Below are 57,269 nucleotides of genomic sequence, written 5' to 3'. Positions count from 1 at the left end.
GGTTGTCGGCAAGGTCTGGAAAGCGTTGAAAGGCTAAAGCTGGCAACGGGTAGAAGCTCCCGACCCACGAATCGGGGGCCAGCTAATTACATCTGGAACAAATCAATGATCGAAACCTTTCAATTGCTGTCGCTATATGTGCTTTGCGTTGCTGTATTCTGCTTGATTGCCGGGCGCTTCCCTTTGCTCGCCCCTGAAGCACAACACCGAGTATCGTCGTTGGACGGTCTGCGAGGAATCCTCGCAACAGCGGTGATGGTTCACCACTTCGCCATCACCTTTGTGTGGCACAGCACCGGAACCTGGCAAGCCACTGACAGTCGCGTGATCAACAATATGGGGGCCGTACCGGTGTCCTTGTTCTTCATGATTACGGGCTACCTTTTCACGCAAAAAGTGATCAGAGGGCAGCCGAATTGGGGCTCGCTGCTTTCCTCTCGATTACGCCGCATTTTCCCGATGTACATCGTGTCTGTTCTATTGGTTGCCGCTATCAGTTTCTACCAAACAAAGGGGGAACTCATCTCACCGCTTGATAACTTCGCCGCGCTCGGTAGTTGGTTAATCTTCATGGGAGGACCGATCAATGGATTTCCAGACAGCAAGCTGATCAACGCTTCTGTGCAGTGGACTCTGATGTACGAGGCACTTTTCTATCTCTCGCTCCCGCTCATGTATTGCCTGTTCCGTCGCCAGTTGCCGATTTTCGCCTTGGTGATTTCCATCGGCGCGATCGCGATTTTATGGCCGGAGTATCACCACGTATTCCACAAGCGGTACGTTAAGCTATTTCTGGTGGGTATGGCTGTTGCCTTTTTTGAACCCCGGCTGCGCAAGACGTCGATCAACTTTTCAAATCTCTGGTGTTGCCTCATCGCTGCCGGGGTGCTGCTCGCGAGTCTGAAGATGCGCTCATACTCAACGGGGCAAATGTTGATCCTCGGTATTCCGTTTGGGCTCTTCGTGCTAGGCAACAGCCTGCACGGGCTCCTGGAACACAAGGGGCTAAAAGTCCTCGGGGAAGCGAGTTTCAGTATCTATCTGCTGCACGGTATCGTGATTTACAGCGTGTTCAGCCTGCTGGAAATATACAATTTCACGGACGGCACACCCGGGAGCTATGCCTGGTATTTGCCGCTTATCATTCTGGCGGTGAGCGCGTTGAGTGTTTTGACCTATTGGTCAATCGAGCGACCCTTCATCATTTCGCCCCTCAAGCGGCTTGATAAGACAGCCGAAGAAATATGATTCCAGATGATTGCCAAGCGCTTTCCAATCCACCGATCAGTGTGGGTTCTGCGTGGTTACACCCGTAGTTCAGCTACAAAACTCTGGAAGGCACCGCAATCTTTGACACTTTTTTACGAGAACGACATGGCCTATCAGCCTCCACACATCACATCGAAAAAGCTCCTGATCGTTTGTCGGGATGTCGGCGGTTATGTAAAGCGGCTTAGCGATTACTTAGCCAAAAATAATGAGGTCACGTTCGTTGATCTTTCTGCACAGCGTGACCAGGTCCCGTTTCTACCGGGAAAGCTGCGGCGCTGGCTGAAGAAGTTCCTGACAGTTCGTGCGGCGCACCGTCAGATTCAAAAGGCTGGGAAAGTCGACTCTGTACTCATCATCAATCCCGCACAAATCGACATCGCTCTTGTCGATGAGGCAATGGTTGCAGCACAACAGACCATCGCGTTCCTGTCTGACGGCGTTACAAGACTTGCCATGCCGGTGGCTCAGTTGGCCCGTTTCGACAAGGTCTATACCTTCGACGATGCAGACGCTCAGGAATGCGGATTTCGGAAGCTCAGTAACTACATCTACGAGCTCAACGCAGAGCTCGAAACTACGCGTGAGTACAAAGCTTTTGTAGTGATGGCGGGCAAGAATCGCATTGACGTGCTGGGCAGAATTGCAGCCGAGTTCGATCGTCTAGGCCACAAGAATTATAAGTTTCTGGTACAAAGCAAGGTGGTCGAAAATTCCAGTCCCGGTATCACTTTTTTCAGGAAAAGGATGTCGCTTGATGAGGTTGGCGATCTAATTAGACGCTCGGAAATCCTGATCGATATCGTCCGGCCTGGCCATGCAGGCTTGAGCTTTCGCTTCTTCGATGCTTTGTTCTACCGGAAGAAAATCATCACCAACAATCCGTCGGTGATGAATTACGATTTTTATGATGCGCGCAACATTCTGGTCATTGACAGTGAGCACCCTGTTATTCCGCCGTCATTTCTCGTTGAGGAATACATAGATCCACCTGCGCACGTGGTCCAGAAGTACAGCATGGGCAGTTGGGCTGCCGAAGTGTTTGCTCCACTTGTCGATGATCAGCGATAGGACCTGCTTCACCACAGGGCACTGCGGCTTAGGTTCGAAGATTCGAAGCGATGCCGTATTACTCGGCAATCTGCAACTTACGCGACTCGGTGTACACGTAGCGCACCTTTTCATATTCGAACGGTGAATTCAGTTGCCCATAGCGGAAACTGGTCTGGTAGCGCTTGTCGACGCCGCGCAGAAGCAGCAACTCAGGGTGGTTGGAACTGACTTCAGAGACGTTCAGGTAGTTGATTGCCGATTCGGCTGTGTAGTCCACCAGCAGCCCTGAGGTGTCGCGCAGGTTCGACGGGCCGAAGATCGGCAACACGAAGTAGGCGCCGCCTGGCACGCCATAGAAGCCCAGGGTCTGGCCGAAATCTTCGTTCTGGCGCGGCAGGCCCATGGCGGTGGCCGGGTCCCATAGGCCGGCGATGCCGACGGTGGTGTTGAGCAGCAGGCGCGCCGTGGTTTCCATCGAACGCTTGCCCTTGAATTGCAGCAAGCTGTTCATCAGGTTTGGCACGTCCCCCAGGTTATTGAAGAAATTGCTGACCCCGGTGCGCACGAAGCTTGGCGTGATGTAGCGGTAGCCGTCGACAACGGGCAGGAATACCCATTGGTCGAAGCGGTAGTTGAAGTGGTAGACGCGGCGGTTCCAGGATTCCAGCGGGTCATAGACGTTCAGGGCGTTGAGGGTCGAGCGCTCGAACTCGCGCTGGTCCAGGCCCGGGTTGAACTTGAGCTTGCTCAACGGTTCCTTGAAACCGTCGGAGTCCACCACCACTGGCGCATTGGCCTTGCTGTTGTCGGCTTGGACCATGCCCGCACTCATTAACGCAGCGATAAGCAGCAGATATTTAGCCACGGAAGAACTCCAGCATGGCGTCGCTGTTGACGCGGTAGTTAAGGTTGCCGCAGTGGCCGCCCAGTGGATAAACCGTCAGGCGATCGCCAAAGGTCTTGCGCAGGAAGCCCAGGTCGCCCGGGCCGAGAATGACGTCGTCGGCATTGTGCATGACGGCAATCTTCGGGCTGTCGTGCAGGTAATCCTTCAGTGCGTAAAGGCTGACCTGGTCGATCAATTGCAACAGGCTGCCGCCGTCAGTGCGCGCGCGCCACATCGGGATCACCTGCTCGGTGAGGTAGCAGTCGAAATCGCATTGCAGCGCACGTTTGAGGAACGGCGTCAGGCTGGTGCTTTCGGTAATCGGGAACTTGGGTGGGATGATCAGGCCGCGCCGGTTGATCAGGTCAGAGGTGAACGCGATGTCGGCCGCTGAGAAACGGAAAGAGGTGCCGATCAACATGGCCATCTGCTCGTTGCTCAGGTGTTGCCTGGACTGCTGGAAATCGTAGAGCAGGGCATCGTTGAGGTCGATGTAGCCTTTTTGCTGGAAGTAGCGCGTCAGCTTGTTGAGCACCAGCTCGTAGAAGGTGGTGGTGTTGTTGATGCCCTTGACCTCGGTCTGGACCAGTTTGTCCAGGTTGGTGATCGAGGTGTAGAGGTTCACCGGCGGGTTGAGCAGCAGCACCTTCTTGAAATTGAAGCTGCGCCGGGTTTCGTCCAGGTGTGCGACGAAGGCCGCGTCCAGGGCGCCGAGGCTGTAGCCGGTCAGGTAGTACTCGGTCACCGGCAGCTTGGGGTTTTGCGCACGCACGGCTTGCATCACCCGGTACATGTCTTCTGCGTCTTCCTTGGAAATGCCTGGCGTGGCGAAGCGCGAAGCGGCGCTCATGAAGTCGAAGCTGGTGGGCGAGGACAACTGCACCACGTGGTAGCCGGCCTTGTAGTAGAGGCGCTTGAGATATTCGTTGAGTGTGCTGTCATACCGGGCACCCGTACCTGCAATCAGGAAGATCAGCGGCGCCGGTTTGTCCTGGGTGGCCATGCGGTAGGTCAGGCTTTTCACCGGCCAGAAATTGTCCGGCAGGATGAACTCCCGTTCGGGGCGCAGCTTGACGGTGTGATCGGACTGGTTGATGTCCTCATTCAGCGGCAGCTCCGGACGCAGGTCCGGCGGCGTGGTGGCGATCGTCGCCTCGAATGGGTTGGTCAAGGGGTAGCCATAGCTGGCGGCGTCAATATCCACCGCCAGCGCGGACGCACTCAGGATAAGGCCGCCGAGAAGGGCAGCGAAGCGCAAGGAACGGAGCATGACTGGATCCCTTAAAGGATGTTGCCGAATGAGGTTCGCAGGCTATGACCACTGAAGTGAAGCCAAGTGCCATGATCGCCGCAAAACAAGCGCGAACGGGGTGCAAGAGTAGCGGGACGATACACGCAGGGCCGTGGTGGTGGCTAGTGATCTGCCGGCTAGCCTGATCAAGCATGCGAAATTTGAGCGAAATCTACTGTCTGGGAGTTTTCATTAACGGACCTGTTATTTCTGACAGTTGAAATATTCATTTTCGGGCATTAAATGTGTGTGCGTCGTTGGGACTGTCCTCCTGGGGAGATACCGCCATGCACTCGCGAACGCCAACATTGACTGTATTCGATTCACGCCGTCTGACTGTTCGTTCAACAGCCTATCATCGCACGGCAGCTGCGGATCCTCTCGAAAAGCGAGTGACCTATCAAGTCAATAATTGTGCTGGGCGAAGTATAAAACAGTACGACCCTCGGCTGTTTAAGCTTATGGAATTGGAACCTGATATTTCGCCGAATATTCAGAATGTGTACAGTCTTTCGGGGCAGGCCTTGCTAATTAATAGTGTCGATGCCGGGATCCGCTTGTATCTCTCAGGCGTCGCTGGCCAGCAGTGTCACCGTTGGGACAGCAACTTCACGCATGTGAAAGTTGAATACGACAATCAGCTACGCCCGGTAAAAGAGTCTGTGAAACAAATTGACGAAGGTCCAAGAAATAGTATTTTTTACTCATACGGCGGCAGTGATGAAGCGTTTGTTAGATTTAATCAAGGCGGAAGAATAATTAGAGTTGATGATGGTGCCGGGACAGTTTTCTCTCGATCATATTCCCTGCAAGGCGATAGGCTTGAAAGCACTCGGCATTTTCTGGATAGCATAGAGCAACCGCATTGGCCCGCCCTAGAGTCTGAGCGTGATCAGCTTCATGAGAAAGGCGAGGGCAGCACGACCTTGTCTCTTTACAACGCTGTATCACAGCTGGTCTGCGAAATTGATGCTAGAAAACATGTGCGGCTGTTTGAATATACAGTGGGCGGTCAGCTTGCCGGAATAAGGTTGATCATGCAGCCGGATGGGCCAGTTAAAAAGGTTGTGGGGGATGTTCTTTATAATGCTGCAAACAAGGTTGTCCAGCAGACTTTAGCAAATGGAGTGGTTTGTTCCGCAGTTTATTGTCCGATAGATGGAAGGTTGGAAGAGTTGAAATCCTATCGGCCGGAGCGCTGTACTTTACAGCATCTCATTTATCGCTATGATCGCGTGGGAAACATAATATCTATAGAGGACAGGGCGTTACCCGTTCGCTACTTCCGTAACCAGAAAATCGAACCAGTTAGAACCTTCTGTTATGACACGCTCTATCAGTTGATTTGCGCTACCGGTTGGCAAGTCATCGGTGGCGGTGTCGGGTCTTGTTTTCCTGACTTTCAATCTCCAGCTGATCCGAGTCAGTTGGAAAATTACACTGAGGTTTTTAGCTACGACTCGGGTGGTAATCTTGTAAAGCTGCTTCGTTGTGCGGCGCTGGGAAGCCGCACTCAACGGATGGGCGTATCGAAATATAGTAATCGCTCGCTCTCTGAAAAAATCGACGGAGAATTGCCGACTGAAGAAGAGATCGCTTTGGCGCATGACTTGAACGGTAATAAGCGTCTGCTGTTTCCTGGGCAAACGCTGGGATGGGATGAGCGAAATCAGCTTAAAAAATTCCAGCGGACGAGCCATTTAGGCTCGGCAAATGACTCGGAAATTTATGTCTACGATGATAGGGGGCAACGGCGAAGAAAAATCGGATCGGTAGCAACTGGGCAGTTAAGGAATCGCTCGGAAACGCGTTATTTGGATACGCTGGAAATTCGATCCGGTCTTGATGAGGAAATAGATGTCGTCAGCGCAGCGGCGGGGCTATGTGATATTCGTATGGTACAGCGAGTCGATCAGCGGAACGGGCAAGATATAATTTATTGTCGATACTCGCTGATTGATCTGGTTGGGTCAAACTGCATCGAGTTGGATGACGATGGAGCGATAATAAGCGAGGAGGTTTTTTACAGCTACGGTTGTACAGCTTGGTGGGCGGGAAGCGATAGGGTTAAGGCGAACAGCAAGACAATGCGCTATTCAGGCAAGGAGTTGGACTCGACCGGATTATATTATTACGGATTTAGATATTACATGCCTTGGTGGTGTCAATGGCTGAGCCCGGATCCGGATGGGGTAGCGGATGGCTTGAATTTGTACCGGATGGTTGCAAATAATCCTGTAACGTTTTTTGATGATCAGGGATTACAGCTAGTCTCTGTGAACGAGGATAGTCAGGACTACGCTAAGTTGGTAGCTACTTTTGAGCCTGGCGATATCTTGTTTGGGTTGCGTGAGCCTCGTGACTTTGCTCTGAAAGCTTTGAATAGGGCTGGATTCAAGGAGTTTTCATGGGAGGTGTCTTGGAATAGAAATCTCGGTAAATTCTCGGTTGAAAAAAAACGCAACGTGTTAAAGCAGAATGATTTGACCGACGCAGCGTTTGGGCCGACGGTGACGGCAGGTGTTTATAATGCGAATGACCAAATCAAGGCGGAATTGATTGATTTTCATCGTGGTATTGCTTATAAGAAATTTGCAATGACAAATCGGTATTTTCAGAAGGATGAGAAAGGGGTTGGAAACTTTTTTCAGATAAATGTTCCTATGTGGCGTCGCTCAAGTAAGGCGGGGTTGGAGTTTCAAATTTTTCAGCGCAACAAACAGGTGCTTTTTGCAATCGACGGTCTGATGGAGACTTTGGATGATATCGTTTCGAAAAAGCCAGATGCCGGGACCAGCGTTACAGCTTCTGAAATCAGGTATTTGTACAGGCGCCGGGGTACCCCAGAAGTGCAAAAAAATGCGAGGTTTTTTTTAGCGAATCGAGAGGTGCCGCAGTCTGAATTTTTCAACTTGCCGGCGTGGCAGAGGTATCACCCTAAAAAGACGTACCGGACAGTATCCGTACCTCGTCGGGTGATACTAAGTCATTAATCAGTGGCCAGTTGTTGCTCACCTATCGCAATGCCTGCTCCTCAGCATGGGAGCAGGCTTTTTATAGCTTGGCCGGCCGGCTCGCCAAACCCTGCTCCTGGCAACCCGCACTCAGCTTCGCGATACCACAGACCGCATCTTTTCCCTAGAGTACTTTCTCGAACGCAGTTAATGGCTTTCTGATGTCGTTTCTCGTTGCTTCAACGTCGCAGGCAGAGCAGGTTCCAGATCAGCGCAGGTTGATGATCAACGAGTCAGTACTCCACTGGCGTTCGAACCGGTATGCAGGCGAGCGTGATGGGGGCGCTGTGCACCATAACAATACGTTCACGCTGCCCGACATCCGCCGGGCGCAGCACTTTCGGGGAAGTAACGATGAAGATGCGACGACTCTTGGGCGCAGGTGCCGCACTGGTACTGGCGATCAGCTCCACCTTGGCCAGTGCCGAAAACAAAACCTTGAGCATCGGTTACGTTGACGGCTGGTCCGACAGTGTCGCGACCACTCACGTGGCCGCCGAAGTCATCCAGCAGAAGCTTGGCTACGACGTGAAGCTGCAAGCGGTCGCGACCGGGATCATGTGGCAGGGCGTGGCCACCGGTAAACTCGACGCGATGCTTTCGGCCTGGCTGCCGGTGACTCACGGCGACTATTGGACGAAGAACAAGGACCAGGTGGTCGACTACGGCCCCAACTTCAAGGACGCAAAAATCGGCCTGATCGTGCCGGAGTACGTCAAGGCCAAGTCGATCGAGGATCTGAAAACCGACGACTCCTTCAAGAAGCGCATCGTTGGCATCGACGCCGGTTCAGGTGTGATGCTCAAGACCGAACAGGCAATCAAGGATTACGACCTGACCGGCTATCAACTCAAGGCCAGTTCCGGTGCCGGCATGATCGCCGAGCTGACCCGTGCCGAGAAGAAAAACGAATCCATCGCCGTCACCGGTTGGGTGCCGCACTGGATGTTCGCCAAGTGGAAACTGCGCTTTTTGGAAGACCCGAAAGGCATCTATGGCGCGGCTGAAACTGTGAACAGCATCGGCAGCAAAGAGCTGGAGGCCAAGGCGCCGGAAGTGGTCGCGTTCCTGAAGAAATTCCAATGGGCTTCGAAAGACGAAATCGGCGAAGTCATGCTGGCGATCCAGGAGGGTGCCAAGCCTGACGCCGCTGCCAAGGACTGGGTTGCCAAGCACCCGGATCGCGTAAAGGAGTGGACCGGCAAGTAATCAGCCTGGTTTAGCTGTTGCGAAAAACCGCATGACCTTGCGTCATGCGGTTTTTTTGTGCGTGCGGATTCTTAGTCTTGCGCAAGTCCCTGTGGGAGCGGGCTTGCTCGCGAAGGCGTTTTGTCAGTTAACCATGTGTTGACTGACACTCTGCATTCGCGAGCAAGCCCGCTCCCACAGAGGTCATTGCGCAAATGTGCGGGAAACGGGCAGCGCCGTCATATCGTTCTAATACTAAGGTCGTCTGGAACCTGGCCTTGAGCCGCATAGAGTAGGGTCGTTCCAATTAAATCTGTGCTGCGAGGATAAAAACAATGAACGACAGCATTTACCTCTCTATTCAAAACAGCCCGCGCTTCAAGGAGCTGGTGAGAAAAAGAGAAAAGTTCGCCTGGATTCTCTCGGCGATCATGCTTGGGCTGTATTCCGGCTTCATTCTTCTGATCGCCTACGGGCCACACATTCTCGGGGCCAAGATATCGCCTGAGTCCACCATCACCTGGGGCATTCCCATCGGTGTCGGCCTGATTGTCTCGGCCTTCGTCCTGACCGGCATCTACGTACGGCGCGCCAACGGCGAGTTCGACGACCTGAACAATGCGATTCTCAAGGAGGCTCAGCAATGATCCGGCGTCTACTGGCTCTTTTGAGCATCGCGGCGTTCGCCCCGGGCGCCTGGGCGGCTGAAGCCCTGACCGGTGCCGTGCAGAAACAGCCCCTCAACGTCGCGGCTATCCTGATGTTCGTGGTCTTCGTCGGCGCGACTTTATATATCACCTACTGGGCGTCCAAGAAAAACAATTCGGCGGCCGACTACTATGCAGCGGGTGGCAAGATCACCGGCTTCCAGAATGGCTTGGCCATCGCGGGCGACTACATGTCGGCGGCGTCCTTCCTGGGGATCTCCGCACTGGTGTTCGCCTCCGGCTACGACGGCCTGATCTACTCGATCGGCTTCCTGGTGGGCTGGCCGATCATTCTGTTCCTGATCGCTGAACGCTTGCGCAACCTGGGTAAATACACCTTTGCCGACGTGGCGTCCTATCGCCTGGGGCAAACCCAGATCCGCAGTCTGTCCGCCTGCGGCTCGCTGGTCGTGGTGGCGTTCTACCTGATCGCGCAAATGGTCGGTGCCGGCAAGCTGATCCAGTTGCTGTTCGGCCTGGACTATCACGTCGCGGTGGTCCTGGTGGGTATCCTGATGTGCCTTTATGTGCTGTTCGGCGGCATGTTGGCTACCACTTGGGTACAGATCATCAAGGCGGTGCTGTTGCTGTCGGGCGCATCGTTCATGGCCCTGATGGTCATGAAGCACGTCAACTTCGACTTCAACATGCTGTTTTCCGAAGCGATCAAGGTGCACCCTAAAGGCGAGGCGATCATGAGCCCTGGCGGCTTGGTGAAGGATCCGGTCTCGGCCTTCTCCCTGGGCCTGGCACTGATGTTCGGTACTGCTGGCCTGCCGCATATCCTGATGCGCTTCTTCACCGTGAGCGACGCCAAGGAAGCGCGCAAGAGCGTGCTGTATGCCACTGGCTTCATCGGTTACTTCTACATCCTGACCTTCATCATCGGCTTCGGCGCGATCCTGCTGGTCAGCACCAACCCGGCCTTCAAGGACGCGGCAGGTGCCTTGCTTGGCGGCAACAACATGGCGGCGGTGCACCTGGCCAACGCGGTGGGCGGCAGTATCTTCCTGGGCTTCATCTCGGCCGTAGCCTTCGCCACCATCCTGGCGGTCGTCGCGGGCCTGACCCTGGCCGGTGCCTCGGCGGTGTCCCATGACCTGTATGCCAGCGTGATCAAGAAAGGCAAGGCCAACGAGAAGGACGAGATTCGCGTCTCGAAAATCACCACCATCGCCCTGGCGGTGCTGGCGATCGGCCTGGGCATCCTGTTCGAGAAGCAGAACATCGCGTTCATGGTGGGCCTGGCGTTCTCCATCGCGGCGAGCTGCAACTTCCCGGTACTGCTGCTTTCGATGTATTGGAAAAAGCTGACCACCCGTGGCGCCATGATTGGCGGCTGGTTGGGCCTGGTCAGTGCCGTGGGCCTGATGGTGCTTGGTCCGACCATCTGGGTGCAGATCATGGGTCACGAGAAGGCGATCTTCCCGTATGAGTACCCGGCGCTGTTCTCGATGGCCATCGCCTTCGTCGGCATCTGGTTCTTCTCCATCACCGACAAGTCGGCTGAAGGGGTAAACGAGCGGGCGCTGTTCTTCCCGCAGTTCGTGCGTTCGCAGACTGGCCTGGGGGCGAGTGGGGCGGTTAGCCACTGATGCGCCAGTAAGCTGTAAGCGTTGTGTTTGAAGAAATACCCCGGTCGAGAGGCTGGGGTATTTTTTTGTGCGCGATAACGGTGATGGGAGTAATGACGCCTTCGCGAGCAAGCCCGCTCCCACCTTGGAATGCGTTCACTCTGTGGGAGCGAGCTTGCTCGCGATGGCGTCGGGTCAGCCAATACAGCTTCCGGATCAGATGAAAAGAGGCCCAAACAAAACAGCCCCCGCTCTTATATAAGAAGCAGGGGCTGTTTCAGTACCGCTTTGAACCTATCGCAAGGCAGGCCTTACTTGCGGTCTTCCAGCTTGGTGAGGTCACGCGACTCGTAGCCGGTGTACAGCTGGCGCGGGCGGCCGATCTTGTACGGGCTGGAGAGCATTTCCTTCCAGTGGGAGATCCAGCCCACGGTCCGCGCCAGGGCGAAGATCACGGTGAACATGCTGGTTGGAATGCCGATCGCCTTGAGGATGATCCCCGAGTAGAAGTCGACGTTCGGGTACAGCGAGCGCTCGATGAAGTACGGATCGGTCAGGGCGATCTCTTCCAGGCGCATGGCCAGTTCGAGTTGCGGATCATTCTTGATCCCCAGTTCCTTGAGCACTTCGTCGCAGGTCTGCTTCATGACGGTGGCGCGAGGGTCGCGGTTCTTGTAGACCCGGTGACCGAAGCCCATCAGTTTGAACGGATCGTTCTTGTCCTTGGCCTTGGCGATGAACTTGTCGATGTTCGAGACATCACCGATTTCATCGAGCATGGTCAGTACCGCTTCGTTGGCACCGCCGTGGGCTGGGCCCCAGAGTGCGGCGATACCGGCAGCGATACAGGCGAACGGGTTGGCACCCGAGGAGCCGGCCAGGCGCACGGTGGACGTGGAGGCGTTCTGCTCGTGGTCGGCATGGAGGATGAAGATCCGGTCCATGGCCTTGGCGAGCACCGGGCTGATCGGTTTGATCTCGCACGGGGTGTTGAACATCATATGCAGGAAGTTCTCTGCATAGGTCAGGTCGTTGCGCGGGTACATCATGGGCTGGCCCATGGAGTACTTGTAGACCATGGCTGCCAGGGTCGGCATCTTCGCCACCAGGCGGATCGCCGAGATCTCGCGATGCTGGGGGTTATTGATGTCCAGGGAGTCGTGGTAGAAGGCCGAGAGGGCGCCGACAACGCCGCACATGACGGCCATCGGGTGGGCATCGCGACGGAAGCCGTTGAAGAAGGTCTTCAACTGCTCGTGAACCATGGTGTGGTTCTTCACGGTGCTGACGAACTGGGCCTTTTGCTCTGCGGTTGGCAGCTCGCCATTGAGCAGCAGGTAGCAGGTTTCCAGGTAGTCCGATTTTTCAGCCAGTTGCTCGATCGGGTAGCCGCGGTGCAGCAGGATGCCGTTGTCGCCGTCGATATAGGTGATTTTCGACTCGCACGAGGCGGTCGACATGAAACCTGGGTCGAAGGTGAAACGGCCCGTGGCCGTCAGGCCCCGTACGTCGATTACATCGGGACCAACGGTGCCGGTTAAAATGGGCAGCTCGACGGGGGCTGCGCCCTCGATGATCAACTGCGCTTTTTTGTCAGCCATGTGGCCTCCTATTAATGCTTGAAATCATCAGACAGACCCCCCACGCAGGGCCCGCACCACTATAGTGAGATAAATTCGAAAGTCAATTTGCCTAAAGTCTTGCTCCAGAAGGCTTTAACCGGACTTTTTCCGCGAAATTGCCTGCCGTTTACGCCTTTTGCCTCATATGTGCAATGCGCTATTAGGGGAAGGTGAACGCGTTGTCATTAGTAGCCTAACTGTCTATACTCGGCCACCGACCGCCAGGGGCTTTTGGGCCTGCTTTCTTGGGGGTCGTCACTCCCTGGGTGGTGAGTACCTGACCAGTGCGCGCCCCAACAACTTTGCCCTGATTGTTAGGGGCTCTTCAGTGTGAAAAAAAAGCCGTGAAAAGCCAACGACCTGTAAACCTAGACCTAAGGACCATCAAACTCCCAGTCACTGCTTACACGTCCATTCTTCACCGTATTTCCGGTGTCATTCTCTTCGTCAGCCTGGCCATCATGCTTTATGCATTGGACAAGTCGCTCGATTCGGAAGAAGGCTTCGGTCAGGTGAAAGCGTGTCTGACCAGTCCGCTAGCCAAGCTAGTGATTTGGGGCATCCTGTCCGCCTTGCTGTATCACTTGGTTGCCGGTGTGCGCCACTTGATCATGGACATGGGCATCGGTGAGACGCTGGAAGGCGGCAAGCTGGGCTCGAAAATCATTATCGCCGTGTCTGCGGTGCTGATCGTTCTGGCAGGAGTCTGGATATGGTAACCAACGTCACGAACCTTTCGCGTTCGGGCCTCTATGACTGGATGGCGCAGCGTGTGTCTGCGGTCGTTCTCGCGGCTTACTTCATCTTCCTGATCGGATATGTCGTAGCAAACCCAGGCCTGGGCTACGCCCAATGGCATGAACTGTTCGCAAACAACTGGATGCGTATCTTCAGTCTGCTGGCACTTGTCGCACTGGGCGCTCACGCCTGGGTCGGCATGTGGACCATCGCGACCGACTACCTGACGCCAATGGCGTTCGGCAAGTCGGCGACTGCCGTACGTTTCCTCTTCCAGGCAGTATGCGGCGTTGCGATGTTCGCTTACTTCGTCTGGGGTGTGCAGATTCTCTGGGGTATCTGATCCATGGCTAACATTCCAACTATTTCTTTCGACGCCATCATCATTGGTGGTGGCGGTGCCGGCATGCGCGCAGCGCTGCAACTGGCACAGGGCGGTCACAAGACTGCCGTGATCACCAAGGTTTTCCCGACGCGTTCGCACACTGTTTCCGCCCAGGGCGGCATCACCTGCGCCATCGCTTCGGCCGACCCGAACGATGACTGGCGCTGGCACATGTACGATACCGTCAAGGGTTCCGACTACATCGGTGACCAGGACGCTATCGAATACATGTGTCAGGAAGGCCCGGCCGCGGTGTTCGAGCTGGACCACATGGGTATGCCGTTCTCGCGTACCGAGCAGGGTCGTATCTATCAGCGTCCGTTCGGTGGCCAGTCCAAGGACTACGGCAAGGGCGGCCAGGCTGCGCGTACTTGCGCGGCGTCCGACCGTACCGGTCACGCGTTGTTGCACACCCTGTACCAGGGCAACCTGAAGGCCGGTACCACGTTCCTGAACGAGTACTACGCCGTTGACCTGGTGAAGAACCAGGACGGTGCCTTTGTCGGTGTGATCGCAATTTGCATCGAAACCGGCGAAACCACCTACATCCGCGCCAAGGCCACCGTACTGGCGACCGGCGGTGCAGGCCGTATCTACGCATCCACCACCAATGCCCTGATCAACACTGGTGACGGCGTCGGCATGGCCCTGCGTGCTGGCGTGCCGGTGCAAGACATCGAAATGTGGCAGTTCCACCCAACCGGCATCGCCGGCGCCGGTGTACTGGTGACCGAAGGTTGCCGTGGTGAAGGTGGTTACCTGATCAACAAGCACGGCGAGCGTTTCATGGAGCGTTATGCTCCGAACGCCAAGGACCTTGCCGGTCGTGACGTGGTTGCCCGTTCGATGGTTAAAGAGATCATCGCTGGCAACGGTTGCGGTCCGAATGGCGACCACGTGATGCTCAAGCTCGACCACCTGGGCGAGGAAGTGCTGCACAGCCGCCTGCCAGGCATTTGCGAACTGTCCAAGACCTTCGCTCACGTCGACCCGGTCGTCGCGCCAGTTCCAGTAGTTCCAACCTGCCACTATATGATGGGCGGCGTTGCCACCAACATTCACGGCCAGGCGATCACCCAGAACGCCGAAGGCGTGGACGAAATCATCCCTGGCCTGTTCGCAGTGGGTGAAGTGGCGTGCGTATCGGTCCACGGTGCCAACCGCCTGGGCGGCAACTCGTTGCTCGACCTGGTGGTCTTCGGTCGTGCTGCCGGCCTGCACCTGGAAAAAGCGCTGTCCGACGGTATCGAATATGACGATGCCACCGACGCCAACATCGAAGCCGCCCTGGCGCGTCTGTCCGCTCTGAACGAGCGTAACGAAGGCGAAGACGTGGCGACCCTGCGTCGCGAGTTGCAAAACTGCATGCAGAACTACTTCGGTGTATTCCGTACCGGCGAATACATGCAGAAGGGTATTGCCCAGCTGGCGCAATTGCGTGAGCGAATCGCCAACGTGAAGATCAACGATAAGTCGCAGGCGTTCAACACTGCCCGTATCGAAGCGCTGGAACTGCAGAACCTGCTGGAAGTGGCCGAAGCCACCGCCATCGCCGCAGAAGTGCGTAAAGAGTCCCGTGGTGCCCACGCTCGCGAAGACTTCGAAGACCGTGACGACGAAAACTGGCTGTGCCACACCTTGTACTTCCCGGGTGAAAAACGCGTCGCCAAGCGTGCCGTGAACTTCTCGCCGAAGACTGTTCCGACTTTCGAACCAAAAGTCCGGACTTATTAAGGGTGACCGCTATGTTGCAAGTCAGTGTTTATCGCTACAACCCTGATCAGGACGCTGCGCCGTTCATGCAGGATTTCCAGGTCGATACCGGTGGTAAAGACCTGATGGTGCTGGACGTGCTGGCCCTGATCAAAGAGCAGGACGAGGGTTTCTCCTATCGTCGCTCTTGCCGTGAGGGCGTTTGCGGCTCCGACGGCATGAACATCAACGGCAAGAACGGCCTGGCCTGCATCACGCCGCTGTCTGCCGTGGTCAAGGGCAACAAGCTGATCGTTCGTCCGCTGCCTGGTTTGCCGGTTATCCGTGACCTGGTCGTCGATATGAGCATCTTCTACAAGCAATACGAGAAGGTGAAGCCATACCTGCAGAACGATACGCCGGCTCCGGCCATCGAACGTCTGCAGTCTCCGGAAGAGCGTGAAAAGCTCGACGGTCTGTACGAGTGCATCCTGTGCGCTTGCTGCTCGACCTCGTGCCCATCCTTCTGGTGGAACCCGGACAAGTTCCTGGGCCCGGCCGCCCTGCTGCAAGCGTACCGCTTCCTGGCAGACAGCCGTGACACCAAGACGTCCGAGCGTCTGGCTGCACTGGATGACCCGTTCAGCGTATTCCGCTGCCGCGGGATCATGAACTGCGTCAACGTCTGCCCGAAAGGCCTGAACCCGACTAAGGCCATCGGTCACGTACGTAACATGCTGCTGCAGAGCGGCGTGTGATTCAGCTGCTGTACCCGTAGAACCGCTGTACCCGTAAAGGCCAGGGCGCGGGCTTCAACCCGCGTCGTGGCTATAACCAGAACAGCCGCTTACAAAGCGGCAGTTCTTATTTTGAAGAAATGAGACAAGCAGGGGCATCCGGGCTGGTACCCGGACTATCAGCGTGATCCTAAGTGGCTTGTTTTAGTCGCTGCACTCGGACTTCTGCAAGTTTGCTCGGTGTTTTCGCCGGTGGTGTTCCCCTAATCGAGGGTGACCAAGCATGCAAGAAAGCGTGATGCAGCGCATGTGGAACAGTGCCCACCTCTCCGGTGGTAACGCTGCCTATGTGGAAGAGCTCTACGAGCTCTACCTGCACGACCCTAACGCTGTGCCAGAAGAATGGCGCACCTACTTTCAGAAGTTGCCGGCTGACGGTAACTCTGCCACTGATGTTTCGCACTCGACGATTCGCGATCATTTCGTGTTGCTGGCAAAGAACCAGCGCCGCGCTCAACCGGTCTCTGCCGGCAGCGTGAGCAGTGAACACGAGAAGAAGCAAGTTGAAGTGCTGCGACTGATCCAGGCCTACCGGATGCGAGGCCACCAGGCAGCCCAGCTCGACCCGCTGGGGCTGTGGCAGCGTCCTGCACCTGCAGACCTGTCGATCACTCATTACGGCTTGACCAATGCCGATCTTGATACGACCTTCCGTGCCGGCGACCTGTTCATCGGCAAAGAGGAAGCGAGCCTACGCGAAATTCACGAAGCGTTGCAGCAGACATATTGCCGCACCATCGGCGCTGAATTTACGCACATCACCGATTCCGAGCAGCGCCAGTGGTTCCAGCAGCGTCTGGAAAGCGTTCGTGGTCGTCCGACGTACTCCACCGACATCAAGAGCCACTTGCTCGAGCGCGTCACCGCCGGTGAGGGTCTGGAGAAATACCTGGGTACCAAATACCCGGGCACCAAGCGTTTCGGCCTGGAAGGCGGCGAAAGCCTGATTCCAATGCTGGACGAGCTGATCCAGCGTTCCGGTTCCTACGGCACCAAGGAAGTTGTCATCGGCATGGCTCACCGTGGCCGCCTGAACGTACTGGTCAACACCTTCGGCAAGAACCCGCGCGAGCTGTTCGACGAGTTTGAAGGCAAGAAGAAGGTCGAACTGGGTTCTGGTGACGTGAAATACCACCAGGGCTTCTCGTCCAACGTGATGACCACAGGTGGCGAAGTGCACCTGGCCATGGCCTTCAACCCATCCCACCTGGAAATCGTTTCCCCGGTGGTCGAGGGTTCGGTCCGTGCTCGCCAGGATCGTCGCAATGATCCGACCGGTGAAAAAGTCCTGCCGATTTCCATCCACGGTGACGCGGCATTCGCCGGTCAAGGCGTGGTCATGGAAACCTTCCAGATGTCGCAGACCCGCGGCTTCAAGACTGGCGGTACGGTTCACATCGTTATCAACAACCAGGTCGGTTTCACCATCAGCAACCCGCTGGACTCGCGTTCCACCGAGTACGCAACCGACGTCGCGAAAATGATCCAGGCACCGATTCTCCATGTGAATGGCGATGATCCGGAAGCCGTGCTGTTCGTGACCCAGTTGGCCATCGACTACCGCATGCAGTACAAGCGCGACGTGGTGATCGACCTGGTCTGCTACCGTCGTCGCGGCCACAACGAGGCCGACGAGCCAAGCGGCACCCAACCCCTGATGTACCAGCAGATCGCCAAGCAGCGCACCACCCGTGAGCTGTATGCCGAGCGCCTGACACAGAGTGGCGTGCTGGATGCTGCGCGCGTCCAGGAAAAAGTCGATGAATATCGCAATGCCCTGGACAACGGCCTGCACGTTGTAAAAAGCCTGGTCAAAGAGCCGAACAAAGAGCTGTTCGTGGACTGGCGTCCTTACCTGGGCCACGCCTGGACCGCTCGTCACGACACCCGTTTCGACCTCAAGACCCTGCAGGAACTGTCCGCCAAGCTGCTGGAAATACCGGAAGGCTTCGTGGTTCAGCGCCAGGTCTCGAAGATCTACGAAGACCGGCAGAAGATGCAAGCCGGCGGCCTGCCGATCAACTGGGGTTACGCTGAAACCATGGCGTACGCGACCCTGGCGTTCGAAGGTCACCCGATTCGCATCACCGGCCAGGACGTAGGCCGCGGCACTTTCTCGCACCGCCATGCGGCGCTGCACAACCAGAAAGACGCCAGCACCTACATCCCGCTGCAACACCTGTACAAAGGCCAGCCACGTTTCGACCTGTACGATTCGCTGCTGTCCGAGGAAGCCGTCCTGGCGTTCGAATATGGCTACTCCACCACCGAGCCGAATGCGCTGGTGATCTGGGAAGCCCAGTTCGGCGACTTCGCCAACGGTGCCCAGGTAGTAGTCGACCAGTTCATCACCAGCGGCGAGCACAAGTGGGGCCGTCTCTGCGGTCTGACCATGCTGTTGCCTCACGGTTATGAAGGGCAGGGGCCGGAGCACTCTTCGGCACGTCTGGAGCGCTACCTGCAACTGTGTGCCGAGCACAACGTCCAGGTCTGCGTACCGACGACGCCGGCACAGATCTACCATCTGCTGCGTCGTCAGGTCATCCGTCCGCTGCGCAAGCCGCTGATCGTGCTGACACCCAAGTCGCTGCTGCGTCACAAACTGGCGATCTCCACGCTCGAGGATCTGGCCGAAGGCTCCTTCCAGACCGTTATTTCGGAAATCGATACCCAGGACGCGGCGAAGGTGACTCGCCTGATCCTGTGCAGCGGCAAGGTCTACTATGACCTGCTGGAAAAACGTCGTGCCGAAGGCCGTGAAGACATCGCCATCGTGCGTATCGAGCAGCTTTACCCGTTCCCGGAAGAAGACCTGATGGAGGCCATCGCGCCTTACACCAACCTCACTCATGTGGTGTGGTGTCAGGAAGAACCGATGAACCAAGGCGCGTGGTACAGCAGCCAGCATCACCTGCGTCGCAGCATTGGCAACCATAACAAGGCCCTGGGCCTGGAATATGCCGGCCGTGATGCTTCCGCTGCACCTGCGTGTGGTTATGCGTCGATGCACGCCGAGCAGCAGGAAAAACTGCTGCAAGATGCCTTCACTGTTTAACGCCTTCGCGCTGACTGAAACCGAATTTTAAGGACCCACAGATAATGGCTATCGAAATCAAAGCCCCGTCATTCCCGGAATCGGTTGCCGATGGCACCGTTGCCACCTGGCACAAGAAACCAGGCGAGGCCGTCAAGCGTGACGACCTGATCGTCGACATCGAGACCGACAAGGTCGTGCTGGAAGTATTGGCCGAAGCTGACGGCGTGCTGGGCGCAATCATTGCCGAGGAGGGCGCTACCGTTCTGTCGAACCAGGTCCTGGGCTCGATCGAAGAGGGCGGCGCTGCTGCCGCCGCTCCAGCCGCTGCTGCTGCACCGGCCGCTGCCCAGGCTGCTGCTCCAGCCGCCGCTGGCGAAGACGATCCAGTGGCTGCGCCTGCTGCTCGCAAGCTGGCTGAAGAGAACGGCATCAACATCGCTTCCGTTGCCGGCACCGGCAAGGGTGGTCGCGTGACCAAGGAAGACGTGGTAGCCGCCGTTGCCGCCAAGAAAGCCGCTCCGGCCGCAGCACCTGCCAAGCCTGCCGCACCTGCCGCTGCCGCTCCGGTGTTCGCTGCCGGTGACCGCGTTGAAAAACGCGTTCCGATGACCCGCCTGCGTGCCAAGGTTGCCGAGCGTCTGGTTGAAGCACAGTCGAACATGGCGATGCTGACCACCTTCAACGAAGTCGACATGACCGAAGTCATGGCCCTGCGTTCCAAGTACAAGGATCTGTTCGAGAAGTCCCACAACGGCGTACGCCTGGGCTTCATGTCGTTCTTCGTCAAGGCTGCCACCGAAGCGCTGAAACGCTTCCCGGCCGTCAACGCGTCGATCGACGGTTCCGACATCGTCTACCACGGCTATGCCGACATCGGTGTTGCGGTCTCCAGCGACCGTGGCCTGGTGGTTCCGGTACTGCGTAACGCCGAACTGATGAGCCTGGCCGAAATCGAAGGCGGCATCGCCACCTTCGGCAAGAAGGCCCGTGACGGCAAGCTGTCCATCGAAGAGATGACCGGCGGTACGTTCACCATCACCAACGGTGGTACATTCGGTTCGATGATGTCGACCCCGATCGTCAACCCGCCACAAGCGGCTATCCTGGGCATGCACAACATTCTGCAGCGTCCGATGGCGATCAACGGTCAGGTCGTGATTCGTCCGATGATGTACCTGGCACTGTCCTACGATCATCGCCTGATCGACGGTAAAGAAGCCGTGACGTTCCTGGTAACCATCAAGAACCTGCTTGAAGATCCGGCTCGTCTGCTGCTGGATATCTGATTTTCGCCGCGAGGGCCGGTCTGTTGTGACCGGCCCCTTGCTGAAACAACCGGTTTCGTCCCACGACGGTCACCACAAGTGACCGTCCGGTTTGATTCGAAAAGGAATGACTCATGACTCAGAAATTCGACGTGGTAGTGATTGGTGCGGGCCCTGGCGGCTACGTAGCGGCCATCAAGGCTGCGCAACTGGGCCTTACCACTGCCTGCATCGAGAAATACACCGACAAGGAGGGCAAGCTGGCCCTCGGCGGTACTTGCCTGAACGTCGGTTGCATTCCTTCCAAGGCGCTGCTGGACAGCTCCTGGAAGTTCCACGAAGCCCAAGACGGCTTCGCGATCCACGGCATCAGCACGGGCGACGTGAAGATGGACGTGCCGGCGATGGTGGGTCGCAAGGCCAACATCGTCAAGAACCTGACCAGCGGTGTTGCCACCCTGTTCAAGGCCAACGGCGTGACCTCGATCCAGGGCCACGGCAAGCTGCTGATGGGCAAGAAAGTCGAAGTGACCAAGCCAGACGGTTCGGTTGAAGTGATCGAAGCCGAGAACGTCATCCTGGCGCCAGGCTCGCGTCCGATCGACATTCCACCGGCTCCGGTCGACCAGAACGTGATCGTCGATTCCACCGGTGCCCTGGAATTCCAGACCGTGCCGAAACGCCTGGGCGTGATCGGTGCCGGCGTGATCGGCCTCGAGCTGGGTTCGGTATGGTCGCGCCTGGGTGCGCAAGTGACCGTACTGGAAGCCCTCGATACCTTCCTGATGGCCGCTGACGCCGCGGTTTCCAAGGAAGCGCTGAAAACCCTGACCAAACAGGGCCTGGACATCAAGCTGGGCGCGCGCGTGACCGGTTCGAAGGTCAACGGCGAAGAAGTCGTGGTGACCTACACCGACGCCAACGGCGAACAGACCATCACCTTCGACAAACTGATCGTCGCGGTCGGCCGTCGTCCTGTGACCACCGACCTGCTGGCTACCGACAGCGGTGTGGAAATCGACGAACGTGGCTTCATCGCCGTCGACGACCAGTGCGCAACCGCGGTACCGGGCGTCTTCGCCATCGGTGACGTGGTTCGCGGCATGATGCTGGCACACAAGGCATCCGAAGAAGGCATCATGGTCGTCGAGCGCATCAAGGGCCACAAAGCCCAGATGAACTACGACCTGATCCCTTCGGTTATCTACACCCACCCGGAAATCGCATGGGTTGGCAAGACCGAGCAGGCCTTGAAAGCCGAAGGCGTTGAAGTTAACGTCGGCACCTTCCCGTTCGCAGCCTCCGGCCGTGCCATGGCAGCCAACGATACCGGTGGTTTCGTGAAAGTCATCGCCGACGCCAAGACGGATCGCGTATTGGGCGTTCACGTCATTGGCCCAAGCGCTGCCGAGCTGGTACAGCAAGGCGCGATCGGCATGGAATTCGGCACCAGCGCTGAAGATCTGGGCATGATGGTCTTCTCCCATCCGACCCTGTCCGAAGCCTTGCACGAAGCGGCCCTGGCCGTAAATGGCGGCGCCATCCACGTGGCCAACCGCAAGAAGCGTTAAAAAACAATAAGAAACCACGGCGGTATGGCCCGTCGTGAGCCTTGCGAGCAAGACTCACCGCGGAATATCCGCTGGACGCAGCCTTGCGTAGCCGAACCGGTCAACTGGAACGCTACGCAAGCAGCAGTCACAGGTGGTGCGGCACCAGAACGGTGCAGCACCGAATGCGCAGTACCTAACGAAGACGGTAATAAGCATGAATCTTCACGAGTATCAGGGTAAGCAGCTGTTCGCTGAGTACGGCCTGCCAGTATCCACCGGTTACGCGGTAGACACCCCGGAAGCGGCAGCAGAAGCTTGCGACAAAATCGGCGGCAGCGAGTGGGTTGTCAAAGCCCAGGTTCACGCCGGTGGTCGCGGTAAAGCGGGCGGCGTCAAGCTGGTTCGCAGCAAAGAAGACGCCAAAGCCTTCGCACAGCAGTGGCTGGGCAAGCGTCTGGTGACTTACCAGACTGACGCCAACGGTCAGCCAGTCACCAAGATCCTGGTTGAATCGTGCACTGATATCGCTAAAGAGCTGTACCTGGGCGCTGTCGTTGACCGTTCGAGCCGCCGTATCGTGTTCATGGCTTCCACCGAAGGTGGCGTGGACATCGAGAAAATCGCTCACGATACCCCTGAGAAAATCCTCAAGGCCACCATCGATCCACTGGTTGGCGCACAGCCATTCCAGGGTCGCGAGCTGGCATTCCAGCTGGGCCTGGAAGGCAAGCAGGTCACTCAATTCGCCAAGATCTTCGTAGGTCTGGCCAAGCTGTTCCAGGACCACGACCTGGCACTGCTGGAAGTGAACCCGCTGGTGATCAAGGCCGACGGCGACCTGCACTGCCTCGATGCCAAGATCAACATCGACGCCAACGCCATGTACCGTCAGCCTAAGCTGAAGACTTTCCACGATCCGTCGCAAGACGATCCGCGCGAAGCGCACGCTGCCAAGTTCGAACTGAACTACGTAGCCCTGGAAGGCAACATCGGCTGCATGGTCAACGGTGCTGGCCTGGCCATGGGTACCATGGACATCGTCAACCTGCATGGCGGCAAGCCAGCCAACTTCCTCGACGTGGGCGGTGGTGCTACCAAGGAACGCGTAACCGAAGCGTTCAAGATCATCCTGTCCGACACCAACGTCGCTGCAGTACTGGTCAACATCTTCGGCGGCATCGTTCGCTGCGACATGATTGCCGAAGGCATCATCGGCGCCGTGAAAGAAGTTGGCGTGAAAATCCCGGTTGTTGTTCGCCTTGAAGGCAACAACGCTGAGCTGGGCGCTAAAGTACTGGCAGAAAGCGGTTTGAACATCATCGCTGCTACCAGCCTGACCGACGCTGCTCAACAAGTCGTTAAAGCTGCGGAGGGCAAATAATGAGCGTCCTGATCAATAAAGACACCAAGGTTATCTGCCAGGGTATTACCGGTTCGCAAGGTAGTTTCCACACCCAGCAAGCCATCGAATACGGCACCAAGATGGTTGGCGGCGTAACACCGGGCAAAGGCGGCACCGAGCACCTGGGCCTGCCAGTGTTCAACACCGTGAAAGACGCTGTAGCTGCCACTGGCGCCACCGCCAGCGTGATCTACGTTCCAGCTCCTTTCTGCAAGGACTCCATCCTTGAAGCAGCGTTCGGCGGCATCAAGCTGATCGTCTGCATCACCGAAGGCATCCCGACCATCGACATGCTGGAAGCCAAGGTCAAGTGCGACGAGCTGGGTATCACCCTGATCGGCCCTAACTGCCCAGGCGTGATCACTCCAGGCGAATGCAAGATCGGCATCATGCCAGGTCACATTCACTTGCCAGGCAAGGTCGGTATCGTTTCCCGTTCCGGCACCCTGACCTACGAAGCTGTGAAGCAGACCACTGACGCCGGTTTCGGTCAGTCGACTTGCGTCGGCATCGGCGGTGACCCGATCCCAGGCTCGAACTTCATCGACATCCTGAAGCTGTTCCAGGAAGACCCGAAGACCGAAGCGATCGTGATGATCGGTGAGATCGGCGGTTCGGCTGAAGAAGAAGCGGCTGCCTACATCAAGGCCAACGTGACCAAGCCGGTTGTTTCCTACATCGCTGGTGTGACTGCTCCTCCGGGCAAGCGCATGGGCCATGCTGGCGCAATCATCTCTGGCGGCAAAGGCACTGCAGACGAGAAGTTCGCTGCACTGCAAGACGCAGGCGTGAAAACCGTGCGTTCGCTGGCAGACATCGGCAAGGCCTTGGCCGAGCTGACTGGCTGGGAAATGAAGAAGTAAGCTTCGGCTGACTTTTTTGTTCCAGCAACAAAGGCCACCTTCGGGTGGCCTTTGTCGTTTCCGGCACTGTTGAAGCAAGCTTTCTGAGAACAAGGCCCTGTGGGAGCAAGGCTTTGTGAAAGCAAGGCTTTGTGGGAGCAAAGCCTTGCTCCACAGATAAAGGCCCTTACGGCAAGGGGCTTCGCAGGAAAAATAGATACGTAAACGCGACACGGAAACGTCGTGTATCGGATAGTTCGCCCCGTAACAGTGCGTTCTTAACGTAAATTCGTTAGGCTAGCAGCCATTTTTGCGACCGCTGCCCACAAGGAAGCGCCGCGCTAAACGGGTCGGTCCCATACGGATCGGCAGCATTTCCCTCTACCCTCAAGGGAAATCCCTCTCTAAATTCCGATTCAGTAGTGTGGTTTCCTTAAATGAAAGTGTTGAAAGGCCAGGATGTCCTGGCGCTTGGTTTCATGACATTTGCCCTGTTTGTCGGGGCCGGCAACATCATCTTCCCGCCTATCGTCGGTTTGCAGTCCGGGCCCCATGTCTGGATGGCGGCGCTGGGCTTCTTGATCACGGCGGTCGGGCTGCCGGTCATCACGGTCGTTGCACTGGCCAAGGTGGGTGGTGCGATGGACGCCTTGAGCAGCCCCATCGGCAAGCTCGCCGGTGGTGTGCTGGCGGCCGTGTGCTACCTGGCCGTCGGCCCGTTGTTCGCCACGCCGCGAACCGCCACCGTTTCGTTCGAAGTCGGCCTGGCGCCGTTGACCGGCGAAAGCCCGTTGGCGCTGTTCCTCTACAGTGCAGCGTATTTCCTGCTGGTATTTTTCATCTCGCTCTACCCGGGCCGTCTGCTGGACACCGTCGGGCGCTTCCTCGCGCCACTGAAGATCATCGCCCTGGCCGCGCTCGGCATCGCGGCGTTTGCCTTGCCCGCCGGTGATATTGGCGTGGCCACCCCTGAATACGTGGCGGCGCCGTTCTCCCAAGGGTTCATCAATGGCTACCTGACCATGGATACCCTGGGCGCCTTGGTGTTCGGCATTGTCATCGTCAACGCGATCCGTTCCCGGGGCGTCGAGTCGCCAGCCTTGATCACCCGCTATGCGATCATAGCCGGATTGATTGCCGGGGTGGGCCTGGCGCTGGTCTATGTCAGCCTGTTCCGCCTGGGTTCGGGCAGCCATGAAGTGGCCGTGGGCGCAACCAACGGCGCCGCTGTGCTGCATGCCTACGTGCAACACACCTTCGGCAGCTTGGGCAGCGGTTTCCTTGCGGTGTTGATCTCGCTGGCGTGCCTGGTGACCGCGGTTGGTCTGACTTGCGCCTGTGCCGAGTACTTCAGCCGGTTGCTGCCGCTGTCCTATAAGACCTTGGTCGTGATCCTGGCGGCCTTTTCGTTGCTGGTGTCCAACCTGGGCCTGACCAAGCTGATCGCGTTCTCGATTCCGGTCCTCACCGCGATCTACCCGCCGTGCATCGCCCTGGTGGCCCTGAGCTTCTGCAAGGACTTCTGGCACGAGCAGGGGCGCATCGTTGGCCCGGTGATGCTGGTGTCGTTCCTGTTTGGCCTGGTCGATGCGCTCAAGGGCGCCGGCCTGGCGGACTGGATGCCGACGCAACTGGCCCACCTGCCACTGAGCGAGCAAGGCCTGGCCTGGCTGGTGCCTTCGGTGATGACCCTGGCGGTCGCGGTGGTGTGCGATCGCCTGCTGGGCAAGCGCAGCGAAGCGTTGGCTTAAGCGGCCTACGACAGATCCATCGGCAAGAACTGAAATGCCCCGTATCAATCGATACGGGGCATTTTTTTTGAGTGCAGTGTCTTTTTCCGTGGACTAACGTCGAAGCAGTGTCATGAAAAACCTGCACAGAATCTTGTGGGAGCGAGCTTGCTCGCGATAGCAGTCTATCAGCCACCTCGTCGCTGACTGATCCGGCGCTATCGCGAGCAAGCTCGCTCCGACAGGTCGGCATTTCAAGGCAAGTCTGGCTTTAGACGTCATGTTTTTAGACATACAGGAAATCGAATGTCATTCATCCAAGCCAACCTGATCCACCTGCTTGCCGCCGCCTGGTTCATCATCTGCTGGGCGGGCTACACCCGATATGCCACCTGGAAGGCGCGCGACACGGCCTGCCTGGCCAGCGTGATGCACCTCTACCGCGAAGACTGGATGCGCCGCATGCTGCTGCGCGAGAACCGTATCGCCGATGCCAGCGTGGTCGGCAACCTGGAGCGCAACGCATCCTTCTTCGCCTCCAGCACGCTGATCATCCTGGCCGGTATCCTGACGGTACTCGGGGCGTCTGATCGGGCGGTGTCGTTGCTGGCGGACATACCCATGGTGCAGCAGGCGTCCCAGGGCATGGCGGAGGTCAAGTTGCTGTGCCTGGCACTGGTGTTCGTGTATGCGTTCTTCACCTTCAGCTGGTGCATGCGCCAGTACAACTTCGCGGCGGTGCTGATTGGCTCGGCGCCGATGATCGGTGAGCGCCATGTGTCGGAACAGGAGCGCAAGGCCTTTGCGCTGAGGGCGGCGCGAGTGATCTCCATGGCCGCCAACCAGTTCAACTTCGGCCTGCGTGCCTATTACTTCGGCATGACCATGTTGGCGTGGTTCGTCAGCCCCTGGTTATTCATGTTGATGAGCGCTGGCGTGGTGTTCGTGTTGTATCAGCGCGAATTTCACTCCGATGTGCTGGACGTGATGGTCTATACCCCCACTGAAGCGCCAGTGCCCGAGGTTGGCAAGGAAGCGGCCTGACAGGCGCGCCTCAAATCACAGGCAAAAGAAAACCCGCGCCAGGCGGGTTTCTTTTACTGCTTGAACCGTATCAGTTGGTTGCTGGCGCGGTAGGAGCCGGAGCCGGGGCTTGTTCTTTCGCGGCTGCTTCGTTCGATTCGGCCTGATCTTTGGCGGCTTCGGCGTTTTCTTTCGCCGCGTCGTTCACTTTATCCTGTGCTTTGTTCATGTCTTGCTGAGCTTGCTCAGCGTGTTGTGTGGCATCTTGAGCTTTGTCCTCGGATTTTTTATCGCAGGCAGCGAGGCCGAGGGAGGCGGCCAACATCAAGGCAATAGCAAAAGTCTTACGCATGGGGTGTTTCTCCTTATGGAAATAACTACTGGCCTTTTGAACACTGCCTTTCGGATTAAGTTCCTGTTGCGTAACAGATATATAACTTTGCACGGCAATTGAACTTTGTGAGTCGCACCTGTTGTCAGGTCTCGTCACTCATTGGAGCGTTGATCGAATGACCGAAGACCCCGTTTTTGAGCGTGCAACACGTTTTTTATCCGCACTCAGGCATTGCCAGGTGCTGGGCTTGAAGCTGCACAGTGCCAGTCGTGACGGGCTGACGGTCATCCTGCCGTTCAGCCCGAAAATCGTCGGCAATCCCCTGACGGGCATCATCCACGGTGGGGCGTTGACCTCACTGATGGACACCGCGTGCGGCATGTCGACGTTATGTGTATTGCCGCAATTCGAAGTCTGTCCCACCCTCGACCTGCGCATCGACTACATGCACGCCGCCGAGCCCCACAAGGATGTCTACGGCTTCGCGCAATGCTACCGAGTCACCCCGGACGTGATCTTCACCCGGGGTTTCGCCTACCAGGACGACCCCGAGCAACCCATCGCCCATGTGGTGGGTACATTCATGCGCCTGGGCCAGCATGCCAGGGGAATAGGGAAGGGCGGCTCGATGACCGCCGTGGGCCAACCATGACCGATACCCTCCAGGAACAACTGCGCCATGCCTGCGAACAGGGCGATTACGCGCTGCTGCTGGCCTCGATCCCCTATGCGCAACTCATCGGCGTCGAATGCACGCGCCAGGGCGACGACTTGTTGTTTCGCCTGCCGGCCAACAAAGACAACATTGGTAACCCTTTACTGCCGGCCATTCATGGCGGGGTCATTGCCGGCTTCATGGAACTGGCCGCTGCAGTGCATCTGTTGATCGCCACTGGCACGCCAGGCATACCGAAAATCATCGATTTCTCCCTGGATTACCTGCGCACCGGACAGTTTCGCGACACCTACGCCAAATGCCAGGTCTGGCGCCAGGGCCGGCGGGTCGCCAATGTCGCGATCACCGCCTGGCAGGACGTCGAGGCCGAACCCATCGCCACTGCCCGGGCACATTTCAAGATCAAGGAGCCTTCAAAACCGGATCGCCCTTGAAATCATCAGCGTTGCCCCCACCTTCAGGACATCCCGCCGCCAATCTCAGCGAGGCGGACACCACCATCCACTTGGAGTTTGATGACCATGAGCGTGGAAACTCAAAAGGAAACCCTGGGCTTCCAGACCGAGGTGAAGCAACTGCTGCACCTGATGATTCACTCGCTGTATTCCAATAAGGAAATTTTCCTTCGCGAGCTGATTTCGAACGCCTCTGACGCTGTCGACAAATTACGTTTCGAAGCCCTTTCCAAGCCTGAACTGCTGGAAGGCGGCGCCGAGCTGAAAATCCGTGTGAGCTTCGACAAGGACGCCAGAACCGTCACCCTCGAAGACAACGGCATCGGCATGAGCCGCGAAGAGGTGATCACGCACCTGGGCACCATCGCCAAGTCCGGCACCGCCGATTTCATGAAGAACCTGTCGGGCGACCAGAAGAAAGATTCCCACCTGATCGGTCAGTTCGGCGTCGGTTTCTATTCCGCGTTCATCGTTGCCGACCAGGTCGAAGTGTTCAGCCGCCGTGCCGGCCTCGCTGCGAGCGAAGGCGTGCATTGGTCGTCCAAGGGCGAGGGCGAGTTTGAAGTCGCCACCGTCGACAAGGCTGATCGCGGCACCCGCATCGTGCTGCACCTCAAGTCCGGCGAAGACGAGTTCGCCGATGGCTGGCGCCTGCGCAACATCATCAAGAAGTACTCCGACCATATCGCGCTGCCAATCGAGCTGCCAAAGGAAGTCACCGCGGCCGAAAGCGAAGAAAAGCCTGAAGTGGAATGGGAAACCGTCAACCGCGCCAGTGCCTTGTGGACCCGCCCGCGCACCGAGGTGAAGGACGAGGAATACCAGGAGTTCTACAAGCACATCGCCCATGACTTCGAAAACCCGCTGAGCTGGAGCCACAACAAGGTCGAAGGCAAGCTGGAATACAACTCGCTGCTATACGTGCCGGCCCGTGCGCCGTTCGACCTGTACCAGCGCGAAGCGCCACGCGGCCTGAAGCTGTACGTGCAGCGTGTGTTCGTGATGGACCAGGCCGAATCGTTCCTGCCGTTGTACCTGCGTTTCATCAAGGGTGTAGTGGATTCCAACGATCTGTCGTTGAACGTTTCGCGGGAAATCCTGCAGAAAGATCCGATCATCGATTCCATGAAGACCGCACTGACCAAGCGCGTGCTGGACATGCTGGAAAAACTGGCGAAGAACGAGCCCGAGCAGTACAAGAGCTTCTGGAAAAACTTCGGTCAGGTGATGAAAGAAGGCCCGGCCGAGGACTTCGCCAACAAAGAGAAAATCGCCGGCCTGCTGCGTTTTGCGTCGACCCAGGGTGACGATGGCGAGCAAGTCGTGGGCCTGGCCGATTACCTGGCCCGCGCCAAGGAAGGCCAGGACAAGATCTACTACCTGACCGGTGAAACTTATGCACAGGTCAAGAACAGCCCGCACCTGGAAGTCTTCCGCAAGAAAGGCATCGAAGTGCTGCTGTTGACCGACCGCATCGACGAGTGGCTGATGAGCTACCTCAACGAGTTCGACGGCAAGAGCTTTGTCGACGTGGCCCGTGGTGACCTGGACCTCGGCAACCTGGATTCGGAAGAAGACAAGAAAGCCGCCGAAGAAGTCGCCAAGAGCAAGGAAGGCCTGGTCGAGCGGATCAAGACGGCCCTGGGCGATGCGGTCAGCGAAGTGCGTGTCTCGCACCGCCTGACCGACTCCCCGGCGATCCTGGCCATCGGTGAGCAGGACCTGGGCCTGCAAATGCGCCAGATCCTCGAAGCCAGCGGCCAGAAAGTCCCGGACTCCAAGCCGATCTTCGAATTCAACCCGGCCCACCCGCTGGTGGAAAAACTCGACAACGAGCAGAGCGAAGAGCGTTTCGGCGATCTGTCGCACATCCTGTTCGACCAAGCGGCCCTGGCGGCCGGTGACAGCTTGAAGGACCCGGCGGCGTATGTGCGTCGCCTGAACAAGCTGCTGGTTGAACTGTCAGCTTAAGCAAGTGCAGGAAAAACCCGCTTCGGCGGGTTTTTTCATTTCTGGTGTTCAGTCAAAAAGGAGTCCGTCATGAGTCAGGTTACGGTTCGTTCGCTGGTCTATCAGATCGAAGGGCAAAGTTATGAAGGTCGCCTGGCCTTCGACGTCAATCAGCAGGGCCCGCGCCCGGGGTTGCTGATGGCGCCGAACTGGATGGGTGTGGGGGCGGGTGCCGAGGACATTGCCAAGTCGGTGGCGGCCAACGGTTATGTGGTGTTGATTGCCGACCTGTACGGGCAGACGGTCCGTCCGAGCAATGCCGATGAGGCGGGGGCGGCGATGATGCCCCTCAAGAATGACCGGGCCTTGTTGCGCAAGCGCATGCAGGCGGCGTTCGAGCAACTGCAAAGCCAGGGTGAAGCGCAGGTCGACGCTTCCAGGCTGGCCACGTTCGGCTTTTGCTTCGGGGGCTGTTGCGCTCTGGAACTGGCCCGCAGCGGCGCACCGCTGAAGGCGGCGATTTCCTTCCACGGCACCCTGGATACACCGAACCCGGCCGATGCGCAGAACATCACGGGCGCGGTATTGGTCATGCATGGCGCCTCGGACCCGCTGGTGCCGAAAGAGCAGCTACCGGCCTTCGAAGATGAAATGAACGCCGCCGGGGTGGATTGGCAACTGCTGAGTTACGGCGGTGCGGTGCATTCGTTCACCGACCCGCAGGCCAATGTGCCGGGCAAGATGATGTACGACGCCAAGGTCGCCGGACGGGCGTTCCGCTCGATGCATAACTTGTTGGATGAAGTGTTCAGGGGCTGAAAGCTTCAAGTAGCACCCGTGGCGAGGGAGCTTGCTCCCGCTGGGCCTGTAGGAGCTGTGCAGGAGCCGTGTAGGAGCTGTGTAGGAGCTGTCGAGTGAAACGAGGCTGCGATCTTTCCCCAGTCACTTGAATCCCAAGCGAAAGATCAAGATCAAGATCAAGATCAAGATCAAGATCAAAAGATCGCAGGCTTCGCCAGCTCCTACAGAGTCGAGCGGGAGCAAGCTCCCTGGCCACAGGATGTTGTGAATTTAGGGCAATTCGATCCGCTCGCTTTCCCCCGGCACAGTCGGCCAGTCCCCAGCCGCCCAGCGTCGGCGGGCTTCATCGATCCGGGCCGGGTCGCTGGTGACGAAATTCCAATTGATCCGACGCGGCCCGTCCAGGGGGGCACCGCCGAACAGCACGGCATGGCAGTCACTGTCGGCAAACAGCGTCATCTCTTCCCCGATCGGCAATATCACCAGGGAGTGGGCTTCTACCGGCTCACCATCCAATGACGCTTCGCCGCTCACCACATACAGCGCCCGCTCTTCATGTTCGTTGGGAATCAGCAAGGTCGTCGCGGTTTGCAGCTTCAACTCGGCATAAAGCGTCGGCGACAGCACCGGCACTGGCGATTCCAGGCAAAAGCCTGACCCGGCGATCATGCGGATGCTGACTCCCAGGTTCTCGCTGACGGGCAGGCTGTGAGCCGGGTGATGACTGTAGTGCCCGGGGCCCTGTTCGTGGGCCTTGGGTGAGGCCAACCAGACTTGCAACCCGTGCATGATAAAAGCGCTGCCGAGCAAGGATTCGGGAGTGCGCTCGACGTGGGCGATGGCACTGCCAGCGGTCATCCAACTGACATCCCCGGCACCCACCACCTGATCGGAACCGAGGCTGTCCTTGTGCTGGAGTTTTCCTTCGAACAGGTAGGTGAGGGTGGACAGGCCGATATGCGGATGCTGGCGGATGTTCATGCCTTTGCCGGCCGGGTAGGTGGTTTGCAGCATGTGATCGAAAAACACGAAAGGCCCGACGCTGCGGCATTTGGCGGACGGCAGCGGACGAAGAATCGGCTGGCCTTCGACATCTTCGGCGCGGGGGCGAACGGTCAGGGGAGTGGTCATGTTGTCTTCCAGGTTGAACAACGGTTGCACGAAGCATAACCCGTCGCCAGTAGACGCTGCACATGCACCTTGAACCCAGGCGGGACGGTTAGGGTCTACGTTGTTCAAGGTTTCTGGAGGCTGCCCGTGTCCCTGCCCCGTTTGATCTGTGCCTGGCTGCTGGTTGTTTCCAGCAGCGGTGCCGTGGCTCGCGAATATACCTACAGCGATGCACATCTGCATTACGTCGATTTCTTCCAGGAAACCGCCGGCATGCCCAAGTTGCTCCAGGCGATGGCGGACAATCGCATTGAGCATGTAATGATTTCCGGTGTGCCGGTGGCCAAGAAATGGCACGAGGACGAGCCCAAGCGTCCGCGCTATTACGCCGGTGACGACGCGGATGCCTATTGGTACAGCGCCACCGACGTGATTGTCGCCGCCGCGGTGAGCAAGCTGACCCAGGAACAACGCCGGCACTTCCATCCTTTTTTGTCGGGCTTCAATCCCAACGACAAGAACTCCGCCGCCCATATCCAGCGCATGCTCGATCTCTACCCGGGTTTGTGGCAAGGCATCGGCGAGGTCTTCACCCGTCATGACGACCTGACGGCGCTGACCTCGGGCGACACCCCACGGGCCAACAACGAAGCCATGACGCGGATCTATCACCTGGCGGCCGAGAACGACTTGCCGGTGATGCTGCATTCCAACATCACTTCCAAGCGTGAGAAAAATCCGCTGTACCTGGCAGAAATCGAGGAACCGTTGCGCAATCACCCGCACACGCGCTTCATCTGGGCCCATGCCGGTACCAGCATGGAAATCCATCGCCACCAGACCCGCTTGGATTTTCTGTTGCCGACCCTGACCCGCATGCTCGAGGCCTACCCCAATCTGTACATAGACCTGTCCTGGAGCGTGCTCACGCCGTATTTGCTGGACGAGGCGGGTAAGCCCCGGGATGAGTGGGTAACGCTGGTGAAGCGCTTTCCTGAGCGCTTCATGGTGGGCTCGGATGTCGTCGGGCGGTTCAACAAGTTGGGCAAGGAGTTGCGCAGCTTCGATCCGTTTCTCGATGCCTTGCCGCAAGACGTGGCGCAGAAGGTGGCGCGGGATAACTTTTTGGCGGTGTTGTGTGGGAGCAAGGCTTGCCTGCGGTGAAAGTCATGCGGTCTTGAAGGCTGAGGTGCCGGCATCGCGAGCAAGCTTTGCTCCCACAGGCCAACATCGCTTTGTCATCAGCCTGTCACTCCCGCGTCATACCCTCGCGCTCATCTCAATCAAGGAGCGCACTATGCACCTCACCCGTTCAAGCGCACTGGTGGCGCTGTTGTTGACCTGCGGCCTGGCACAGGCCGAAGTCCGTGTCGAAGGCCCGGTGGAGTACGGTGTTTTCGAAGGGCCGCAAGCCGAGCTGCAATCGGGAGAGCGAGTCCTGCGGCGTAGCAACGAGCAGATCCACCAGACCGAGAGCGTGCCGGCGAAGCTGGGCACCAAGTTCGGCATGCGCTACCAGTTGGCCGGCAAGGTCGCGGATGACCAGCCGTTGACCCTGTTGTACTTCACCCCCGGCATTCGCACCCCCGATGGCGTGCGCCACGACAAGTTCGAGGTCATCCAGAAACTGGTACCCGGCGCGCCTCAGGATGTCATGGCCTACGAATTCACCGAAAGCCACGAAGTGGTGCCGGGGGAGTGGCGATTCATGGTGTTCCAGGGTGATCGGCTGTTGACGCAGCAGCGGTTTGTCGTGCGCTGAATTCCTCTACTGTAGGCCTCATGTGGGAGCAGGCCCGCTCCCACAATGAACCCAGGCAAATTCGCCAGGCAAAAAAACGCCCCGAACCAGTCGGGGCGTTTTTGTGTGTGGCGTAGCGGCGGGGCTTACTTGCCCTGCCAGCGCTTCAGTACCAGGGTGGCGTTGGTGCCACCAAAGCCAAAGCTGTTGCTCATCACGGTATCGATGGTGGCGTTCTCGCGAGTCTTGAGCAGGATTGGCAAGTCGGCCACTTCCGGATCCAGCTCGTCGATGTTGGCGGAGCCGGCCATGAAGTTGCCTTCCATCATCAGCATGCAGTAGATCGCTTCGTGAACGCCGGCGGCGCCCAGGGAGTGACCCGACAGGCTCTTGGTGGAGCTGATGGCCGGGGCCTTGTCGCCGAACACTTCGCGCACACCTTTCATTTCCGCGACGTCGCCGACCGGAGTCGAGGTGCCGTGGGTGTTCAGGTAGTCGATCGGTGCATCAACGGTGGACATGGCCATCTGCATGCAGCGGATGGCGCCTTCGCCACTTGGCGCGACCATGTCGTAGCCGTCGGAAGTGGCGCCGTAGCCGACGATTTCCGCGTAGATCTTGGCGCCACGGGCCAGGGCGTGTTCCAGCTCCTCGACCACCACCATGCCACCGCCGCCGGCGATGACGAAACCGTCACGGTCGGCATCGTAGGCGCGGGAAGCTTTTTCCGGCGTGTCGTTGCGCTTGCTGGACAGGGCGCCCATGGCGTCGAACAGGAACGACTGGCTCCAATGTTCTTCTTCACCGCCGCCGGCGAACACGACGTCCTGCTTGCCCATCTGGATCTGCTCCATGGCGTTGCCAATGCAGTGGGCACTGGTGGCGCAGGCAGAGGCGATGGAGTAGTTCAGGCCCTTGATCTTGAACGGTGTGGCCAGGCAGGCGGAAACCGTGCTGCTCATGGTCCGCGTGACGCGGTACGGGCCAACGCGCTTGACGCCTTTTTCGCGCAGGATGTCCAGCGCTTCCATCTGGTTCAAGGTGGAGGCGCCACCGGAGCCGGCGATCAGGCCGGTGCGCGGGTTGGAAACCTGCTCTTCGGTCAGGCCGGAGTCAGCGATGGCGTCCTTCATGGCCAGGTAGGCGTAAGCCGCCGCGTGGCCGACGAAACGGTAGATCTTGCGATCGATCAGCTCTTCGAGGGGGAGGTCAATGGAGCCGGAAACCTGGCTACGCAGACCCATTTCGGCATATTCCGGATTGAACCGGATGCCAGGGCGACTTGCACGCAGGTTAGCGGAGACGGTCTCTTTGTCATTGCCCAGGCACGAAACGATGCCCAGACCAGTGATAACGACGCGGCGCATGCGGATAACCCTTAGAAGTTGTCAGTGGAGGTGAAAACGCCGACCCGGAGGCCTTCGGCGGTGTAGATCTCGCGACCATCAACGGCAACCGAACCATCGGCAATGGCCATGTTCAGCTTGCCCTTGAGGACGCGTTTGATATGAATGTTATAGGTGATTTTCTTGGCGGTCGGGAGGACCTGACCAAAGAACTTCACTTCGCCCGAACCCAGGGCGCGACCGCGACCCGGCAGGCCTTGCCAGCCGAGGAAGAAACCGACCAGTTGCCACATGGCGTCCAGGCCCAGGCAGCCCGGCATCACCGGATCACCTTCGAAATGGCAGGCGAAGAACCACAGGTCCGGAGTGATATCCAGCTCGGCGACCAATTCACCTTTGCCGTACTTGCCACCCTCTTCGCTGATATGGGTGATGCGATCCACCATCAGCATGTTCGGGGCGGGCAGTTGCGCGTTACCTGGGCCGAACAGCTCACCGCGACTGCAGCGCAGCAGATCTTCCCGGGTAAAGGCGTTTTGTTTGGTCATGCGAGCTCCTCAATAGTCCCATGCGGCAGGGTGGGGCAAATCTTCCCGGCCGACCGAAGCGTTCATGCCTCGAATCGACAGCCTACTCATAGACTATTGCGTTGTAGTGAAAGTCACAGCACACGGGAAATGAATGTACACCTGTGCACTGAAATTTTTATTCAAGCCCCAATCGAGGCTTGTTCGGGTGCCTAAGACTGCCGCACTTTCGCCTTTCACGCCAGTCACAGATGGTCCAGTGACCTGTTCTAGTTCACCCAGCGTTGCAGAATCTGCTGCAGGTCGTTCCTTTTGAACGGCTTGGCCAGGTAATCGTTCATGCCCGCCGCGAGGCAGGCTTCGCGGTCGCCCTGCAAGGCGTTGGCCGTCAGGGCGATGATCGGCACCTCGCCGCAACCCGGCAACTGACGGATCTGCCGCGTGGCTTCGTAGCCATCGATGATGGGCAATCGGCAATCCATGAGGATCGCTTCGAAAATCAGGCTCTCGGCGCTGCGTACAGCCTGGGCGCCATCGGTGGCGATGCTGACGGTGAAGCCCAGGCTGCGCAGCATGGCTTCGACCACCGTCTGGTTGACCGGATTGTCTTCCACCAGCAATACGTTGCGGCCCTCGCCATCGCCGTTGCCCACGGGCAGCCGCGGCGCCAGGGTGGGTGGGGTCTGGCGCGACAGGGCCAGCGGGATCTCGAGGGTGAATACCGAGCCGTGGCCTTCTTCGCTCTGGGCCCGCAGCGTCCCGCCCATGCGCTCGGCCAGGGTACGGGCGATCGGCAGGCCCAGGCCGGTACCGCCGTAGCGCCGGGAGATCGAATTGTCGGCCTGCTGGAAGGCGTCGAACATGCGCTCCAGGCTCTCGGCCGGGATTCCGATGCCACTGTCGCGCACCGTGCAGGTGAACCACAGCAGTTCATGGTCCAGGGCTTGCCACTGGCATTGCACGGTGACACGGCCTTGCTCGGTGAATTTCAGTGCATTGCCGATCAGGTTCACCAGGATCTGTCGTATCCGCGTCGGATCGCCCTGGACCTGCAAGGCCTGCATGTCGTCCGGGAGCAGCAGGTCCAGGCCCAGCTTGCGTTGTGCGGCGCTGTGTTGGAACGATTGCGCGCAACTGCCCACCAGTTCTGCCAGATTGAACGGGATGTGCTCCAGCTCCAGGGCCGAGCGTTCGATGCGCGAGAAGTCGAGTATGTCGTTGATCACCTTGAGCAGGTGTTCGGTGGATTCCGACGCCAGCGCCGTGTACTCGTGCTGCTCGTCGGTCATGCGGGTGGTTTCCAGCAACTGCAGCATGCCCAGTACGCCGTTCATGGGCGTGCGCAGTTCATGACTCATCATTGCCAGGAACTCGGACTTGGCGCTGTTGGCTTTTTCCGCTTCTTCGCGGGTCTTGATCAACTGCGCCATGGCCTGGTGCTGTTCGCGGCTGGCTTGTCCCAAGCCATCGGCCAGGTTGTTGATGTGCCGCGACAACGCCCCCAGTTCGGCGTCATCGACGATGGGCAGCGGGGTGCTGTAGTCGCCTTGCTGAATGGCCTTGACCGCGTTGCCGATGTCGCGGATCGGCCGGGACAGGTTGGTCGCCAGCCGGCGTGCCACCAGAAAGGTGAACAGCAGGGCGAACAGCGCCAGGATCGCGGCCTTGAACAGAATCTCCTGTTGTCGCTGACTGAAGGCGTCACTGGACATGCCGACGATCACGCGGCCCAGGTAATCTTCGCTGGCCGCCTCCACGGAGGTGCTGTTGCCCTGCAGGAAATCATTGTTCAGGGCGATGCGCTGCAGGCGCACCGGGGCCTGGAAGACTTCGACCTGCTGGGCACGGCTGCGGGTTTGCTCGGGTTGCTCGACGTACACCAAGACCTTGTCGGTGCTGTCCTGGACCTCCAGAAAACGCACGTGTGGGGTCGCCAGGGTCGCGGTGAGCAGGCTTTCCAGCACTTCGTTGTTGCCGGAAATCACCCCGTATTCCGTGGCGGGGGCCAGTTGGTTGGCGATCAGTTGCCCGGTGTGATTGAGTTCCTGGCGCAAGTCCTGGATCCGCACGAAGGTAAAGAAACTGATCAGCAGCACGGTCAGCAACAATGCCGGGCCGAGGGCGATGAGCTGGGTTCGGGTATTGATGTCCCAACGGCGACGCAAGGTCATGGGCGGTGTTCTCCTTCGGCCAGCGTTGCCGCGACGGATTCGGCGTCAATCGGTTCGATCCCCAGTGAGCGGGAGACCTGCCGGTTGCCCAGGACCTTGAAACGGTCTGGATACAGCGTGCGCGGCCAGGTCGTGGCGGGGCGATCGAGCAACTCGTCGAGAATCGCCAGCCAGTCTTGTTGGTCGCTATAAGTGCTGGCCAGGCTGCCGGCCTTGACGAACGCGGCGCTGGGCCCGATCAGGGCGCGTTGCCGGGCGTAGCTGCTGAGCAACAGGTTCTTCACGGTCTTGGGGTTGTACAAGTCGGGGTCATCGATACCCAGCAGCACGTCGCTGTGGCCCAACAGGTTTCGCAGGGGGCGGCTGTCGTTGGTGTCGTCCCAGCGTTCGCTGACAATGGTCAGGCCCAGCGGCGCCGCGGCCTGTTGAATGTCCTTGAGCAGGAATTCACTGTGGATGTCGTAAAGCACGCCGACCCGTCGCACTTGCGGCAGGATGGCGCGGATCAGCCGCAATTGCCGCGCCATCGGTGGATCGCTCCACAGCAGGCTCAAGTGCGCAGGCGTTGTCTCGCCCAGGCGATCGCGGGCTTGCTGGCGGCTGATGCGCAGCACCAGGGTGGCCGGACCGCGGGCGTCTTGCAGGCGCCACTCGAGGCTGGGCAGGTCAAGCAGGACCAGGCGGACATTGCCTGGCAATTTGTCCGGCGCCGGCAGGTTGGCCAGCGGCGTAAACCGCACGCTGTCTTCGGGGCGCAGGTTTTTCAGGGCCTGGGTGAAAGACTGCACGCCGGGGCTGTCCTTGGCGCCGGTCAGCAGGATCTCGGCGGCTCGGGCCTCGAAGGTCGCCAGCCAACCGGCAAACACCAGGCATAGGGCTAGCGTCAGGCGGCCATGAAATGGCGTCTTGCGGGGTGGGCGTCGGAACATCTAGAAAGACAACTCCGCGCTGAAGTACACGACATGGCGGGAGTCGTAGTGGTTGTCGATAAAGGTAGTGGGCTGGTTGTCCAGGCGCTGTTGCAGGACCGCTGCCAGTTCCAGGCTGGCCTTGCCCAGGGGAATGCGCCGGGCAAGGCGAGTGTCTAGCCGTTCGTAGCGATAGCCATTGAGGGCGTCGGCGGCGTAGTAGAACAGCGAACTGTTCCAGCCCTGGCCCCAGTCCCTTAGCCAGCCGGCCGAGCCGCTGTTGCGGGCGGTCAGTTGTTCGTCGAGGGGATTGCTGGCCTTGGCGTCGACATAGGCATAGGTCAGGCGCAGACGGTCGGCGCCGGTCATACGCCAGTCGAGCTGGGTTTCGGCCCCGGAGAATTGCGATTCGTTGCTGTTGCTGGCGATGTACTGATTGTTGCGCAACGGTTCGCTGATCATGCCGGTGATTTCGTCATGGAACAGTTTCACGTCGACCGCCAGCCCCAGGTCCATGAAAAAACCGTTGTAGCCCAGTTCCCGGGAGCGCATGTGCTCTTGTTCCAGGTTGCCCGGGCCGCGGGTCTGGACGAAGTAACGGGCGCTGCTTTGGCCGAAGGCGGCGGGTTGCAGATTGGTGACCTGATAGCTCCAGTTGACGTTGTTCTCGAACATGTCCGGGGAGCGCACGGCTTCGGAGTACACCGCCCGCAGGCCATGGCGCGGGGTGATCAGGTAGTTGACCGCGACCCGCGGGGTCAGCGAGCTGCCGGTCAGGCGGGTGTCTTCGAACATCGCGCCGCCTTGCAACAGCCAATGCTCGGTGGCCCGCCATTCGAGCTGGCCGAACAGGCGCCAGGTGGTGTCGTCCAGGGTGCCGTTGAAGTACGTCTGCGAGTCGGCCCGGTCGTAGCGATAGTTGGCCCCGGTGACCATTCGCAGGCTGTCGGACAGGCTCAGGGTGTCCTGGATCTCCAGGTCGTAGCGCGATTCCCGGGCGCTCTGGTCGATATCGCCGCACAGGGTTTGCGAGGCGCCGTTGCGCCACTGGTCGAGCACCTGATTGGCCAACGCCTGTTCCTGTGGCGTGCCGGCGGGCGCGCCGCTGCCGATGTAGCTGGGGATATTGCGTGCCAGCTGCTCGGCATAGTTGGGATTGAGCTGCCACAGGTCGGTCAATTGCGGGCTGAAGGACACCTCGGCGTCGCAGGCGCGCCAGGTCTGCTGGCGATCCCAGTGCTGGATCGAGCCCTGTACATAAAGACTGTGGTTGGGGTCCAGGTCCAGGTTCCAGCGCAGTGAGCCGGCGTAGTCCTTGGCGATGACGTCAGAATTGTCGCCAGCGGTGGTAATCCCGGCAAACACGGGACGGTAGGTATAGGGCCGCTGGTTGGTCCCGTCCTTGGCATTCAATTGCCAGTCGATACTTTGCTGCTCGTTCAACGTCTGGCTGACGGACAGGTTGAAGCGGTTCAGGCGGCGGCTGTCGCGGTAATCGGCGCCGTTGCGGTCGCTGTCAAAGCCGTCGTCTTCCTGGCCGGACAGCGACAGCCGCAGGTCGCCGCCGTCCCAGCCGCTGCCCTGGCTGGCGTACCAGTCGCTGATGCCGCGCTGGCCACGGGTGATTTTCAGCCGGGTGCCGTGGCTGTCGGCCGGGGCACGGGTGATGATGTTGACCACCGCCATCAGCGCGTTGGCGCCGTAGCTGACGGTGTTGGGGCCGCGAAAGACTTCGATCCGCTCGATGTCTTCCATGGCCACCGGAATATCGCTCCAGTCCACCGTGGCCAGGCCGGCGCGGTACACCGAGCGGCCGTCGATCAGTACTTGCATGCGACGGGCTTCGCTGGCGTTGGTGCCATGGTAGTTCACGGCAGCCTGGTTACCGCTGATGTTGCCGACCATCATGCCCGGCACCAGGCGCAGCAGTTCGCTGATATCGCGGGCGCCGCTGGCCTTGATCAACTCGCTGTCGAGCACGGTCATGCTGCCAGGCACTGCCGCAGGTGATTGCTTGAGGCGCGTGGCCGTCAGCACCTGGGGCATGGACTGGCTGTCCACGAACAAGTCGTCGCCCAGCACTGGCGGGCTGATGATCAGTGCCAATAGCAGGGACGAACCTGGACGGGAAGGGCCAACGAACACGGCACAGCCTTTGAGAATGAGTGGATGGCGGGCATGTTAACCGAGCTGAACGACTTTTCCATTCGCGTTGACAGCATTTTCCTAGGAATTGATGGTCAGCTTCCTACAGCTGGTGGTAATTGTTGCCGGGGCTGGTCGCGCTCTGGCCGCTCCGTATAATGCCCCGCATTGCCACTTGGTATGGATGAACGGATTGCATATGACTGAACAGCGCCCGATTGCGGTCCTGGGGGGCGGGAGTTTCGGCACCGCCGTGGCTAACCTGCTGGCCGAGAATGGTCACCCGGTGCGCCTGTGGATGCGTGACCCGGAGCAGGCCGAGGCCATCCGGGTCAACCGCGAGAACCCGCGTTACCTCAAGGGCATCAAGATTCGCCCGGAAGTGGAACCGGTAACTGACTTGCAGGCAACCCTGGAGGGCAGCGACCTGTTCTTCGTCGCCTTGCCGTCCAGCGCCTTGCGTTCGGTGCTGGCGCCCTACGCAGAACGCTTGAGCGGCAAGCTGTTGGTGAGCCTGACCAAGGGCATCGAAGCCCAGACCTTCAAGCTGATGAGCGAGATTCTCGAAGAAATCGCGCCCAAGGCCCGGATCGGTGTGATCTCCGGGCCGAACCTGGCGCGCGAGATCGCCGAGCACGCGCTGACCGCCACGGTGGTCGCCAGTGAGGATGAGGAGCTGTGCCAACGGGTCCAGGCGGCATTGCATGGCCGCACCTTTCGGGTCTACGCCAGTGCCGATCGTTTCGGTGTGGAGCTGGGCGGGGCGTTGAAGAACGTCTATGCCATCATCGCCGGCATGGCGGTGGCGCTGGGCATGGGTGAGAACACCAAGAGCATGCTGATCACCCGCGCGCTGGCGGAAATGACCCGCTTTGCGGTCAGCCAGGGCGCTAATCCGATGACCTTCCTGGGATTGGCCGGCGTGGGCGACCTGATCGTCACCTGTTCCTCGCCCAAGAGCCGCAACTACCAGGTCGGTTTCGCCCTCGGCCAGGGCTTGAGCCTCGACGAGGCCGTGTCGCGCCTGGGTGAAGTGGCCGAAGGGGTCAATACCCTCAAGGTGCTCAAGGCCAAGTCCCAGGAGGCGGGGGTGTACATGCCGCTGGTCGCCGGGCTGCACGCGATTCTGTTCGAAGGGCGCACGCTTGAACAGGTGATCGAGCTGTTGATGCGTGGCGAACCGAAGACCGACGTCGATTTCATTTCCACCAGCGGTTTTAATTGAATCTTTATTGACCGCAAGCAGGAGCGAGCCATGAACGATCCGCAAGGGCAACCCCAATACGAATCCATTCTGCTGCGTGTGCTGTGGATGGTGATTTACCTGCTGGTCTGGCAGGTGGCGCAATTCATCCTCGGCGCCGTGGTGCTGGTGCAGTTGATCTATCGGCTGATCTACGGTGCACCCAGTGCCAGCCTGATGAATTTCGGCGACAGCCTGAGCCAGTTCCTGGCCCAGATTGGCCGTTTCGGTACCTTTCACAGCGATCAGAAACCCTGGCCGTTCGCTGACTGGCCGACCCCGCGTACGCCTGAAGGTGAAGCGCCTCACACCGTGGCGCCAGCTCCGCATCCGGCCCGGGACGAGGAGCCGAAGCTATGAAATTGTGGGTATTGCGTCATGGAGAGGCCGAGCCCCATGGTGTTCGTCCCGATCCGGAACGGGTCTTGACGGTCCATGGGCGCGAGGAGGTGTTGCTCAGCGCAGGCCGGTTGATGGGCGAGCCATTGCGGGTCATCTACGCCAGCCCTTACGTGCGTGCCCAGCAGACCGCGCAACTGGTGCGCGAAGCACTGGGTTTCGAACCTGAACTGATTACGGTCGATTGGCTCACGCCGCAGACCCGGCCGGCCGAGGTCCTTAAGCATCTGGAGGACCAGGACAATGTGCTGCTGGTCAGTCATAACCCGTTGGTGGGCAGCCTGCTGGGCTTTCTGCAACACGGCCACCTGCAACAACCCGAGCAAGTGCAGACTGCCGGCCTGGCCGAGCTGGAAGGCGACATGCCGCTGGCCGGGGCGATGAAGCTCAAGCGTCTGTAATACCTGATCCACCCCAGCGTCTGCATCGCGGGCAAGCCTTGCTCCCACAGTGCTGTGCAGGATTGAATGCGATAAAAAACAAAAAGGAAGGACAACGATGAGTCTGTGGCGCACCACTCCGAATATCGACCAACTGAACGCCGCCGGTAAAAACACCATCAGCGAAGTGCTGGACATCCGTTTCGAGTCTTTCGACGATGAATCCCTCACCGCCAGCATGGTCGTCGATCACCGCACCCACCAGCCGTTCGGCTTGCTGCATGGCGGTGCTTCGGTGGTACTGGCCGAAACGGTCGGGTCCATGGCCGCCTATCTCTGTGTCGATACCAGCAAGTTCTATTGCGTGGGCCTGGAGATCAACGCCAACCACCTGCGTGGCGTGCGCAATGGGCGAGTCACGGCCACGGCCCGCTCGGTTCACCTGGGCCGAACTACCCAGGTGTGGGATATCCGCCTGGTCAACGATGACGGCAAGGTCAACTGCGTGTCGCGCCTGACCATGGCGGTTGTACCGTTGGGTGAGCAGCCGCCGGCGCGTTGATCGCATTGGATGCCGGCGTTTACATGTGGGTCCCTGGCATATTCAGTCGAGAGCGGTAGACGCCTCGGTGTCCGACCTGCAGTTCACTTTCGTAGTAGAAGAAATCGGAAGGTCGCGAGATGTCTGCCATCTCGAATGATTCAGTCCCCGCGTCGCCCATCTCGATGTCACGGCTTGGCGCCGTCGGATTTGTTGGACTCAGCAGGTCTGTGAGTCCCGGCCTGGCGACGGTCAAGAACGTCAAGCGCTGGTCCAGGACGGCTTGTGTGACCGCACGTCTCACGGTCGTTTGAACGACTGGGCCCAGCTCGCTGTATCCAGGTATCTGGGCAATGGCCATATTGGCTGCCTGCGCCAGAGAGCCGAAGAAATGTCGACTGGTGGATCCGATTACCGCTGCGCTCTGGTTGATTTCCCCGGTGCCAGGGGGCTTGATGGGGGCACCTCTCAATCCTCTTACGGTGGATGTGCCACCCAAGCCGACGCCCATCCCTATGGAGTTGGCGAAGGTTGATTGCAGCAACTTTCCTATTTCGTCGCTCCCAAAACCAACTGCTCCCGCTGCTGCTGCCGATCCACCCGCGATGCTTGTCGCAAGCGTGCTGGCCGAGGCTGTAGCGACGTCCATACGGCCCGGGAAAGGATTGCTTGGACCATACTGTCCAAAATTCTGGAATGTCACTTCGCGCAACATTGAGCCGAATAAACCGCCGATTTGACCCGCCGCCGCCGGGTTGCCTGGCATAAACGCGCCAGCCAGGGAAGGCGCGGCTCCTAAGGCCGCGCCCAATGCCGCACCACCAACTTGCTTGATGATAGGCGCCCAACCGGACGCTTCATCGGCGCTGTTGGCCGCCCTCATGGCGCCCCATCCTTGGAGCCCACCTGTGATACCACCTGACGTAGCACCTAGAACCGTTACCACCATCTGCGCAGGTCCCAAGAGTGCGGTAGCTCCCGCAGTCACCCCGTATTGCAGAAACGAAGCGAGCAGAGCACTTGAAAACTCTCGAGCAACAGTCATACCGGCGGTGGCTGTTAGCGTGTCAAACCCCAATAGACCTTGAAAATCGACAAACCGGACAGGATTGCCACGTACCATGGCAAACAGGTTCAGACCGTCGGCGGTGCCTGCCGGGTCGGCGCTGATCCAGCGCTCCAGCCAAGGCGCGTAGTACCGCTGTCCGTAGTAGTACAACCCCGTGGCATCACGCTCCTGACCGCAATAGCGCCGGGTTTTGTAGCTTGCTTGAACTTTGTCTGGGCCGGCCCACCACGATGTGCCTCCGTAGGGGTAGTACATTTCTTCACTGATCAAGTTGGCCTGACCATCCAGCTCCAGCGTACTGGAGCCCAGATGATTCGTCAGGTTGTAACGGTATTGATCGGCTCTCGTGCTTTGCGACTCCCAGTGCAACACTTGTACGGCGCAACGTCCTGCCTGCGCCACAATGACCTGCACCTTCTCTTCAGGGGTTGTACGGATTTCCAGGCTGGGTAAATAGCGCACTTCGTGCGCGCGCGTATAGGTTGCGCTGTAGGTCAGGCGAACTTTGCGCTTGCGCTGACCGGCCCCGTCGTAGACATAGACTTCGCTGTCATTCGCAGCGTTCTCACGCACCACTTGGTCGACCTGGCGCAGGCGGTTGCTCGGACTCCAGGTCAAATCCTGACCCGCCAGCAATTGTCTTTTGTTGCCATTGGCGTCGAATCCAGCGCCGATTTCATCCTCGCCAGGCAAGCTGCCGTCGGCTTTCTGCGCCAGTCCCCGATTGCTGTATTTCGAAATCGCCGTTCGTTGCGTCCAGCTGTGGCTGGCGGCGGTGTGGACGAGCAGGGTGAGATTGCCGCCCTCGTCGTAACTGTAGACCTGCCGGTAGTTCTCCAACTGTCCGGGATCGGCAGGCGAAACAAAAACCGGCTCTTGAGGACCGTTCTGGTTACCGACCCGTTGCCAGCCATTGACCTCGATCAGCTGATACAAACTGTCGTAGACGTAAGACTGGACCGGTTCGATCTTCTGGTTACGAAAGAAACGGGTACCCAGCGTCGCATCCCTGATGCTGAGGATATTGCCGACCCGATCATAACCATAGGCCAGGTATTGCAACGGGGGCTGGTCGGGAAGCCCGGCCTTGACGCTCGTCAGGCGCCCGTCCCGTGGGTCATACAGCGCTTCGCTGACCACGCCGTTGCCGGCAGTTTGTCGTTCGATGTTGCCATTCGCGTTGTAGCGAATGTCGTTCAGCAGCGATGTCTCGTGGGTTTGCCCCGCGAGTTTCAAGCGAACTTGCCGGAGCTGGCCGGCGATATCCAAATCCGAATACTGGGCGTTGTTTTGCGCATCTTCCTGCAGGATTGCGGTGCCCACGGCGTTATAGGTGACACGGCTGGTAGCGCCGTTGCCGGTCTCGTTCAAAAGGTCTCTGTTTGCTTCATCGGCAGGCCAGTCGGGTTCGTTCAAGTCCTGGAGAAAATGCCGGGTTTGTGAAATGACCCCGCTCGTCAGCGCATAACTCTCGAACAGGACGGTGCCAGCCTCGTCATCGTGGCGGATCAACCGGCTACATTGATTGCGTGAGGCTGATACAGGCGTGTTATCCCCGTAGGTGTAGAACGCATTGTTTCTGGCAAGCGAGCCCTGAGCCTGCTCGATGGTTCTGACCGGGCGCAACAGCGCGTCGTATTCGGTTTGCACCTGAGTGTGCAAGCTGTCCCAGCCGATGACGTGCTGACCGGCTACGCCGAATAATGCCAGGCGAGTCCCCGCATCGACGCCGTCGGTGACGAGCGCCGCACCGGTGAGGCTGAAGACGGTTCTCAGGTTGGGCCGGGCGTCCGGCTCGGTCTCCAGCAGCTTGAACAGGCGGGGGTCGTAGCTGAGCGTCGGGCGCCCGGCGACATCATAGCGTTGACGATGGATCCGGCCCTCGGGTTTTGCCATAGGGTTATTACGAAAGTAAGACACCGAGGCGATGCCCAATCCTCGTGAATCTTTCACGGAAACGGCCGGTGTCTTGGCATGCATGCCAGTCCCCTTGGAGATGTCGTAACTGTTCTAGTTATTGCCAAGGCGATACGGGCGTCAACTGTAAGGTCTGACAGGTGCTTAAGGCGGGTAGACAATCGATGCCGCAATGCTGTCATCATTCCTGTCAGTTACGGTCATTGCCGCGCCGCCGGGTTCTGCGGACAATCGGCCGCAGTTCTCGCAATGGATCGGCCAACATGTCGCAACAGGTGTTTTTCGCCCACGCCAATGGTTTTCCCTCGGCCACGTATGGCAAGTTGTTCGCCGCGCTGGCGCCGCAATATGAGGTTGCGCACCTCGAACTGCATGGCCACGACCCGCGATTTCCGGTCGATGACAATTGGCACAACCTGGTGGACGAGCTGATTCATCATCTGGAGCAGCAACCGGCGCCGGTGTGGGGCGTCGGTCACTCCCTGGGCGGTGTGCTGCACCTGCACGCGGCGTTGCGCCGCCCCGAGCTGTATCGCGGCGTGGTCATGCTCGATTCGCCGGTGCTGACCCGTACCGACCAATGGGTGATCCTGGCGGCCAAGCGCCTGGGGTTCATCGACCGCCTGACGCCAGCGGGCCGGACCTTGGGTCGGCGTGAGGAGTTCGCTGACCTGGCGTCGGCCCGGCAGTATTTCGCCGGCAAGACACTGTTTCGCGGTTTTGACCCGGAATGCTTCGACGCCTACCTGCAACACGGCCTGCAACAAGTCGGTGATCGACTGCGGCTGCGCTTCGACCCGGCCACCGAAATCAGCATTTACCGCGGCGTGCCGCACACCAGCCCCGGGCGGCCCCGTAAGCTCAAGGTGCCGCTGGCCGTGGTGCGCGGTAGGCAGAGTCGTGTGGTGATGCGTCATCACACCCGTTCGGTGGGGCGTATGCTCCATGGCGAATCCCTGAGCATGCCCGGTGGCCATATGTTCCCCCTCGAGCGTCCACAGGACACGGCCAACCTGCTCAAGAACCTGTTCCAGCGGTGGGAAGGGCGCAGCGCATGAGTGTGGTCGAGGAAGTCCGCCTGAGCCTGCCGCACATCGAACTGGCGGCCCACCTGTTCGGGCCGGAGGACGGGCTGCCGGTGCTTGCCCTGCACGGTTGGTTGGACAATGCCAACAGCTTCGCCCGCCTGGCGCCCAGGCTCGAGGGCCTGCGAGTGATTGCCCTGGACATGGCCGGCCACGGTCACTCCGGGCATCGGCCGCCCGGTGCCGGTTATGCCCTCTGGGACTACGCCCATGATGTGCTGCAAGTCGCCGAACAACTGGGCTTGCAGCGTTTCGCCCTGTTGGGGCATTCCATGGGCGCCATTGTGTCGCTGGTGCTGGCCGGCTCCTTGCCGGAGCGGGTGACGCACCTGGGGTTGATCGACGGGGTGATTCCTCCTACAGCCAAGGGCGATAACGCGGCCGAGCGCATGGGCATGGCCCTGCAAGCCCAGTTGGATCTGCAGCAGAAACGCAAGCCGGTCTACAAAACCCTCGATCGGGCCATCGAGGCGCGGATGAAGGGACTGGTAGCAGTCAGCCGCGAAGCCGCCGAGCTGCTGGCCCAGCGCGGCCTGATGCCGGTGCCCGGGGGGTACACCTGGCGCACCGACAACCGCCTGACCCTGCCATCGCCTTTGCGCCTGACCGATGAACAGGCCATGGCGTTCGTGGCGCGGGTCGATTGTCCGGCGCACCTGGTGGTGGCGGCCGACGGCATGCTGGCCCAACACCCGGAGTTGCTGGAGCGTCTACCCTTCAGTCATGAGCAGTTACCCGGCGGCCATCATCTACACCTGAACGACGAGATCGGTGCCGAGCTTGTAGCAGACTGTTTCAATCGGTTCTTCACCGCTCCTTGACTTGCGGCGGGCAACTGTCGAGGCTGGGCGGGTTGAAAGGGAGACAACCATGACAGACCTCTGTTTACCAGCTTCACGGTGCATCGACAATGCCCGTTGCATCCAAGCGTCCCAGGCCAAGCCGATCCGATGAAATTATCCGTTTGCTCACTCGTCCTGCTGGTGCTGGCCTGCTTCAGCCCGGCGTCGTTCGCCGCCGATGTGCCGGGCAGTCGCGACCTGGAGCGTGTGCCGCGCATGCCCGACGCGCAAATTGTCGATTACCGGCAAACCAGCGACCTGGAACGCGTCTACCCCATGGGCTCGATCCGCAAGATCAGCGGCCAGCTGCGTTTCGACGGCCAAATCGATGCCCGTGGCAACGTCACGTCGGTCACCTACGAACTGCCGCCGGAACATTCCGCCACCCAGGCTTTTACCGCGGCTCGCGAAGCGCTGCAGAAGCAGGGCGCCGAGCTGTTGTTCTGGTGCCAGGCCCGCGATTGCGGCGAAAGCAGCCTGTGGGCCAACGAAGTCTTCGGCAATGCCAAGCTCTACGGCGCCGACAAGGGCCAGGCCTTCTTGTTGCTGCGCCTGGCACCACCGGCGGACAACACAGTGATTGCGCTGTATGCCATCACCCGTGGCAATCGCAAGGCCTACCTGCATGTCGAGCAGTTCGAGGCGAACGCACCGCTGGGGGACTTGCTGCCGACATCGGCCACGCTGTTGCGCCAGCTCAAGGACACTGGAGTCCTGGATTTGCCGCGTCTTGCCGGTGAGCCAGACGACACCTGGTTGCATCTATTGTCCCGGGCGTTGAACCTGGACACGAGCTTGCGGGTCAGTATCGCCGGTCCCCGGGCCGAGGACTGGCTTGAGGCTCTGGCGGGCCAGGGCGTCCGGGCGGCACGCATGGAAGCCGCCAGCGGCGAGGCAGAGGGGCTGCACCTGGAGTTGCTGCGCTAAGCTGTCTCGGGGCAGCGGGTTTCATGCCGTTGCCTCGCTCCTGTTCATTTTTTCGAGACCCTACATGCTCAATAACGATCGGCTGTTGGTGCAGATCCTGCTCCTGGTGTTGTTCGGCGCAAGCCTTTGGGTCATGGCGCCGTTCTGGTCGGCGCTGTTCTGGGGTGCGGTGCTCGCTTTCGCCAGTTGGCCGCTGATGCGCCTGCTGACCCGCTGGGTCAATGGCCGTGAATCCCTGGCGGCGGCGTTGCTGACAGTGGGCTGGATGCTGTTGGTAGCGGTGCCGCTGGTGTGGCTGGGTTTCAACCTGGCCGACCATGTGCGCGACGCCACGGCGTTCATCAAGGACGTGCAGGTCGACGGCTTGCCCGAAGCGCCCGACTGGCTGGCCGGCGTGCCGCTGGTGGGCGGGCGACTGGTCGGGATTTGGAACAGCATCGACCAGCAAGGTGCGGCAATGATGGTGTCGATCAAGCCGTACCTGGGGCAAGTGGGCAACTGGCTGTTGGCGCGCAGTGCGCAGATTGGCGGTGGCATACTCGAACTGACCCTGAGCATCGTGTTCGTGTTCTTTTTCTATCGCGACGGCCCGCGCCTGGCGGTATTCGTCCACGGGTTGCTGGAGCGTCTGATCGGCGACCGTGCCGGTTACTACATCGAGCTGGTGGCCGGTACCGTACAACGAGTGGTCAACGGCGTAATTGGCACCGCGGCGGCCCAGGCCGTGCTGGCGCTGATCGGCTTCCTGATCGCCGGGGTGCCGGGGGCGCTGGTACTGGGTATCGTCACGTTCCTGCTGAGCCTGATCCCCATGGGGCCACCCCTGGTGTGGATCCCTGCCACCGCATGGCTGGTGTGGAAGGGTGAGTACGGGATGGCGGTGTTCCTCGGCATCTGGGGCACGTTCATCATCAGTGGCGTGGACAACGTGCTCAAGCCCTACTTGATCAGCCGCGGCGGAAACCTGCCCTTGGTCATCGTGCTGCTGGGGGTGTTCGGCGGGTTGATCGCCTTCGGTTTCATCGGCCTGTTCATCGGCCCGACCCTGCTGGCGGTGGCGTATAGCCTGTTGACGGACTGGAGCAAAAGCCAGGCGCGATAGCTTGAATGCGTCGCACCCGTGGCGACGCAGCTTGCTCCCGCTGGCACGCAGAAGCTGCGCAGGAGCTGTGTAGGAACTGTGTAGGAGCTGTCGAGTGCAACGAGGCTGCGATCTTTCCCCTAACACTTGAATCTCAAGCGAAAGATCAAAAGATCAAAAGATCGCAGCCTTCGGCAGCTCCTACAGGTGAATCAGGTCGCCACGTTCAGGTGTTTCCCCACAGTGGCGACGTTATCCAGCGAGTATTGCCGGCTGAGGTTGGCGATCATTCGGTTCAACGCTTCGCTGACATTGGCCTGTTCGGTGGAGCTGTCGCTGCTGCGTCCGGCCTGCAAGGCACTGTTGAATTCGTCGCTGCTGACGCCACCGCTGCTGTCGCTGTCGAGTACTTGCATCAGCATCGCGCTGGTGTCGGTGCTAGTGGACGTACCGTTGCTGGCCTGCAAGGCGCTGCTCAGTTCGCTGGCAGTGATGGTGGCGTCGCCATCGGCGTCGAGCTGACTGAACAGCTCTTCACTGGAGGCCTGTTGCGGTGGTGGCGGTGGCGCGAGGCTGGCGGCGAGTTCGTCAAGGCTGACGGTGCCGTCTTCATTCTCGTCCAGCGCCGAGAACACTTGCTGGCTGTCGGCATCGCTGCCCGTGCTGGCCAGGCCGTTGCTCAACTCATCGCTGCTGACCACGCCATCACCGTCGGTATCCAGGACGCTGAGCAGCGCATCGGCCAGTTCGGTAGTTGGCGCCTGGTCCCGTGGCGGCGGAGGTGGCGGCGCCATTGCGGCCATTTCCTCGCTGCTCAGGTCACCACTGCCGTCACTGTCCAGGTCGCCAAAGTTGTCACTCAGGCTGACCAGGATGCCATCATCGCTTTTTTGCGACAGGGCGCTGCTCAACTCTTGCTGATTGACCGAACCGTCGCCGTCACTGTCGAGCTTGTCCAGCAGTTCCTTTTGGAACTGCTGGCTGCGGGCACTGCTGGTGGCGGTACTGCTGGTGCTGGTATAGGTCGAGTAACTGCTGACGCTACCAATCATGGGCGCTCTCCTTGGGCTGGGGTAGCCGGTGGGTGCACCGGCTTATGCAGCGTCGGCGGGACAGTTGTCGTGGGTGTGTGAAGTTTGTACCGGCGGGTGTACAAACTCAGTCCCGGCGCAGTGTCGAGTGTGGGAACGGTGGGATTCAGGTGCGAGGCAGGCTGATCACCGCCGTCAAGCCACCTCCTGGCGTCTCTTCCAGGGTCAATTGCCCGCCCAGGCGTTCGGTGGCCTCCCGGGCGATGGTCATGCCCAGGCCGACGCCGCCGGAGTTGCGGTTGCGCGAGCCTTCCAGGCGAAAGAACGGCTCGAACACCGCCTCGCGTTTGTCCGCCGCAATACCGGGACCGTGGTCGATGACTCGAATCAGCACCTGGTTGTTTTGGTCTTCCAGGTTAATCAAGGCATGGCCGGCGTAGCGCAGGGCATTGTCGATGAGGTTGTTGAGGCACGAACGCAGCGCCATCGGTCGCACCTGCAGCGGGGCGCAGGTACCGCTGACTTGTACGTCGGCGCCCTGGTCCTGGGCATTTTCGCTCAATGATTCCACCAAGGCCTGCACGTCCATCCACTGCAGCGCTTCACTGGTGCGCTGTTCGTGCAAGTAGGTGAGGGTGGCATCGAGCATGCCGATCATGTCGTCCAGGTCCTGGCGCATCTGGCCTTGCAGCTTGATGTCATCGATCTGTTCCAGGCGCAGCTTGAGCCGCGAAAGCGGCGTGCGCAGGTCATGGGACACCGCGCCGAGCATGCGCGAACGCTGCTGCACCTGCTCGCGAATCCGTTGCTGCATCAGGTTGAACGTATGGGCCGCCTGTCGCGCCTCGCGGGGGCCATTTTCATCCAGCGGCGGGCTGTCGAGGTTTTCGCTCAGGCGCTCGGCCGCTTCGCTCAGGCGCTGGATGGGTCGGGTCAGGAGCTTGGCGCCATACCAGGCCGCGACGATCAGGAACACGAATTGAAAGGTCAGCGGCACCACCGGACCGCCGAACCAGGGGCGTGGAGGGCGGTTAGGGGGCGGGCCGAAGCGCGGCGGGGCTTCGGTTTGTCGGGAAAATTGCGGCGGTGGCCCGGCAGGCGGCCTGTCGTATAAAGAAAACCAGGCAAACGCCAGCAGATGCGCCAGGACAATCGCCAGCAACAGCACGCCAAACAGGCGGCCGAACAGGGAGTCGAGGCGCAGTTGCATCAGCCGATGTCCCGCGCGTCGAACAAGTAGCCCTCACCGCGCACGGTCTTGATCAGTTGCGGGGCCTTGGGGTCGTCGCCCAGCTTCTGGCGCAGGCGTGATACAAGCAAGTCGATGCTGCGGTCGAACGCCTCGATGGAGCGCCCGCGAGCCGCGTCCAGCAGTTGTTCGCGGCTGAGTACCCGGCGCGGTCGTTCGATGAAGACCCACAACAGGCGGAACTCGGCATTGGACAACGGCACCACCAGCCCGTCGACCGAGATCAGTTGGCGCAGCACACTGTTGAGCCGCCAGTTGTCGAAACGGATATTGGCCCGATGCTCGGTGCGGTCGTCGCGCACCCGACGCAGGATGGTCTGGATACGCGCCACCAGTTCCCTGGGTTCGAACGGCTTGGCCATGTAGTCATCGGCGCCCAGCTCCAGGCCGATGATGCGGTCGGTGGGCTCGCAGCGGGCGGTGAGCATCAGGATCGGGATGTCCGATTCGGCGCGCAGCCAGCGGCACAACTGCAAGCCATCTTCACCCGGCAGCATCAGGTCGAGCACGACCACGTCGAAGTGCTCGGCCTGCATCGCCTGGCGCATGGCCGTGCCATCGGTCACGCCGCTGGCCCGTATGCTGAAGCGGGCCAGGTAATCGATCAGCAGCTCGCGGATCGGCACGTCGTCATCGACGATCAGCGCGCGGGTGCTCCAGCGCTTGTCATCGTCGGGCACTTTTTGATCGTCAGAATTTGCAACAGGGGTGTTCTGCATGGATGCATCATCTGCCAGGTAGGCTGCCAACCGCAAAGAAGGCGGCGAGGTTGAGCCTTCAGCATAAGCTTCGTGCCGCGAGGCGTGAAGCGCTGAAAGGATGGGTTGCGGCGGCGGACGGTAGCGTGTCGACGTGTTGTACGCATGTCATGAATGTATCGGCTTCGACACAAGGGCCGGTATCGTCCATGCTGCTGGGGGGCGATGAGATTTACCGATCATCGGGTCCCGCACGAGCGCTCGTTCCGCTACAATGCGCGCCGATTTCGACTTGCCTGAGAGCCCGCTCATGTCCGCCTGCCAGACGCCCATTATCGTCGCCCTGGATTTTCCCACCCGTGACGCCGCCCTGAAGCTGGCCGACCAGTTGGACCCCAAGCTTTGCCGGGTCAAAGTCGGCAAGGAACTGTTCACCAGTTGCGCTTCGGAAATTGTCGGGACCCTGCGCGACAAGGGGTTCGAAGTGTTCCTGGACCTGAAGTTCCACGACATTCCCAACACCACCGCCATGGCCGTCAAGGCGGCTGCAGAGATGGGCGTGTGGATGGTCAACGTGCATTGCTCCGGTGGCCTGCGCATGATGGCGGCTTGCCGTGAAGTGCTGGATCAGCGCAGCGGCCCGAAACCGTTGCTGATCGGCGTGACCGTGCTGACCAGCATGGAGCGCGAGGACCTGGCCGGGATAGGCCTGGACATCGAGCCCCAGGAGCAGGTGCTGCGGTTGGCGGCGCTGGCGCAGAAGGCCGGCCTGGACGGCCTGGTCTGTTCGGCCCTGGAGGCCAGCGCCCTGAAAGCGGCTCACCCGTCGCTGCAACTGGTGACCCCGGGGATTCGTCCAGCGGGCAGTGCCCAGGACGACCAGCGTCGCATCCTGACCCCGCGCCAGGCGCTGGACGCCGGTTCCGATTACCTGGTGATCGGTCGCCCGATCAGCCAGGCCGCCGATCCGGCCAAGGCACTGGCGGCGGTTGTGGCCGAGCTGGCCTGACCTGACAGATCCTTAATGTGAGAGCGAGCTTGCTCGCGATAGCGGTATGTCAGTCAATATCAATGTTGACTGACAGGGCCCCATCGCGAGCAAGCTCGCTCCCACAGTTGTTGCGTGTCAGACCTTCAATACCAACTTCCCGAAGTTCTCCCCACTGAACAATTTGGTCAGCGTCTCGGGGAATGTTTCCAGACCTTCGACAATGTCTTCCTTGCTCTTGAGCTGCCCCTTGGCCATCCAGCCGGCCATTTCCTGTCCGGCGGCGGCGAACTGCGCGGCGTAGTCCATGACCACGAAGCCTTCCATGCGCGCCCGGTTGACCAGCAGCGACAGGTAGTTGGCAGGGCCCTTCACCGCTTCCTTGTTGTTGTACTGGCTGATGGCGCCACAAATCACCACGCGGGCCTTGAGGTTCAAGCGGCTGAGCACGGCATCCAGGATGTCGCCCCCGACGTTATCGAAATACACATCCACGCCCTTGGGGCATTCGCGCTTGAGGCCGGCATGGACGTCTTCGTTCTTGTAGTCGATGGCGCCGTCGAAACCCAGCTCATCGATCAGAAACTTGCATTTGTCGGCCCCGCCGGCGATGCCCACCACGCGACAGCCTTTGATCTTGGCGATCTGCCCGGCAATGCTGCCCACCGCGCCGGCGGCACCTGAGAGCACCACGGTCTCGCCAGCCTTGGGCGCGCCGACGTCCAGCAAGGCGAAGTAGGCAGTCATGCCCGTCATGCCCAGGGCGGACAAATAACGTGGCAGCGGTGCCAGTTTCGGATCGACCTTGTAGAAACCTCTTGGCTCGCCGAGGAAATAATCCTGCACCCCCAACGCACCGTTGACGTAGTCCCCGACCGCAAACCCCGGGTTGTTCGAGGCAATCACCTGGCCGACACCCAATGCCCGCATCACTTCGCCGATGCCAACTGGTGGGATATAGGACTTGCCCTCGTTCATCCAGCCGCGCATGGCCGGGTCCAGGGACAGGTATTGGTTTTTCACCAGGATCTGGCCGGCTGCCGGTTCGCCGACCGGTACTTGCTGATAGGTGAAGGTCTCGCGGGTCGCCGCGCCCACCGGGCGTTTGGCGAGCAGGAACTGGCGATTGGTCTGGGCAGTCATGGTTGGCACTCAAGATGAATGAAGCTTTGTTGATAGACCTTCGAAGCATTTGCCGCAAGGTTGGCTGATACAGCGAATGCAGTTCGATCCAACACAGTGATAGTCCTCCCAGGCGCCTTATCACTGGCGCCCATGAATGCTCAAACGGCAGTTGGATAGTGCTGACGCGTCCTCGGGACCTGTGGCTAGACTGGCGGCATCTCCCGCATTCTTCGAGGAACAGACAATGAGCATGACGTTTTCCGGACAGGTAGCCGTAGTCACCGGCGCCGCTGCTGGCATCGGCCGGGCCACTGCCCAGGCGTTCGCGGCAGAAGGCCTGAAAGTGGTGGTGGCCGACTTGGACGTGGCGGGTGGCGAAGGCACGGTGCAGTCGATTCGTGCTTCGGGCGGCGAAGCGGTGTTCGTGCGCTGCAACGTGACGCTGGAAAACGATGTGCAGCATCTGATGGACGAGGTAATCAAGACCTACGGTCGTCTTGACTACGCCTTCAACAACGCGGGGATCGAGATCGAGAAAGGCAAGCTAGCCGACGGTACTCTCGATGAGTTCGACGCGATCATGGGGGTCAATGTGAAGGGCGTCTGGCTGTGCATGAAGTACCAGTTGCCATTACTGCTGGCCCAGGGCGGCGGCGCGATCGTCAACACGGCCTCGGTGGCAGGCCTGGGCGCCGCGCCGAAGATGAGTATTTATGCGGCTTCCAAGCATGCCGTGATCGGCCTGACCAAATCGGCCGCCATCGAATACGCCAAGAAAAAAATCCGCGTGAATGCAGTCTGCCCGGCGGTGATCGACACCGACATGTTCCGTCGTGCCTATGAAGCGGACCCGAAAAAAGGCGAGTTCGCCAATGCCATGCACCCGGTGGGGCGTATCGGCAAAGTCGAGGAAATCGCCAGCGCAGTGCTGTATTTGTGCAGCGACGGGGCGGCTTTCACCACGGGCCATTCCTTGGCGGTGGACGGCGGCGTCACGGCGTTCTGAGGACCTGCCCCCTCAGTTTGTAGGACAAAGCCCGCACTGGTTGCGGGCTTTTTCGTGTGGGGCCGAAAACACTTCGGAACGGCCCTCAATGTGTTTCAAAGAGTGAGAAATGGCGGTTTTTGCGACATTGTCGTACATCGTCCCGTAGCGGCCTGTGCTTAACTGTTTCCGGAGATAAAACAAACGCTTAGGAGCTTGGTTACTCATGGAGTTGAGAATCGACCGACAGGCCCTGGTGCCTGTCGTGCAGCAAATCGTCGACGCGCTGACCGGTTGGATCCGACAGGATGCGGTGCAGCCGGGGACTCGGCTGCCATCCGTGCGCCAATTGGCTCGGGAGAACCTGCTCAGCCAGTCCAGCGTCAATGAGGCGTGTGAACGCCTGGTCGCCCAAGGCCTGTTGGCATCCCGCCACGGTTCCAGTTTTTTTGTCGCACCGCCCCCTTCGCCCGTACC

General features: G+C 59.5%; 50 protein-coding genes (2 of these 50 running past the window's edge). 35 read left to right on the top strand and 15 right to left on the bottom strand.

Going from position 1 to position 57,269, the window contains the following annotated elements; all coding sequences use genetic code 11:
• The 3 genes from AC09SL_RS15710 to AC09SL_RS15700 all read left to right on the top strand — a co-directional run.
• A protein-coding gene (locus AC09SL_RS15710) for a DUF808 domain-containing protein (RefSeq protein WP_058543329.1) crosses the window boundary here: on the top strand, window positions 1-37 show its 3' end. Its footprint begins 878 nt before the window's first position; the window shows 37 of its 915 coding nt (coding positions 879-915); its start codon lies off the left edge, out of view; its stop codon occupies window positions 35-37.
• A gap of 68 nt (window positions 38-105) precedes the next feature.
• The gene (locus AC09SL_RS15705; protein ID WP_058543330.1) at window positions 106-1,248 is read left to right on the top strand and encodes an acyltransferase family protein; all 1,143 of its coding nucleotides are present in this window, start codon (window positions 106-108) and stop codon (window positions 1,246-1,248) included.
• A gap of 126 nt (window positions 1,249-1,374) precedes the next feature.
• Window positions 1,375-2,340, top strand: a complete 966-nt coding sequence (locus AC09SL_RS15700; RefSeq protein WP_058543331.1) for a WaaS/CpsH family glycosyltransferase — start codon at window positions 1,375-1,377, stop codon at window positions 2,338-2,340.
• A gap of 58 nt (window positions 2,341-2,398) precedes the next feature.
• On the opposite strand, the gene AC09SL_RS15695 is transcribed toward AC09SL_RS15700, so the two are convergent.
• Together AC09SL_RS15695 and AC09SL_RS15690 are read right to left on the bottom strand one after the other, a co-directional pair.
• Window positions 2,399-3,187, bottom strand: coding sequence for an MlaA family lipoprotein (locus tag AC09SL_RS15695; RefSeq protein WP_058543332.1), 789 nt, complete (start codon window positions 3,185-3,187; stop codon window positions 2,399-2,401).
• On the bottom strand, window positions 3,180-4,478 hold the full coding sequence (locus tag AC09SL_RS15690; protein ID WP_058543333.1) for an alpha/beta fold hydrolase: 1,299 nt from the start codon (window positions 4,476-4,478) through the stop codon (window positions 3,180-3,182). The genes AC09SL_RS15695 and AC09SL_RS15690 overlap by 8 nt, the downstream gene beginning before the upstream one ends.
• Before the next feature lie 308 nt (window positions 4,479-4,786).
• On the opposite strand from AC09SL_RS15690, the gene AC09SL_RS15685 reads away from it, so the two are divergent.
• From AC09SL_RS15685 to AC09SL_RS15670, 4 genes are all read left to right on the top strand, one after another.
• Window positions 4,787-7,492, top strand: coding sequence for an RHS repeat-associated core domain-containing protein (locus AC09SL_RS15685; protein ID WP_081264478.1), 2,706 nt, complete (start codon window positions 4,787-4,789; stop codon window positions 7,490-7,492).
• Window positions 7,493-7,867: 375 nt separating this feature from the next.
• Entirely contained in the window at window positions 7,868-8,722 is an 855-nt protein-coding gene (locus AC09SL_RS15680; RefSeq protein WP_058543336.1) for a glycine betaine ABC transporter substrate-binding protein, read from the top strand.
• 314 nt (window positions 8,723-9,036) lie between these two features.
• Window positions 9,037-9,348 (top strand): DUF485 domain-containing protein, encoded by a 312-nt coding sequence (locus AC09SL_RS15675; protein WP_058544649.1) that lies wholly within the window; start codon window positions 9,037-9,039, stop codon window positions 9,346-9,348.
• A complete protein-coding gene (locus AC09SL_RS15670) occupies window positions 9,345-11,003 on the top strand; it encodes a cation acetate symporter (protein ID WP_058544648.1) in 1,659 nt (552 codons plus the stop codon). Before AC09SL_RS15675 ends, AC09SL_RS15670 begins: the two co-directional genes overlap by 4 nt.
• 290 nt (window positions 11,004-11,293) lie before the next feature.
• Here AC09SL_RS15670 and gltA read toward each other — a convergent pair whose 3' ends face one another.
• Complete coding sequence (gene gltA, locus AC09SL_RS15665; RefSeq protein WP_058544647.1) at window positions 11,294-12,583, bottom strand: citrate synthase; 1,290 nt, start codon at window positions 12,581-12,583, stop codon at window positions 11,294-11,296.
• A gap of 365 nt (window positions 12,584-12,948) precedes the next feature.
• Here gltA and sdhC point away from each other — a divergent pair, with 365 nt between their 5' ends.
• The 11 genes from sdhC (at window position 12,949) to AC09SL_RS15610 (ending at window position 27,089) form a co-directional block, all read left to right on the top strand.
• Window positions 12,949-13,323, top strand: coding sequence for a succinate dehydrogenase, cytochrome b556 subunit (gene sdhC / locus AC09SL_RS15660; protein WP_003179220.1), 375 nt, complete (start codon window positions 12,949-12,951; stop codon window positions 13,321-13,323).
• Window positions 13,317-13,685: a succinate dehydrogenase, hydrophobic membrane anchor protein gene (gene sdhD / locus AC09SL_RS15655; RefSeq protein ID WP_003204438.1), complete on the top strand. Its 369-nt coding sequence runs from the start codon at window positions 13,317-13,319 to the stop codon at window positions 13,683-13,685. Before sdhC ends, sdhD begins: the two co-directional genes overlap by 7 nt.
• 3 nt (window positions 13,686-13,688) lie before the next feature.
• Window positions 13,689-15,461 carry a succinate dehydrogenase flavoprotein subunit gene (gene sdhA / locus AC09SL_RS15650; RefSeq protein WP_058544646.1) on the top strand — a complete coding sequence of 591 codons (1,773 nt, stop codon included), beginning with the start codon at window positions 13,689-13,691 and terminating at the stop codon, window positions 15,459-15,461.
• Window positions 15,462-15,472: 11 nt separating this feature from the next.
• Entirely contained in the window at window positions 15,473-16,177 is a 705-nt protein-coding gene (locus AC09SL_RS15645) for a succinate dehydrogenase iron-sulfur subunit (protein WP_018610098.1), read from the top strand.
• Window positions 16,178-16,439: 262 nt separating this feature from the next.
• On the top strand, window positions 16,440-19,271 hold the full coding sequence (locus tag AC09SL_RS15640; protein ID WP_058544645.1) for a 2-oxoglutarate dehydrogenase E1 component: 2,832 nt from the start codon (window positions 16,440-16,442) through the stop codon (window positions 19,269-19,271).
• A gap of 44 nt (window positions 19,272-19,315) precedes the next feature.
• Window positions 19,316-20,539: a 2-oxoglutarate dehydrogenase complex dihydrolipoyllysine-residue succinyltransferase gene (odhB, locus tag AC09SL_RS15635; RefSeq protein ID WP_058544644.1), complete on the top strand. Its 1,224-nt coding sequence runs from the start codon at window positions 19,316-19,318 to the stop codon at window positions 20,537-20,539.
• A 113-nt stretch (window positions 20,540-20,652) separates the two neighbouring features.
• On the top strand, window positions 20,653-22,089 hold the full coding sequence (gene lpdA, locus AC09SL_RS15630; RefSeq protein WP_058544643.1) for a dihydrolipoyl dehydrogenase: 1,437 nt from the start codon (window positions 20,653-20,655) through the stop codon (window positions 22,087-22,089).
• Between the two features lie 196 nt (window positions 22,090-22,285).
• Window positions 22,286-23,452, top strand: a complete 1,167-nt coding sequence (sucC, locus tag AC09SL_RS15625; RefSeq protein ID WP_003179235.1) for an ADP-forming succinate--CoA ligase subunit beta — start codon at window positions 22,286-22,288, stop codon at window positions 23,450-23,452.
• Window positions 23,452-24,336, top strand: a complete 885-nt coding sequence (gene sucD / locus AC09SL_RS15620; RefSeq protein WP_003179236.1) for a succinate--CoA ligase subunit alpha — start codon at window positions 23,452-23,454, stop codon at window positions 24,334-24,336. The genes sucC and sucD overlap by 1 nt, the downstream gene beginning before the upstream one ends.
• Window positions 24,337-24,752: 416 nt before the next feature.
• Window positions 24,753-26,066 carry a branched-chain amino acid transport system II carrier protein gene (gene brnQ, locus AC09SL_RS15615; protein ID WP_064106981.1) on the top strand — a complete coding sequence of 438 codons (1,314 nt, stop codon included), beginning with the start codon at window positions 24,753-24,755 and terminating at the stop codon, window positions 26,064-26,066.
• 285 nt (window positions 26,067-26,351) lie between these two features.
• Window positions 26,352-27,089: a DUF599 domain-containing protein gene (locus AC09SL_RS15610; RefSeq protein ID WP_058544642.1), complete on the top strand. Its 738-nt coding sequence runs from the start codon at window positions 26,352-26,354 to the stop codon at window positions 27,087-27,089.
• Between the two features lie 70 nt (window positions 27,090-27,159).
• Here the strand turns inward: AC09SL_RS15610 and AC09SL_RS15605 are convergent, their stop codons facing one another.
• Window positions 27,160-27,420 carry a hypothetical protein gene (locus tag AC09SL_RS15605; protein ID WP_058544641.1) on the bottom strand — a complete coding sequence of 87 codons (261 nt, stop codon included), beginning with the start codon at window positions 27,418-27,420 and terminating at the stop codon, window positions 27,160-27,162.
• A 157-nt stretch (window positions 27,421-27,577) separates the two neighbouring features.
• Between AC09SL_RS15605 and AC09SL_RS15600 the strand changes: the two genes are divergently transcribed.
• The 4 genes from AC09SL_RS15600 to AC09SL_RS15585 all read left to right on the top strand — a co-directional run bounded on the left by AC09SL_RS15600 (window position 27,578) and on the right by AC09SL_RS15585 (window position 31,302).
• A complete protein-coding gene (locus AC09SL_RS15600) occupies window positions 27,578-28,054 on the top strand; it encodes a PaaI family thioesterase (RefSeq protein ID WP_058544640.1) in 477 nt (158 codons plus the stop codon).
• Window positions 28,051-28,512, top strand: a complete 462-nt coding sequence (locus AC09SL_RS15595) for a PaaI family thioesterase (RefSeq protein WP_058544639.1) — start codon at window positions 28,051-28,053, stop codon at window positions 28,510-28,512. The genes AC09SL_RS15600 and AC09SL_RS15595 overlap by 4 nt, the downstream gene beginning before the upstream one ends.
• 87 nt (window positions 28,513-28,599) lie before the next feature.
• A complete protein-coding gene (gene htpG, locus AC09SL_RS15590) occupies window positions 28,600-30,504 on the top strand; it encodes a molecular chaperone HtpG (RefSeq protein WP_064106992.1) in 1,905 nt (634 codons plus the stop codon).
• A 69-nt stretch (window positions 30,505-30,573) separates the two neighbouring features.
• On the top strand, window positions 30,574-31,302 hold the full coding sequence (locus tag AC09SL_RS15585; protein ID WP_058543983.1) for a dienelactone hydrolase family protein: 729 nt from the start codon (window positions 30,574-30,576) through the stop codon (window positions 31,300-31,302).
• Window positions 31,303-31,554: 252 nt separating this feature from the next.
• Here AC09SL_RS15585 and AC09SL_RS15580 read toward each other — a convergent pair whose 3' ends face one another.
• Complete coding sequence (locus AC09SL_RS15580; protein WP_058543177.1) at window positions 31,555-32,415, bottom strand: pirin family protein; 861 nt, start codon at window positions 32,413-32,415, stop codon at window positions 31,555-31,557.
• 126 nt (window positions 32,416-32,541) lie between these two features.
• On the opposite strand from AC09SL_RS15580, the gene AC09SL_RS15575 reads away from it, so the two are divergent.
• Entirely contained in the window at window positions 32,542-33,558 is a 1,017-nt protein-coding gene (locus AC09SL_RS15575) for an amidohydrolase family protein (protein ID WP_058543176.1), read from the top strand.
• 133 nt (window positions 33,559-33,691) lie between these two features.
• Window positions 33,692-34,156 (top strand): DUF3859 domain-containing protein, encoded by a 465-nt coding sequence (locus tag AC09SL_RS15570; protein WP_058543175.1) that lies wholly within the window; start codon window positions 33,692-33,694, stop codon window positions 34,154-34,156.
• 125 nt (window positions 34,157-34,281) lie between these two features.
• On the opposite strand, the gene fabB is transcribed toward AC09SL_RS15570, so the two are convergent.
• The 5 genes from fabB to AC09SL_RS15545 form a co-directional block, all read right to left on the bottom strand.
• A complete protein-coding gene (fabB, locus tag AC09SL_RS15565) occupies window positions 34,282-35,502 on the bottom strand; it encodes a beta-ketoacyl-ACP synthase I (RefSeq protein WP_058543174.1) in 1,221 nt (406 codons plus the stop codon).
• Between the two features lie 11 nt (window positions 35,503-35,513).
• Window positions 35,514-36,029: a 3-hydroxyacyl-[acyl-carrier-protein] dehydratase FabA gene (gene fabA, locus AC09SL_RS15560; RefSeq protein ID WP_003204400.1), complete on the bottom strand. Its 516-nt coding sequence runs from the start codon at window positions 36,027-36,029 to the stop codon at window positions 35,514-35,516.
• A 248-nt stretch (window positions 36,030-36,277) separates the two neighbouring features.
• On the bottom strand, window positions 36,278-38,179 hold the full coding sequence (locus AC09SL_RS15555) for an ATP-binding protein (RefSeq protein WP_058543173.1): 1,902 nt from the start codon (window positions 38,177-38,179) through the stop codon (window positions 36,278-36,280).
• The gene (locus tag AC09SL_RS15550) at window positions 38,176-39,108 is read right to left on the bottom strand and encodes an ABC transporter substrate-binding protein (protein WP_058543172.1); all 933 of its coding nucleotides are present in this window, start codon (window positions 39,106-39,108) and stop codon (window positions 38,176-38,178) included. The genes AC09SL_RS15555 and AC09SL_RS15550 overlap by 4 nt, the downstream gene beginning before the upstream one ends.
• A complete protein-coding gene (locus AC09SL_RS15545; RefSeq protein ID WP_058543171.1) occupies window positions 39,109-41,232 on the bottom strand; it encodes a TonB-dependent receptor plug domain-containing protein in 2,124 nt (707 codons plus the stop codon).
• 199 nt (window positions 41,233-41,431) lie between these two features.
• Between AC09SL_RS15545 and AC09SL_RS15540 the strand changes: the two genes are divergently transcribed.
• The 4 genes from AC09SL_RS15540 (at window position 41,432) to AC09SL_RS15525 (ending at window position 43,816) form a co-directional block, all read left to right on the top strand.
• Entirely contained in the window at window positions 41,432-42,457 is a 1,026-nt protein-coding gene (locus AC09SL_RS15540; protein WP_058543170.1) for an NAD(P)H-dependent glycerol-3-phosphate dehydrogenase, read from the top strand.
• 30 nt (window positions 42,458-42,487) lie between these two features.
• A complete protein-coding gene (locus tag AC09SL_RS15535) occupies window positions 42,488-42,835 on the top strand; it encodes a DUF4389 domain-containing protein (protein WP_003204392.1) in 348 nt (115 codons plus the stop codon).
• Window positions 42,832-43,275 (top strand): phosphohistidine phosphatase SixA, encoded by a 444-nt coding sequence (sixA, locus tag AC09SL_RS15530; protein WP_058543169.1) that lies wholly within the window; start codon window positions 42,832-42,834, stop codon window positions 43,273-43,275. Before AC09SL_RS15535 ends, sixA begins: the two co-directional genes overlap by 4 nt.
• A 97-nt stretch (window positions 43,276-43,372) precedes the next feature.
• The gene (locus AC09SL_RS15525; protein ID WP_058543168.1) at window positions 43,373-43,816 is read left to right on the top strand and encodes a hotdog fold thioesterase; all 444 of its coding nucleotides are present in this window, start codon (window positions 43,373-43,375) and stop codon (window positions 43,814-43,816) included.
• 19 nt (window positions 43,817-43,835) lie between these two features.
• Here the strand turns inward: AC09SL_RS15525 and AC09SL_RS15520 are convergent, their stop codons facing one another.
• Window positions 43,836-46,844, bottom strand: a complete 3,009-nt coding sequence (locus AC09SL_RS15520; protein WP_081264479.1) for an RHS repeat-associated core domain-containing protein — start codon at window positions 46,842-46,844, stop codon at window positions 43,836-43,838.
• Window positions 46,845-47,044: 200 nt separating this feature from the next.
• Between AC09SL_RS15520 and AC09SL_RS15515 the strand changes: the two genes are divergently transcribed.
• The 4 genes from AC09SL_RS15515 (at window position 47,045) to AC09SL_RS15500 (ending at window position 50,737) form a co-directional block, all read left to right on the top strand.
• Window positions 47,045-47,839 carry an alpha/beta fold hydrolase gene (locus AC09SL_RS15515; RefSeq protein ID WP_058543166.1) on the top strand — a complete coding sequence of 265 codons (795 nt, stop codon included), beginning with the start codon at window positions 47,045-47,047 and terminating at the stop codon, window positions 47,837-47,839.
• Window positions 47,836-48,687, top strand: coding sequence for an alpha/beta hydrolase (locus tag AC09SL_RS15510; protein WP_058543165.1), 852 nt, complete (start codon window positions 47,836-47,838; stop codon window positions 48,685-48,687). Before AC09SL_RS15515 ends, AC09SL_RS15510 begins: the two co-directional genes overlap by 4 nt.
• 129 nt (window positions 48,688-48,816) lie before the next feature.
• Window positions 48,817-49,635, top strand: coding sequence for a DUF4892 domain-containing protein (locus tag AC09SL_RS15505; protein ID WP_058543164.1), 819 nt, complete (start codon window positions 48,817-48,819; stop codon window positions 49,633-49,635).
• 64 nt (window positions 49,636-49,699) lie between these two features.
• A complete protein-coding gene (locus AC09SL_RS15500) occupies window positions 49,700-50,737 on the top strand; it encodes an AI-2E family transporter (RefSeq protein ID WP_058543163.1) in 1,038 nt (345 codons plus the stop codon).
• A gap of 191 nt (window positions 50,738-50,928) precedes the next feature.
• On the opposite strand, the gene xopAW is transcribed toward AC09SL_RS15500, so the two are convergent.
• From xopAW to AC09SL_RS15485, 3 genes are all read right to left on the bottom strand, one after another.
• Window positions 50,929-51,768, bottom strand: a complete 840-nt coding sequence (gene xopAW / locus AC09SL_RS15495; RefSeq protein WP_058543162.1) for an EF-hand domain-containing protein — start codon at window positions 51,766-51,768, stop codon at window positions 50,929-50,931.
• A 145-nt stretch (window positions 51,769-51,913) separates the two neighbouring features.
• On the bottom strand, window positions 51,914-52,957 hold the full coding sequence (locus AC09SL_RS15490) for a sensor histidine kinase (RefSeq protein ID WP_058543161.1): 1,044 nt from the start codon (window positions 52,955-52,957) through the stop codon (window positions 51,914-51,916).
• Window positions 52,957-53,715 carry a response regulator gene (locus tag AC09SL_RS15485; RefSeq protein WP_058543160.1) on the bottom strand — a complete coding sequence of 253 codons (759 nt, stop codon included), beginning with the start codon at window positions 53,713-53,715 and terminating at the stop codon, window positions 52,957-52,959. The genes AC09SL_RS15490 and AC09SL_RS15485 overlap by 1 nt, the downstream gene beginning before the upstream one ends.
• Before the next feature lie 289 nt (window positions 53,716-54,004).
• Between AC09SL_RS15485 and pyrF the strand changes: the two genes are divergently transcribed.
• The gene (gene pyrF / locus AC09SL_RS15480) at window positions 54,005-54,703 is read left to right on the top strand and encodes an orotidine-5'-phosphate decarboxylase (protein WP_160893102.1); all 699 of its coding nucleotides are present in this window, start codon (window positions 54,005-54,007) and stop codon (window positions 54,701-54,703) included.
• A gap of 117 nt (window positions 54,704-54,820) precedes the next feature.
• Here the strand turns inward: pyrF and AC09SL_RS15475 are convergent, their stop codons facing one another.
• Window positions 54,821-55,825, bottom strand: coding sequence for an NADP-dependent oxidoreductase (locus AC09SL_RS15475; RefSeq protein ID WP_064106982.1), 1,005 nt, complete (start codon window positions 55,823-55,825; stop codon window positions 54,821-54,823).
• 226 nt (window positions 55,826-56,051) lie between these two features.
• On the opposite strand from AC09SL_RS15475, the gene AC09SL_RS15470 reads away from it, so the two are divergent.
• Together AC09SL_RS15470 and AC09SL_RS15465 are read left to right on the top strand one after the other, a co-directional pair.
• Entirely contained in the window at window positions 56,052-56,813 is a 762-nt protein-coding gene (locus tag AC09SL_RS15470; protein WP_058543159.1) for an SDR family oxidoreductase, read from the top strand.
• Window positions 56,814-57,018: 205 nt separating this feature from the next.
• Window positions 57,019-57,269 carry the 5' portion of an aminotransferase-like domain-containing protein gene (locus AC09SL_RS15465; protein ID WP_058543158.1) on the top strand. The gene runs 1,138 nt beyond the window's last position, so the window shows 251 of its 1,389 coding nt (coding positions 1-251); the start codon lies at window positions 57,019-57,021; its stop codon lies off the right edge, out of view.

This window comes from Pseudomonas sp. PF05, from assembly GCF_056521845.1.
The sequence above is the reverse complement of the archived record's forward strand: the minus strand, read 5'-3'. Positions and strand labels throughout refer to the sequence as shown.

Bases quoted from the DNA above. Each gene is read 5' to 3' on its own strand.
- AC09SL_RS15705 (WP_058543330.1), top strand. From the start codon at position 106: ATGATCGAAACCTTTCAATTGCTGTCGCTATATGTGCTTTGCGTTGCT.
- AC09SL_RS15700 (WP_058543331.1), top strand. From the start codon at position 1,375: ATGGCCTATCAGCCTCCACACATCACATCGAAAAAGCTCCTGATCGTT.
- AC09SL_RS15690 (WP_058543333.1), bottom strand. From the start codon at position 4,478: ATGCTCCGTTCCTTGCGCTTCGCTGCCCTTCTCGGCGGCCTTATCCTG.
- AC09SL_RS15685 (WP_081264478.1), top strand. From the start codon at position 4,787: ATGCACTCGCGAACGCCAACATTGACTGTATTCGATTCACGCCGTCTG.
- AC09SL_RS15680 (WP_058543336.1), top strand. From the start codon at position 7,868: ATGAAGATGCGACGACTCTTGGGCGCAGGTGCCGCACTGGTACTGGCG.
- AC09SL_RS15675 (WP_058544649.1), top strand. From the start codon at position 9,037: ATGAACGACAGCATTTACCTCTCTATTCAAAACAGCCCGCGCTTCAAG.
- AC09SL_RS15670 (WP_058544648.1), top strand. From the start codon at position 9,345: ATGATCCGGCGTCTACTGGCTCTTTTGAGCATCGCGGCGTTCGCCCCG.
- gltA (WP_058544647.1), bottom strand. From the start codon at position 12,583: ATGGCTGACAAAAAAGCGCAGTTGATCATCGAGGGCGCAGCCCCCGTC.
- sdhD (WP_003204438.1), top strand. From the start codon at position 13,317: ATGGTAACCAACGTCACGAACCTTTCGCGTTCGGGCCTCTATGACTGG.
- sdhA (WP_058544646.1), top strand. From the start codon at position 13,689: ATGGCTAACATTCCAACTATTTCTTTCGACGCCATCATCATTGGTGGT.
- AC09SL_RS15645 (WP_018610098.1), top strand. From the start codon at position 15,473: ATGTTGCAAGTCAGTGTTTATCGCTACAACCCTGATCAGGACGCTGCG.
- AC09SL_RS15640 (WP_058544645.1), top strand. From the start codon at position 16,440: ATGCAAGAAAGCGTGATGCAGCGCATGTGGAACAGTGCCCACCTCTCC.
- odhB (WP_058544644.1), top strand. From the start codon at position 19,316: ATGGCTATCGAAATCAAAGCCCCGTCATTCCCGGAATCGGTTGCCGAT.
- lpdA (WP_058544643.1), top strand. From the start codon at position 20,653: ATGACTCAGAAATTCGACGTGGTAGTGATTGGTGCGGGCCCTGGCGGC.
- sucC (WP_003179235.1), top strand. From the start codon at position 22,286: ATGAATCTTCACGAGTATCAGGGTAAGCAGCTGTTCGCTGAGTACGGC.
- sucD (WP_003179236.1), top strand. From the start codon at position 23,452: ATGAGCGTCCTGATCAATAAAGACACCAAGGTTATCTGCCAGGGTATT.
- brnQ (WP_064106981.1), top strand. From the start codon at position 24,753: ATGAAAGTGTTGAAAGGCCAGGATGTCCTGGCGCTTGGTTTCATGACA.
- AC09SL_RS15610 (WP_058544642.1), top strand. From the start codon at position 26,352: ATGTCATTCATCCAAGCCAACCTGATCCACCTGCTTGCCGCCGCCTGG.
- AC09SL_RS15605 (WP_058544641.1), bottom strand. From the start codon at position 27,420: ATGCGTAAGACTTTTGCTATTGCCTTGATGTTGGCCGCCTCCCTCGGC.
- AC09SL_RS15600 (WP_058544640.1), top strand. From the start codon at position 27,578: ATGACCGAAGACCCCGTTTTTGAGCGTGCAACACGTTTTTTATCCGCA.
- AC09SL_RS15595 (WP_058544639.1), top strand. From the start codon at position 28,051: ATGACCGATACCCTCCAGGAACAACTGCGCCATGCCTGCGAACAGGGC.
- htpG (WP_064106992.1), top strand. From the start codon at position 28,600: ATGAGCGTGGAAACTCAAAAGGAAACCCTGGGCTTCCAGACCGAGGTG.
- AC09SL_RS15585 (WP_058543983.1), top strand. From the start codon at position 30,574: ATGAGTCAGGTTACGGTTCGTTCGCTGGTCTATCAGATCGAAGGGCAA.
- AC09SL_RS15580 (WP_058543177.1), bottom strand. From the start codon at position 32,415: ATGACCACTCCCCTGACCGTTCGCCCCCGCGCCGAAGATGTCGAAGGC.
- AC09SL_RS15570 (WP_058543175.1), top strand. From the start codon at position 33,692: ATGCACCTCACCCGTTCAAGCGCACTGGTGGCGCTGTTGTTGACCTGC.
- fabB (WP_058543174.1), bottom strand. From the start codon at position 35,502: ATGCGCCGCGTCGTTATCACTGGTCTGGGCATCGTTTCGTGCCTGGGC.
- fabA (WP_003204400.1), bottom strand. From the start codon at position 36,029: ATGACCAAACAAAACGCCTTTACCCGGGAAGATCTGCTGCGCTGCAGT.
- AC09SL_RS15555 (WP_058543173.1), bottom strand. From the start codon at position 38,179: ATGACCTTGCGTCGCCGTTGGGACATCAATACCCGAACCCAGCTCATC.
- AC09SL_RS15550 (WP_058543172.1), bottom strand. From the start codon at position 39,108: ATGTTCCGACGCCCACCCCGCAAGACGCCATTTCATGGCCGCCTGACG.
- AC09SL_RS15540 (WP_058543170.1), top strand. From the start codon at position 41,432: ATGACTGAACAGCGCCCGATTGCGGTCCTGGGGGGCGGGAGTTTCGGC.
- AC09SL_RS15535 (WP_003204392.1), top strand. From the start codon at position 42,488: ATGAACGATCCGCAAGGGCAACCCCAATACGAATCCATTCTGCTGCGT.
- sixA (WP_058543169.1), top strand. From the start codon at position 42,832: ATGAAATTGTGGGTATTGCGTCATGGAGAGGCCGAGCCCCATGGTGTT.
- AC09SL_RS15525 (WP_058543168.1), top strand. From the start codon at position 43,373: ATGAGTCTGTGGCGCACCACTCCGAATATCGACCAACTGAACGCCGCC.
- AC09SL_RS15520 (WP_081264479.1), bottom strand. From the start codon at position 46,844: ATGCATGCCAAGACACCGGCCGTTTCCGTGAAAGATTCACGAGGATTG.
- AC09SL_RS15515 (WP_058543166.1), top strand. From the start codon at position 47,045: ATGTCGCAACAGGTGTTTTTCGCCCACGCCAATGGTTTTCCCTCGGCC.
- AC09SL_RS15510 (WP_058543165.1), top strand. From the start codon at position 47,836: ATGAGTGTGGTCGAGGAAGTCCGCCTGAGCCTGCCGCACATCGAACTG.
- AC09SL_RS15505 (WP_058543164.1), top strand. From the start codon at position 48,817: ATGAAATTATCCGTTTGCTCACTCGTCCTGCTGGTGCTGGCCTGCTTC.
- AC09SL_RS15500 (WP_058543163.1), top strand. From the start codon at position 49,700: ATGCTCAATAACGATCGGCTGTTGGTGCAGATCCTGCTCCTGGTGTTG.
- xopAW (WP_058543162.1), bottom strand. From the start codon at position 51,768: ATGATTGGTAGCGTCAGCAGTTACTCGACCTATACCAGCACCAGCAGT.
- AC09SL_RS15490 (WP_058543161.1), bottom strand. From the start codon at position 52,957: ATGCAACTGCGCCTCGACTCCCTGTTCGGCCGCCTGTTTGGCGTGCTG.
- AC09SL_RS15485 (WP_058543160.1), bottom strand. From the start codon at position 53,715: ATGCAGAACACCCCTGTTGCAAATTCTGACGATCAAAAAGTGCCCGAC.
- pyrF (WP_160893102.1), top strand. From the start codon at position 54,005: ATGTCCGCCTGCCAGACGCCCATTATCGTCGCCCTGGATTTTCCCACC.
- AC09SL_RS15475 (WP_064106982.1), bottom strand. From the start codon at position 55,825: ATGACTGCCCAGACCAATCGCCAGTTCCTGCTCGCCAAACGCCCGGTG.
- AC09SL_RS15470 (WP_058543159.1), top strand. From the start codon at position 56,052: ATGAGCATGACGTTTTCCGGACAGGTAGCCGTAGTCACCGGCGCCGCT.